Below are 57,671 nucleotides of genomic sequence, written 5' to 3'. Positions count from 1 at the left end.
AAAATACTGCTCTTTATCGGAACTGCGATCGGGAAGTTGCACTCGCTTGTACACCCGAAGTTCGACAATTTGACGGCAAGGATTTTTGCAAACAGTAGAAGCCTTAACAGTTCTTTCTACCATCACCGGCAATAGCAAATCGGAAATAGAATTATCGCGGGATTGATCGACGGGAAGCGGCAGGGGTTCTCCGGTTACGAATCCCAATTTGCGGACGCTGGCTTTGATTTGATCGAGAGTTTGGATCGAATCTCTGCTACCTGTAGGCAGGCGCGACCATTCCGGCACAAACTGAGAGATCAACCTGTTGCCATTGGGATCGACAATTAGCTGATAACTCAGCCAAGCGCCGCCTCCCATCAAAGCTGTACAGCCACCCAAGATGCTGAGGGCTGTCAAATTAGCTATCAGTCTTTTCCAGGGATATCTGGCGCGAGTTCGGGGAGTAGGTATTGGAAGCTGGGACTCTTGAAGATTTTTGGGGCGTCGGGTTTGGCGCCGCCGTCTTGTCGGAGGAGGAGCAACTTGGCGAGTTTCTGGGGGTTTGGCTCGATTTTTTGAGGGGTTAATTTTGTGTTCCATCATGCCATTTTAGAATTTAGATTTTAGAATTTAGAGTTTAAAATTGCAATAGCCGATCGTACTGCCGACCTATGATATCCCAAGTGTATTGGCTTTCCACGAGCGATCGAGCCCTGACAGAGAGCTCCTGTCTTAGCTGCTGATTTTCAAACAAACTGGCGATCGCCTCAACATACTCCTGAACTTTGTTCGCCCGCAAGGCCCTTATCAGTTGTGGGCCGCCATCGACGGCTAAACCCTCCAAACCTCGATCGCTAGCAACCACGGGAGTTCCCGCAGCCATCGCCTCCAAAGTTTTATTTTTAATCCCAAAACCAATCCGCATCGGCACCACACAAACAGCAGCTTGATGCAAATATTCTGCCACCCTTTGCACCCGGCCTACTACTTGAATTCCGGGAAGTTTCCCCAATGCGAGCACTTCCGGGACTGGCGAAGCCCCTACTAAGGTGAGGGTAGCATCGGGATAGCGCTGCTGCAAAGGCGGCAGTATTTGCAAACTCAGAAACCGCGCCGCGTCAATATTGGGCAAATTATTCATTGCGCCTGCAAAAATTAAGGTGTGTCCTCCCGGATCGATCGATCGGTAGGGAAATTCGGTCAAATCCACGCCGTTAGGAATTACATCAATGGGAGGTACAAAAAAATCTTGTTTTCCTCGCACTTGTACCCGAGGCGACAGCAATTCTAGGAGTTGCTCTCTGTCTGTGGATGTTGTCGCAACAATGCGGGAGAATTTGGAACAATAGCGTTTTTCGTAGCGGGCGAGTAGCGGTAAATTTAGTCGATCGCGCAGGGGTTTTTCCGAGGTGCCGGTTGCTAACATTTCCCTGCAAGTTCCCCAAACGGAACTGTGAATGTTTGCCACTGTCAGCAGTTTTTGCCGCCATTCTGGACGCACGTAAATCTCGTTAACGCTGTGCTCGCAGGTGACAGCATCGCATTTGCCTGCTGTTACCAATTCGTCTGCCCAATTCTGCATTGCTTGGGAGTAGCTTGAGAGTACGTTCGGAGGCGTCCCGGACAACAAAAATCGACCGAATCTGTGGAATTTTCCTATTATTTCAGAGAACCCCCCCTCAGTCCCCCCCTTGTTAAGGGGGGCTGTTTCATTATCCGTAGGGGCCGTGCCCCCGTGCCGGCCCTCTTGGTCGGATCTGCCGATCGAATCGTCTAGGTCGGGGGTAGGCACGGGGGCACTACCCCTACAAAATTCATGTTTTTGGTGAGAATGAAACAGCCATGCCTGGTTAAGGGGGGGAGGCAAAAAATCCCCATCGGGTTCTGGATCGAGTCTTAGCCCCCCCTTAATAAGGGGGGGTTGGGGGGGTAATCGCGGGTTGGGAAAAACTGCTAATTCTGTGACTTGCTGGCGCAATGTGTCGATTTGTGCATCGGTGACATCGGGCGATCGTACAGTGCCGAGAATTACATGATGTCGCCGGCTCAAGTATTGTAATAAATTAAACGTCCTTACCTGAGTTCCTCCGCGGCTTGGCGGATAGGGAAAAGTCGAGGAAAGCATCAAAATCTTCATGGGATGTGGAATAAATAAAGTTGCCGCTTGCGCGATAAAATTGATTGATTAAATCTTTTTAACAATCTTCGCATTTATGGACGAATTATCTCTTAAGGCGCTGCTCGAAGACTTGAAAAAGCCCGACCAAAGCGTGCGCGATCGGGCAACTACAGAACTCTGGCACACTTGGTTTAACCAGAAAGGTGACTATGGGATGCAAATTCTCAGGCGATCGCAAGTTTCGTTAGATGCAGGCGATGTTCACCACGCTTTGGATTTGCTGACGAATCTGATTGCGGAAGCGCCGGATTTTGCTGAAGCTTGGAACCGACGCGCCGTACTTCACTATACCCAAGGAAATTATAAAAAGTCGATCCACGACTGCGAAATCGTCCTCAAACTGAACCCGGTGCATTTTGGGGCGTTGCACGGTCTGGGTTTGTGCTACGCTGCCTTGGGAGAATACCTAAATGCTATTCAAGCTTTTCGCCGCGCTTTGGAAATTCAACCGTTTGCTTTGGTGAATCAAAAGTTAATTCTCGAATGTACGGCTCGTTTGAGTTAAAATACATAGGGCATTGGGCATTGGGCATTGGGCATTGGTGGTTCTTTTCTCTGGACTGAATTGCAAAATTCTTCGACGATTTCTAATCTAAAATAGTATAAATTTGTGCCGAAAATTAGCGTTTGCATTCCTACTTGCAATCGAGTGCATCTACTGGCTTGTGCGATCGCCAGCGTCTTAGCTCAAACTTATACAGATTTTGAATTAATTATCTGTGATGACGGTTCTACTGACAGCACTCCACTATTGATGTCGGAATTTGTCGATCGCGGGATTCGCTACATTCGCCACCCACAGAATATCGGCAAGAGTAATAATATGCGATCGGGCTTTGCGGCGGCAAGGGGCGAATATTTTATCAAGTTTGACGATGACGATCGCCTGAGCGCGCAATTTTTAGAGCGGACATCTGCTATTTTAGATAAAGACTCCAGCATTGATTTTGTCAGTACCGATCACTGGGTGATCGACATGAACAATTATATTGATGAAAACCAGACGAAACTGAATTCGCAGCGGTGGGGCCGCACCGAGTTATCGGCTGGAATTATTGAAGATTTGCTATCTGCTGTTTTTCTCAGACAAAGTTTGCAAATAGGGGCGACTCTGTTTCGGCGCCGCGCCCTGGAAGAAGTTGGATTTCTGCGGCCGAATTTGCAAAATTGCGAAGATAACGATTTGTTTGTGAGACTTGCGATTGCTGGCAAAAAGTGCTATTACTTGCCGGAGCTGTTGATGGAGTATCGAGTTCATGCAGGACAGCAAGGAGTCGATCGGGCAATTCCGTATTTAAGCGATAAATTGCGCTATTTGACGGGCTACGAGTTTGAGTCGGAGAAGTTGGAAACAGTCAGGCTCAAAAGGATTGCAGAAACTCAATTAGCGCTAGGTTTGCGACTGATTGAAGTGGGTGAAACTCAAAAAGGGCGCCTGATGGTGCGAGCTGGAAAGTCTGTTTCTGAGGCGAAAATGTGGGCGGGTTTGGGATTGTCGCTGCTGCCCGTCGAGTTGCGTCCAAGGGCGTTTGAGTTCGTGCGGGAGTTGTTGAAACGGGAGTTGTAAAGGCGTAGGATTTCCACAGAATAACCGGCCGTTTCAACCGCCAAGTCTGATTACTTTCACAATACTCCTGACTCTAATTGGTCTAGATAGATAAACTCAGGAGCTTTAACTCCCGCTTCTTCTCTAATTTTAACCAGTCTAGGCGAGTCAAAAAACGCCCTAGCATCTGCGATTGATGTCCACGCGGAGAAATGAACAATTTTGTTGGGTTCATTTTCATACTTCAAGACTTGATACGAACGCTCGCCCGCTTCTTTTCGGATGCTTTCAGCACGATCAAATACCTTTTTCCAAGCTTCATATTTTTCTACTTCATGAATAATTAAGACATACTGCATAGTAATCAGCTTCTCTGATAATTTCAAAACTTCAATGGTTCGGTTTACTCCTCCTCTCCCTCAGCATTTTCCTCTTTAAATCCCAACCACAAAAGTATTACCTGTTCTACTTCGAGCATTTTCTCGGATGTCAGACTTCCCAATTTGCGTAGAAGCTTTGCATGAGGAATTGTAATCATATTTTGTACGTCAAATACTCCTTCTCGGAGGAACTTATTTTTGACTTTCGCCTCAAATCTTGAACCGCTTAGACTTGTTGTATGTGGCACTAGGGATCGCGAATTAAATAACTTACAATTTTAATTGTTATTGTGGGATGGGCGTCCCGCCCGTCCTTTTTGGACGGGCGGGACGCCCATCCCACAATCTTGTGGAAGTTATTTAATTCTCATTCCTAGAGTCGCTAATGCCCGGTCTTGATTTAGAGCAGGAATACTCACGACCAAACATGGTCTAACTTTCGCAGTATAACCTAGATCGACTAACCAGATTTCACCACGCTCTGGACTATTCATATACGGATTCTTCCTCATCTAGCTCTAGAAAAAGTCCCTCAGCATTGAGAACTAAATCGTCATCAGATAGGGGCGGGAAGTCTAAATAAACAGTCCGTTTCAAAATTTCCAATACCAAATCTAACCGCTCTGAGTCTGTTAATCGCTCAAAGGTATTCAAAAGTTCTTCTACTAAAATAGTCATAGCTTTTTCCCTAGACTTGCTTATAGCATAGCACAGGTTTTAAGTAGACCAACCTCAAAAAACATAACAGCCAGCTCCCCGCAGCACTTTAAGGCTGCGGGGTTCTAACATCGATCGCGCTTTCCACTAAAGTAGTAAACAGTGCCCGATCTAAGTTTTTCCTAAATATCGTGTCTATATTTTCTGAAGTTCCGACTGTGTGGCTGCAAATTTCCCTCGTGGGAGTCTGGCTGGGCTTGATTTTACTGGTAGCTGAAGGGTTAAATCGCTTTACTTCTGTCGATCCTGAAGTATCGCGGAAGGTGGTGCACATGGGTAGTGGAAATGTGATTTTGCTGGCGTGGTGGCTGGAAATACCCGGTTGGGTGGGGATTTCGGCGGGGGTTTTAGCAGGCGCGATCGCCCTAATTTCTTACCAAGTTCCGATTTTGCCCAGTCTTAACAGTATCAACCGCAAGAGTTTGGGGACTTTTTTCTATGCTGTTAGTATCAGCGTTCTCGTGGCTTGGTTTTGGCCGCTGCAACATCAGGAGTACGCTGCTTTGGGCATTTTAGTCATGACTTGGGGCGACGGATTGGCTGCTGTCATCGGCCAGAAATACGGCAAACATATTTATCGAGTTGGGGGAATTCAGAAGAGTTGGGAAGGTTCTGCAACTATGTATTTGGTGAGTTTTGCTGTTAGCAGTTTGATTTTGCTGGCGGTTCAAGGCAATATTTGGCAAACTTGGGCTGTGTCTGCTGTTGTAGCTTTAGTTGCTGCTACTTTGGAGTCGGTTTCCAAGCTGGGAATTGACAATCTCACTGTACCGATCGGCAGTGGGGCGATCGCCTTTTTCCTAAATCAATTTTTGATGATTGGTAATGTGTAATCTGAACTTCCCCCCACGGGTGGCGTTGCTGGATACAGCTATGAATAATTCAAGATTCCGCAATTGCTATAAGCCAAGTATGGTGAGTTTTGTAACATCAAGCTAAAAAGTAATTCATACCGTGAATCAACAACACCAATTATCAATTGTCTAAGTCCCGTTAAAGCAGCCGACGTGCTTGTAAAATTTGTTGTTGCCATTGCTCGAAAGCGGGGATTTTTGAGCGATCGTCTGTTGGAAACATCGCCCTTATTTGCTCCATCAGCTCGATCGCCAGCGGTACGCCAAGCTGCAATTGTTCCAAGACATCCCGCTGAGCAAAAACGCTTTCCGGTGTTCCTTCTAAAATCAATTTTCCTCGATCCATTACAAACACCCAATCAGCCCAGCGGTAGATGAAATCGAGGTCGTGACTTGCTAAAAGAATAGTGGTTCCGGCGCCGTGAATTTGTTGAAGTAAACCGATCAGTTGTCGGGTGTGACGCGGATCGAGATAGGCGGTAGGTTCATCTAGCAGGAGTAGTTTGGGCTTGAGAATCATGATATCGGCGATGGAAACCCGCTTTTTCTGGCCCAAACTGAGATTGTGAATTGGTTCGCGGGCGAGTTCGCTTAGATCGAATTGCTCGATCGCCTGCTGTACCTGTTGAGCAATTTCGGATTCTCTCAAGCCTAAATTGTACAATCCATAGGAAATATCTTCTTCTACCGTCGAAGCTACTAATTGATGTTCGGGATTTTGAAAGACAAGTCCGATTTGTTGGCGCAGTTGCATCAAAGATTTGCGATCGTAGCGAAAGGGTTTACCTTGCCAGCTAATGATTCCCTGTTGCGGTTGATATAAGCCATTTGCTAACAGAAAAAAGGTAGTTTTGCCACAGCCATTTTGACCGATAAGCCCGCAGCGTTTCCCAGCGGGGACTTTGAGATTTAAACCCTGAATTGCCACTCGCGAACCGCAGGGATAGGAGTAGGAAGTGCCAGCGAATTCTAGAATTGGGCATTGGGCATTGGGCATTGGGCATTGGGCATTGGGCATTGGTTATTGGTTATTGGTTATTTGTTATTGGTTATATCAATTCCGGTTGCACTTTTTATGATATGTCGGACACGGGAGTGCCGTTTCCCTACCGGGATTAATTGTAGGGACATAGCACTGCCGTGTCCTGACTGTGGGTAACATTAATTCCGATGCTACCGGATTTGATATTATTGGTTATTTGTTAGATCGTATCCGGTGGATTACCATAATAAAATTGGTTCGTAGTAAGGACTTTAGTCCTGATTAAGAAAGGATTCTTCATCCTCACTACAAACTTATGAGGGTTAGTTTGTATCAGCGTTTATCTGGTTCTAGTAGCTGCCAAAGTTGCATTTCATAACAGAGATGTTGCTCAAAAAGTTGGCCCGCCTCCAATCCTTCAACCACCAGCTTCTTGAACCAGCGACGAAATATCCAGCGCAGGAATTTGTGGACGGGGGGAACTGCGATCGCAATCAAATCTGCAACATAGATCATCGTATTCAGTCCATATCGGCGGAAAGTATCGACATACAAATCGATTGTTGGCAAAATATGGGCGGAAATATCCTCAGTTTTTACTAAAGTGAATCCAGCTTGCTTTAATGCTGCATGAAGTTCCGTAACAACATGACAATTAGAGAACATTCCCTCTTTATAATTAGCATCAGATCGCAGCATATCAGCCAGCAAAACATAACCGCCGGGATTGAGGATTTTGGCGGCACCGTTAGCAATATCAACAGCCGACATATACTGGCTACTTTCGCTAAAGAGAATAAGATCGTAGAAATGGGTTGCTTTGAAGTCTTCAAACCTCGTGAGGTGGAAGATTGCCCGATCGCCCGTACACTTAAGAAAGCGCTGTTGTTGGAACGGATCGGGTGCGAGCCCTTCGACTGCAAAACCTCGATCGAGCAAATAAGCCGCATTTCCGCCAATCCCGCAACCCACATCGAGTATCGTATGAGTGCCTTTGGGGATTGCATCTAACAGTTTTACAGTATAAGCTTGCTGAGCGAGGCGCAATCGTGCGATCGTTAGTTCGTCAGCGGGTACAGGTAGGGTTTCCCAATAGCCGTAGTGAAGGTAGGGCGAATCTGTCAGGCCCAAATAGTAATTAAGGGCTGCATTTTGGTAGCGAGTTACCTTGGAAATTTCGATGGATTTTGGCTGCGGCATTCGGAAAATTTAGTAAGTTTTAGGATTTCGGGCAGAGTTGAAATTCTTCCCAGCGCTTGCATACTTGTTCATAGCACTCCACAGGAGAAATTGCCAACTTTTGCAACAAATTGATATCAATCTGACCGTTGGCGATCGACAAAAATATAATTGCTTCCTTGGGTTCGTAGCTATCAATGATAGAGAGCAGATTGGAAACAGTGTTTTCCTCTAGTTCTAGTTGTTGCAAATAAACGGTTGCCTCCAAGTCGGAAATAAATTGCAGATCGTACTTGATAGTATCTACGCTCCAATTCACAGAACCGTTAATGGGAGTATTGATTTTGCACGCAACCAAGCCTCGTCCTCGATTCAAAAAGCCATTCCAAGCAGTATGTCCGATCGGCAAAATATTCTGGTGAATAAACAAGTTTTGCCAGTAGCCAAAACTACCCTGCCAAACACTATCTTCGATTCGCATTTCTTTTCCATTAAAATAAGATACGCTTCCGAACCCAGAGCGAATTATATCAGCGTTCATCTGTGTTTATCTGCTGATATCTGCGGTTAAAAAAACCCAATCCCATAATAAAAAAAATAATAAACTCACCATCATCCATACCTCGCAGATGAAAAACATGATTGTAAACAAATCGGCGGGCATCCTGACTCAGAGATGCAATGATCTCATTACAGTTGCGGGACAGCGCCGGATTCGCACCGAACTTTCCCCCTTACGTCTGATGGCTGTTCTCCATCAGAGCCGATCGATATACGGGGATATTACCACTATTTGGGAGATTTGACAAAAAAGCGTCCGCCTATTCACCAAACTCAATATTTTCATACAAATCTGCAAGCGAAATTTCCACAGCAACAGATGTTAAACTCAGCCGATCGCCCATACAGCTATATTCCGAAAAAATCCACTTATTCGCATCAGTTTTAGAATATTGCTCCACCTGTAGCCGATATTGGTCGATTAATAAATACTCCTGAAAACTAGGAATACTGCGATAGGCAGCAAACTTTTCATCGCGGTCATAAGCTTTGGTACCTTTAGACAGCACCTCAGCAATTAGCAGCGGATTGGTAATTGTATCCGTCCGTCCAGATTGCAGCTCGATCGGGCGCGCTACCACCATCACATCCGGGTAAGTATAATTATTAAGCTGCGGAACCCAAAGCCGCTGATCCGAACTAAAAGTCCGATATGGTTTCCCTTTTAACGCCAGTTTCAGCGCAACAACTAAATTAGTGGTAATTTCATTGTGATCCGGTGTGCCGCCAGCCATCAGAACAATCTCCCCATTGATAAATTCATGCCGATCCAGAGAATTGATTTCTAATTCTAGATATTCCTCAGCGGTGTAGGTTTTGGTTTCAACTTGCGCGATCATACACAACGCTCTCCTTTAATCTACTCATTTCATTTTATCTTAAAAATTTGGCTAATTCAACAGAAAAGTAGATTTTAATCATGCTAAGAAACAGGCAAGATGCCTGTTCCACAAAGAGGGAATTTTTTTGTAGGGCGTGAGTTTGGCATCAAGAACAGGCAAGATGCCTGTTCCACAAAGATTGAATTTTCTTGGGGGGAGTAGGGGTTGGGCATCTTTCCCGCCCGTGCGATCGCACTTAACAAACTTACCGCAACGGGACAAAGTTATAGCCAGTGCTTCCTCCTTGTTTAACTTGCACTAAAATCGGCTTACCAGCCCGATCGCCCGTGGGCAAAAACTTCACATCCTCGCTTGATCCTGCTGTCGAAAAACTCGCATTTCTGAGTGCTTGTTGCAATCCTTCCCGCGTATTGCTTTGCCGCAAGCCAGCGATCACAGCTTGAGTCGCGTCAAAACTCGTTGCTGTTCGCCAATTCACAATGCCTCCCCAACGCTGGCGGGCATTTTCTGGGAAACGGCTACCGGGATTAGTTTCAGGATGCCAGGGAACGGGCAAAACAAGCCCGTCAACGTCTTTTTGTCCGTCTTTTAAAGTTTGAAAGGTGTAGAGCGTAGTGCTGCCGTAGAGTGGCAATTTGCCTCGATTGCTGCGAGCCAGAGAAATCGCACGGTCAATGCGATCGATGTGGGGCGCTACCATCAATCCTTGTGCACCTTTGCTGACAGCATCGGCGATCGCACTTTCGGGATTAAAAGAGGGTAACGAAAAGTCGCAAACAGTAGGAACTAATTTGCCTCCAGCAGCAGTAATATCTGCCACAAATTCATCTTTAAATGATATGTTATCCGGTGCTTGGGAGTCATAACAAATGGCAATATTAGTTTTGCCGGCTGTTTTAACTGCATATTCTGCTAATGGAGCAGCCATTAAGCTAATATTGGGTACTGTGCGAAAGATGTAGCTGCCAAATCCTGATAGATTATTGGCAAAGCTCGTCGGTGTCACCATTACCAGTTTTTCTTGCTGATAGATCGGAGCAGCTTCGAGAGATGCGTTGCTAGCATTGTGTCCAATTACTGCCAGTATACTCGAATCTTTTGTCAATGTCCTTGCAACTTCTCTGACCACTTCTGGACTATTGTCATCGTTGACAATTTCTACTTGCAGTTTTGCGCCATTGATGCCACCGCTAGTATTGATTTCATCCTGAGCTTGGGCAACACCCCGGAGGATTTCTTGGGCAACATTGGGGTTGCTACCAATGGGGACGCTGACAGCAATTTTCAAGGAAGAACCATTGCTTGCTGTGGCATTATTCAAATAGATAAGGGTTTCCGGGTCGTTGCGATTTTGTTGCAGCGATTTCTCAAAAGATTCGCCTGCCGCTTGGTAATTTCCCTCAGAAAAAGCTTGAACTCCTGCTTGTTTGTCAGGTGTTGTTTGGGATGTCACCAATATCTGATTTCCTAAACTGATGCGATTGGCGATCGCTCCCGATGCGATCGTTGCCGGTGTAGATGTAGATGTAGGTGTATTTGCAGTTTTCGCTTTCAATAAACCGGGAATAAACTTGTATGCGCCCAACCCAATTAAGCCGAGGGCAACAATAAAAACAATGGGCGGGGGGCTGTTTTTTTTGTTAGTATCTTGATACATGATTTTTTCTCTTTATTTTGATACTGTCATTATTCATTCAATTACTGTTCACGTCAATTCATATAATTCATTAATTAAGTTCATAAAAGTCATATTTGTAATAGCTGTTGCAGGAAGTGCGATCGCCCTGATTCAAATCCGACCCGCTAAACTAACGAGAATACGAGAATTATCAACAATATTTCTGGACGCGCGGGTGCTCAGAAACCGGGTTTTTTGCGAGAATACTTGGTTACAACCCGCAGATTCTGTAAAAACCCGGTTTCTTTGATTGTGATGCGTAACTCCCGTTGATATTAACCACCACCACCACCGCCACCGCCACCACCGCCACCGCCACCACCACCGCCACCACCGCCACCACCACCACTATCGCTGCTAGTGCTAATGACTGAAATTACTTCTTCGTACTCGCGATGGTAAGAGCAGTTTCGACAGTGGTGGGTAACTTGCCGCTTTCCTAAACTGCTAGTAGTTGCAGGAATCAAAACTTGATGAGTCCGTTGGAGCTTGAATGTTTTGCACTCAGGGCAGCGTCGTTGTGCAATGAATATGGCAATTGCTATAATGGGGAAAAACAGGTACCAAGTCATATAAAAAAATTGAGATTGGTTGCCAGTTTGTTGCCAACCAGGTTGAGGTATATTCAAAATCGCCTGGGGAAATGCAATCTGCACTTCTAATTCTTGTTCCGGTGGAATAGGCTGACTTGCAACAAATTCAAATGTTTTAGGATCTACTTGACGCGGAACTGCTGCTGCACCAAAATTCGTAAACGATACAACTTTCCCTGACAAAGCATCTGGTAATTGCACCCTAACTTTTCCCGTATTAATCGGCGCTTTGCGACCTGCCGCAATGGCTTTCCAATAAACTAGAGTCTTCTCACCATCTAGCTGCAATCCACCTACCACGCGATATTTGATGACAAAAGTATGTGAGTCTGGCGGTTTTAATTCATGTTGCCAACGAATCCAAAGTTCATTGTTTTCAATTCCCGTGCTACTCGGAATTATTTGATTATTTTCTTGAACGATGACATCTTTAATTTCATCTACCTTACCTAGAGGAATATAGCGATATCGTTCTGTGTTGTAGTCGGCTGTGAACACATATTTTTGGGTTTCTGTAACTAACATATCTCCGTTAGTCTGAACGTCGATTAGAACGTTAATATTCTCCCAGTAGAACGGTAGTTGTTGGGCGGATGAATGAGTTACTGTTACTAACAATAGGCTTAATGAAGCCATTAACAAAAAAAATAGTTTCTTGAGGATTCGTTTATTTATCATAGGATTTCCACAAGATAAGTGTTGACTACAATTATTCAACACTTATCTTGTGGAGTCAATTCATTAAATTCATTAATTATGTTCATAAAAGTCATATTTTCCGTCCGGTAGTCCGGCAGGGAATGAATTCCCTGCCTCAAAGCTAAAGTCCTCGCTATGAGGACTGATGAGTTCTTGAGTCCTCATAGCGAGGACTTTAGCTATTAGACAGGGGTTTCAACCCCTGGCGGACTCACGGGATGACTAACGGACTTGGCCGGCTGACAGCTTAAGTTGACACCTATGGGCACTGCCGTCTCCTAATTTCTTTTCAACTTTGAAATACCGCACTTAACAAAGTTAAAAACGTACATCCAAACACCGCTTCCAATGTATATCTTCGCGAAGGTTTATAAGGGTAAGAATTCCAAACGCGCAGTTCTCCATTAAAGCCGCGCGACGCTAAACTCAACGAAACTTGACGGTAGTTTTCCAAAGTTCGCTGAAGCAATTGCCCGATTAAAATGCTTAAACTCTGCATTCCCCGCTTCCAAGTGCGATAGCCACAGCGCGAGTTTTGTGCTATCCAAAGTTCATCGGCGATCGCCAATAAGCTAAAAATAAACCGATACATTAGTAATAGCAGTTCTGTGACTAACTCTGGACAGCGTAATTGTCTGAGAATCTGCAAGATTTCTGTAAATGGAACCGTCAAGAGGATGAAGTACATACAGCTTGTCGATGCGAAGGCGCGGGCAAATAGCAAGCTCACTTGGTATATCCCCGTGCGGCTCACATACAGATAAAAAGTGCCGATGCTAATCCCCCAACCTTGCCAAATATCCCACTGAATTTCCTGGATACGATCGCCCGCAACCGCACCCATCGCCAAAGCAGGCAAACTTGTCAGCAAAAACATCAACGGTAGCGACAACAACCGCAAATACAGTTTCCCCGGAATACCCGCATAGACGACGATCCAGACGGCCAACCACAGGCCGATCGACAATTGGACGATCGCCCCAGAAACTAGAGACAGAATTAAAAGGGCGATCGCAAAGGATAACTTGTGGATTGGCGGCAACCCCCGCAAGCGATTGGTATAAGCCAGACTATCAATCTGATGGTTCATTCCGACGATTTATGATCAGACTGCTGCCGAGATTGCGATCGGCCTTTATACAACCCAATGACGTACCCAACTACGCCAGCCCCCATCGCCGCTTGAGACGCAAACAATAGACTGGAAATTTCGCTGCTAGCCGGCTCAAACAAGTGATTGAACCAAGGTTTATAACCCGGTTGAATTTCAGTAATTGCTTTCTTAGCTTGGTCATCGGCACCGCCATATTCACCCCGCACAAAAACGAGAGGAAACGCTGCCAGAACAATCACAGCGCCAGCCAACAGCCAATTTTGTCGCGAAGTAGATTGGTGATTTTTTGTAGTTTTTTGACTCACGGCTTATGACTCCTGTCTCAATAATTTCAAAGTTTCCAACTCCGGCTTCCCGTAAGAATGCAGCCAATTCCAAACCAATAGAGTCAGCAATCCTTCACTAATAGCTAGGGGTACTTGAGTGATAGCAAAGATGCCAGCAAACTTGAGAAACGAAGCCATAAAACCGCCACTTGCTGCCGGAAAAGCTAATGCTAATTGAATCGAAGTCGTTACATAAGTCAGCAAATCTGCCAAAGCCGCCGCACAAAAAATTGCCGCCCGCTGGCTACCCGTTCGCAACAGCAATTGATAGATAAAATAGGCAGCGAAAGGCCCGACAATCGCCATCGAAAACATATTCGCTCCCAGCGTTGTCAAGCCACCATGCGCTAACAGTAACGTTTGAAACAACAAAACTAAAGCCCCCAGTACCGCCATCACCGAAGGGCCGAACAATATTGCGCCCAAACCTGTACCCGTCGGGTGAGAACAACTGCCCGTTACCGAGGGAATTTTTAAAGCAGAAAGCACAAAAGTAAACGCACCCGCTAAAGCAAGCAATAGTTTAAGTTCCGGGTGTTCTTTTGTAATGCGAGTAATCGATCGCAAACCTACTGCAAAAAAAGGCAACGCCACCATCCACCAAAATGCAGCCCATTGCACCGGCAAAAAACCTTCCGAAATGTGCATAGCTGCGGCGGGCGTTGCCGAACCCAGGACAATATAACAACTCAAGCCAGCCATCAATCCCAAGCTGACCAATTTCCGATTTCTGGTCTTCACGCTGAACCTCGCAGATGAGACTATTTGACACTCCGGGCGCCTTCAGGCGCGAGGATTCTTGGATAAATCAGTCGATTTGCTCCTTGATGCTGCCATCAAAGAGTAGAGATCGTTCTGTCCCCCAGCGTTAATTCCGGTGTGCCCCACCGTATTTAAATTGAAACTAATTCCTGCTTCCTTCAACCCTTTCGCCAAAATGTTTTTTGCGGCGTTATGGTCGCGATCTAACACCGTCCCACAACCACAAATATGGGTTCTCGTTGACAGGGTTTTCTTAACAGCATTGCCACAAGTTGAACAATTTTGTGAGGTGTACTGAGGTGCTACAGAAATTATAGTTTTACCGTACACTTTCCCAAAATATTCCAACCATTGAGCAAACTGTGACCACGCCGCGTCGCTAATTGATTTAGCAAGCTTGTGATTTTTGACCATGTTCATCACCTGAAGGTTTTCGTAAGCCACAAAATCGCTAGATTTTATCGCGCACAACGCCGTCTTTATGGCGAAGTCTTTACGCTGCCTGCTGACCTTCAGGTGTTTTCTTCCTAACTTATTAATCGCTTTTTTCCGATTGCTAGAACCTTTCTTTTTTCGAGTAACTCGTTTTTGCAATCTTTTCAAAGCTTTTTCGCTTTTACGGAGATACCGAGGATTAGGAACCGTTTCGCCATTGCTATCAGTATAGAAATGGTTTAGCCCTACATCTATTCCAATGGCTTTGCCAGTTGGAATAAGTTCCTCTTTGCGTTCAACATTTATGCAAAACTGGGCGAAATATCCGTCGGCACGACGCACAACTCTAATTCGTTTAATCTCGTCGGGCGCGTAGAAATGCAAATCTCGACTACCAATTAACTTAAATTTTCCAGCAGTAAAACCGTCCTTAAATGTCAAGCATCTTTTCTCGGCCGAAAGTGACCAACCCGATTGCTTGTATTCGACAGAACGAGTGTGTTTTTTGTATTGTGGGTAGCCCTTTTTCCCTGGTGTTTTAGCTTTGCAATTAGCAAAGAAACGCTGGATAGCAAAAATGGCACGCTCCGCCGAAGCTTGACGTGCCGTCGAGTTAAGTTTGCCTGCCCATTCAAACTCCTTAGCCATAATGGCACACTGTTTGTACAGGTCAACCAGCTTAACCCCTTGATTCTCTGTCCAGTATCTAAGAGTTTTGTTTCTGACAAATTGAGCCGTCCGAATCATCTCGTCAATGATCCGATATTGCTCTGCTTTGCCTTTCAACTTGAACTCTAGTATTATCATGGCAACAGTCTATTACTTTTACAAAAACTTTTACTTGCAAAATCTGCATATTTAACAATTGTTTACACATTGCCTAAATTAAAGCCGTCCTAGAAGGACAGGGCTTTCGACCCCATTTTTCGGTAAACTAACACATCGGCGGGCATCCTGACTCAGAAAGCGACATGACTCTCATTACAGTTGCGGGACAGCGCCGGACTTGCACCGAACTTTCCCCCTTTCCTCTAACGGCTGCTCCCCATTAGAACCGACTGGTTAGACATAGTTTAGTCGATCGCGTAAATCTCAGCAAATATTTTACAAAAATTACTTCAGATTAACTAAGTCAAAATTACCTATCATCTTCTCTTCTCTTCCTTCGCGTCTTCGCGGTTCGTTCAATAAATACTATTGCCAAACAAATCAAAGGTATAATGTTAGTGAGTTTTGAGGAAAGCCGCCATGTTAGATTACAAATTTCCGAGGCACTGGCCCTCAGCCGATGAACTACCAGACTCAGATGAAACGCCTGTGGATAACGAACTGCAAGAATTAATACCAGGGTTGTTAAAAGCAATATTGCTCATACTTTGGGCAGAACGGATGGACTGGTTTTTTGGCATAGATATGGGTATTTATCATCACCCTGACGAACCGCCCATTGTCCCAGATGCTTTCTTGAGTTTAGGTGTAGAAAGGTTTTATGATGAAGAATTGCGTCCCAGTTACGTGCTGTGGGATGAAAATGTTATGCCTACTTTTGTGCTAGAAGTTGTTTCCCCAACTTATCGCAAGGAATACAGCACAAAATTGGAGACTTATCAAGCTTTAGGCGTACTTTATTACGTCATTTATTCTTCCCGCCGCCGTCGTAAACCTCATTTGGAAGTACACAAGTTAGTCAATGGGAAGTACGAGTTACAGTCAGGACATCCAGTTTGGATGCCTGAAATTGGTTTGGGGATTGGTTGTGAAAGGGGAAGTTATTCTGGGGTGACAAGGGAGTGGTTGTATTGGTATGATGCCGATGGAAAACGTTATCTGACTCCTGAAGAACAGGTGAAAGAATCAGCGCAGCGCGCCCAACAGGAATCGCAGCGCGCCGATCGATTGGCCCAACGTTCCGATCGACTAGCTCAGCGATTGCGGGAGTTGGGGATAGATCCTGATAATCTCACCTGATGGCAATCAAGAGTACCAGACTGACCGACTCTAGACGCTCAGAAAGCGGGTTTTTCAACCGAGAGCGATCGTCCTCAACGGAGGATTTTTGGGAAAAAACCCAGTTGCTGCGTCCAGGAATGTGTGAATATTTATCAAAACAATCAGGAAAGATGGAGCTAGATTTGGGAAAAACAGAGAGTTTGACGGCAAACATTGAAATTTAGCTCGAAAACATGAAAATCAGGAGAGGTTATTAAAAACGTTCCTAACCTGGCAGTGGTCAGTCCGTGTTCTGGATTTGAAGGGTTTGCCTGTTCTGCCCGCAGAATTGTTGAATTCAACGCTGCTGTTGGTCAAGGTGTGGGTATCGCTGCGGTTAATGCCATTCTAAATAACAAAAATATGGCCGATGTATCTAACCGAGAAGTGAGACAAGTTCTCGCCCAAACAGGCCAGTTACCTAAAATTTTTGGAGTTGCAAATAATGGTGATGGAATGCTATTGGCGCAATTTGAGAATCTTGTCAGTTCAGATGCTATTGCGTAATCTCAATTTCAATAAACAATGCAATAGTAGGTTGGGCAGGTGGAACAAACTCAAGCCAAAAGTTTTTAGCAAGAAATGAGTGAAATTGGTATTAATATTATTTCCCATGGAAGGACAACAATCACGTTGGTTTGTAGTGAGGACTTTAATCCTCATAAAATTCTGAGCACTTCCGTCGTCACTACAAACCTATAACGGTGATTTTACCGGAAATTATATAATAGCTCGATCGCCTGCACCGAATTATTTTGCTGCGCCGCACTCATCTGTTAAACAACTTTTCAACTTGAGACTTCGCTTGATTTTTCCAGCTTGGTTTCTCGCACAAACAAGAAAAGCGGGAAAGCACAGGAAAACGAAACCAGGAAACCCAGAAGTATGTACAGCCCTACAAAACTTATATCCCATCGTTTTGACTCAGCGTACATCCAAGTGCTTCCTGCTACAGTTGCGATAAACAAATCTAAACTTACCGATTTCGCAGCAAGATTAGCCGAACTCTCGCTTACAAAGTCGAGCAAGCCAGCATTGCTAAAAAACTGCAAGTTATAGTACCAAGGCAGCACAAGCCCCAGAATTGCTAGGATGAGATAAATGATTCGCTTAACGCTCATAATTACCTTACCTGTTCTTTAATCAACTGTATTAGCCTACTCGTTAACAACCAATCCTTACTTCTTCTGCGGGCAGTTCGGATGAATGCCCCCCTGCAAACAAATGTAAGCAATTTGACTTTTATCTAAATTCTTAGCTTCCGCAAAATCAACTCCTAGGAATCGACCGGATTTACTACCAGTCGGATTTTGAATAAATTGATCCGAAGCTGTTTTCCCCAGAAACACAGCGCCTTTAAAATCCGCTCCCGCTAAATTCGCGCCCCTAAAATCAACCGAACTCACCTCCGCATTCCGAAAATTCGCATCTTGCAACCGAGCATCTTTTAAATTCACGTTAGCGAGTTTAGTCGAAGTCAAATTGGCATTTTGTAAGTTGGCGCCGCTCAAATCAGCACCAGACAAATCAGCACCTTGCCATTCCGATTTAGACAAATTTGTCAAGGACAACTGAGCGCCTTGAGCCTTCACTTTTGCCAAACGCGCACCTGACAAATCCGCTCCTGACAAATTCGCGCTTCCTATATCTGCTCCGGTAAAACTTGCATTTTTTAACAGTGCTTCCTGCAAATTCGCTCCAATTAAAATAGCACTGCTGAAATTAGCTGAATTTAAATTGCCGTTTGACAAATTAGCTTTGTTCATGACAGCGCGCACAAAAGTAGTGCGGTTCATTACAGCACTGTTCAAAGACGCCCCGGTCAAATTTACTCCTTCCAAATTAGCGCCGCTCAAGTCAGAAATCCAATCGTCAAAGGTAGCCGGACGCCTGTCTTCGCCGGTGCCGTAAAAGCGAGCTCCCTGCAAGCTGGCATTGGTTAAATTGGCATTTCTCAACTTAATTCCCGACAAGTCAACTTTGTTTAAAACTAAAGTAAACTGAGACGGGCCGGCAGGACTTTGAGCTAAATCCGTGCGGCTCAGATCCACGCCGTTGAGTTGGCTGCTATACACTGTGAGAATTTTGCCGATCGCCCTTTGTACTGTTCGCTGGCGGGCGGCCGCTAACTCGCGTTCCGGGGCCTTGCCGCCAAACCGCAGGGAATCGAGATCGTTGCTGAGGGCCTGATTCAACCGCTGCAACTCAGGCAAAGCTTTCGGCCCGCTACTGACTAAAGCTTGCTGGATCGCGTCCAGCATGGCGCGGTTGTCTTCTTGAGCTAGCAAATCCGCTAGCAGGGGTACGGCGCGGGAGTCTTCCACGGCCCCCAAAGCCAAAATAGCCGATCGCCTGCCCGATGCCCCGCTAGCCGATGTGGGAGACAATTTGCTAACTAAAGCCACAAATAATTCGTCGTTCCGCTGCCGGGAATCCCGCAAATTTGCTTGACTTTGAGTGTAGATGAGAGTGCCGACAAACAAAGTTAAAATCAATCCCGCGCTGCCGATGATAACTATCACTAAAGTTGTGCCTGGGTGTTGGCGCATCCAATTCCACAAACTGGCATTTGTTTTCAGCCCGCTTTGTGGAGTCACAACCAAAGCCGCAATCTGCGCGTCTTCCTCAGTCCAATCTGGACTCTTGACAGGATTGTCAGACTGTTGATTCGATCGAGCGTTGACGACCAAAGTATTGGCGAGGCGATCGTGTCCAGATTGCCGTTTGTAGCGCCATGCAAAAGCGCCGTCTGCGAGCACTGCCAAGCCGCTCAGCCCCCCTAAAATCAGCAAATCAGGAAACGCACCAGTCAAGCGCCAAATGCCGTAAGCGACGCCCAGAGGCACTCCCCAGCGCCCCAAACTTTCGCGAATTAGCACTTGTCCAAAACCCGGAGGAGTACCCGACGCTGTGACAACTTTGACGCCGAACCAGCGTTTGGGGATAGTTTGACCGGTTCTGGCGAGCAAAAACAGTTGCCACCCCGCTAAAACTGCCGGTGCCAGCAGCGCCCCTGACCAGAATAGATTAGTTAGGGGTGCGACTCTGGGGCTGCGATCGCGCACGGGTATGCCCAAAGTACGGGCGACGGTTTCGGATGCTGCTGCTATGGAGGAATTGAGTGGTACGGTTTGAGATTCCTTGTTGACCAATGCCCCGATACTGAAGGGAACGAGGGCGCTGGCCGCAATTAACGAAATTTCCACGGCCCAAGCGCCGCACCTGCGAACCAGCAGTGGCATTTGCTTGGATTGTGTTTGCCAAGACGGATCGGGTTGATTGAGCCCGCTGGGCGCGGTGGGGTTAGCCATATTTAGAAATTCCTATTATTTGTCGTTAGTATTTGAGGACTGGGGGGAAATTGCCAATTTATACGCTATGTAGATTAGCACTCCCAGAACGGCAAGAGTCATCAGCGCCGAAATTAGCTGTACGATGCTATTGAAGACTGTCAGGATAATTATCGCTCCGACGGCAAAGGCTGCTACCTGTCCCGGTTTAGGGAGTCTTTGAAACTTGTCGAGTAATTGATTGTATAAGGTTCCGACGGCTTGATACCGGTCTGAATTTTGTGTGATGAGTGGCGATCGTTCTACTTTAGCTTTTAGTTCTCCGATCGCTTGCTGCCAATTGAAGTTATTTTGAGGATTCATAAAAAAATTCGGAAGTTAGTTTAGATTAAGGTGTTTGGAACCGCCATTATCCCCTACCGTCAAAGAACTAGAACCAAATGCCATTGTGTGAGGAAACATGAAGATCAATTATCCGGGCGATCGCGGCAAACTGTGGTTTAGCTCGATCGTGACCCTAGCCTTGGCAATGATTTTAGCGGATGCCGGTGCCCTTCGGAGCCAACCGCTACAAATTGCTCCGGGATTTCCCGAACCGCTGGGAGTTTCTGGAGTTTCCGGCGGCCCGAACAATAGCGGCGACTGCGGTTTTGTGTCCCAAGCACCCAACCACGTCATCGAAGTAACGCAGGATTTGCCTTACTGGCGGATTGCAGTACAAACCGCTGGAGCTCCGAGTTTGATGATTCAGGGGCCGAGGGGGCGTTTCTGTGTGCTGCCGGCGAATGCTGCTGCGGGGAATGTAGAATTTTCTGGTTATGGGGACAAGGGGACTTATGTTATTTTTGTGGGCGATCGATCTCAAGCTCAACACCCTTACTCTCTGTCTATTTCTCAGAAGCGAAACTAAAGTTATACCAATACTGAAAAGTCATGCAAGGTCTGAGTGAATTTATCAACAAGGCGATGCAAGAGTGGAAAATACCCGGGCTGGCGATCGCAATCGTTAAAGATAGCCAAATAATTTTTTGTGAAGGCTTTGGAAAGCGAGATGTAGAACAAAATTTAATTGTTACACCGCAAACTCTCTTTGCGATCGGTTCTTGTACGAAACCTTTTACCACAATGGCGATGGGTATTTTGGCAGACCGCGGCAAATTAGACTGGGATCGACCTGTCAGAAATTATCTGCCCACTTTTAAACTTTATGACTTCTATGCAACCGAACGTATGACACCCCGCGACCTCGTGACTCATCGGTCTGGCTTACCCCGTCACGATGCTATGTGGTATAAAAGTCCCTTCACCCGTAAAGAAATATTCGATCGCTTACAATATCTCGAACCCACTCACGAATTGCGTACTGTTTTTCAGTATCAAAGTTTGATGTACATGACCGCTGGCTACTTGGTTGGTGAAATTGCAGAGAGTAGCTGGGAAGAATTTGTGCAACAGGAAATTTTTAATCCTTTAGAAATGAGAGATAGTAATTTCTCTGTAGAGACATCCCAACAAGCTGATGATTTTGCACTTCCTTATCAAGAAAAATCCGACAAAGTTGAGAGATTACCCTTTTGTAATGTCGATGTTAGCGGCCCAGCCGGTTCGATAAATTCCAACGTTGCTGATATGGCTAAGTGGCTTTTACTCCATCTCGATCGGGGTAAGTATGGCGAGAAACAAATTATCTCGCCAAGTAATCTGAGCGAGATGCACGCTCCACAAATCGCGATCGGTCAACCGCTGGAATATAATGAACTTTTTTATTATTTTTATGGTTTGGGATGGGGTATTACCTCTTACCGAGGTCATAATTTAATTCAGCATGGCGGTAATATTGATGGATTTTCTGCACTGACAACTTTGCTGCCTCAAGACAATATTGGTATAGTAGTTCTGACTAATATGGCTCTAAACTCAGTACCAGATACTGTGACTTATTATATATGCGATCGCTGGCTCGGTCTAGACGAAGCTCCTTGGAATCAACGAATGAAGGAAAAATATGCTCAAAGCAAAGAATCTACTGCAAAAGCCAAAGAGCAAATAGCCGTTGACTCTCGTAAAACAGGAACCCAGCCTTCTCATCCTCTAGAAGATTACACAGGTTATTTTGAGCATCCAGCATACGGAATCTTATCAATTGAAATTAATGACGAGCGTTTGACAGCAACTCATAATTCAATTATTTATAAATTAGAACATTACCACTATGACATTTTTGTTGAATCTGAGTTGTGCGATCGACCAGAACTTATATCTTTCTTAACTGATACCAAAGGCAATATTGCTAGCCTTAGCTTTCCCCTAGAACCGACTGTGAAAGAGATTTTATTTACCCGGATGCCTGAGAGTAAATCTCATTAATTCGGGCAGCAGCGTAGAGGCACACCCCGAACAGAGCCCAATTTCTGATTTAATTAACCACCTCAAATGCTGCACACCTCCTCAGCCACAGCGGTCAAGTTTGTAGTGAGGACTTCAGTCCTCAAAGCCTGATTTGTTCTCTAACCCACTTACGAAACAATCTGAGAGTTTGACTTGTACCCGCCGTTTGACTTTGTTCGCAATATTGGGAAATAGCTTCAATAATTGGCAAATTGGGAAATGTTGGACTAATTGCAGATTCAACATATTTCCCATCTTGAAGCACATTAATCTGAAGCTTTTTATTTTCATAGCGCCAGATTTCAGGTACTCCCAAAGCTTCGTAAGCATCGAGTTGAGTTTTGGAAGTTATATCGACTTCAATTGCTAAGTCAGGCGGCGGATCGACAGTTAAGTCGATGCGCTTTTTGCCAATCATTAGAGCGTGATTCTGAATGTAAAAGCAGTTGTCAGGTTCAATTCCTTGTAACATACTTTTTCGTTTAAAAGTCGTCGAACCAAAACATTCTCGATCAATTTCAAGTTCTTCGAGTAATATTTTTACCATATCGCCAATGATTTCCTTATTGAATTCATGTTCTGGTAGTGGCATCCTAATCTCCAAAGTTCCTTGACTGTAAGCTATTCTAGAGCCACGGTGTTCTCCCAACTCTTCTAAAATTGCTTCAAATTCCTGCCAGTTGACATCATGGAACAGCACTCTATGTCCTGGGGGTACACTGATTTGCCTTAATTGCAGCGTTACCATTTCAACCTCCGATTTATTTAAGTTTATGATAACTTGTCTGTATCGGTAATTGGGCATTGTGAAACAGTCAGCTTTGTAGTGAGGACTTCAGTGATCGAAGCCTGATTTGTTCTCTAACCCACTTACGAAACAATCTGAGAGTTTGGCTTGTACCCACTGTTTGGCTTTGTTCGCAATATTGAGAAATAGCTTCAATAATTGGCAAATTGGGAAATGTTGGACTAATTGCAGATTCAACATATTTCCCATCTTCAAGCAAATTAATCATCAGCTTGTTATTTTCGTAACGCCAGATTTCAGGTACTCCCAGATCTTCGTAAGCGTCCAGTTGAGTTTTGGAAGTTAAATCGACTTCAATTGCTAAGTCAGGCGGCGGATCGACAGTTAAGTCGATCCGCTTTTTCCCAATCATTAGAGCATAATTCTGAATGTAAAAACATTCATCAGGCTCAATTCCTTGTAACATACTTTTTCGCTTGAAAGTCGTCGAACCAAATGGTTCAAAGTCGATTTCTAGTTCCTCAAACAGAATTTTCACTAAATAGCCAATAATGATTTTAGCTTTCTCATGTTCTGGTAGTGGCATCCTAATCTCCAAAGTTCCTTGACTGTAAGCTATTCTAGAGCCACGGTGTTCTCCCAACTCTTCTAAAATTGCTTCAAATTCCTGCCAGTTGACATCATGGAACAGCACTCTATGTCCTGGGGGTACACTGATTTGCCTTAATTGCAGCGTTACCATTTCAACCTCCGATTTCTTTAAGTTTATTATAACTGATACAATCTTTTAAGTTGAGGGGTGTACAGCGCCCCCTCAACTTAATTTACTGGTAACTATCGCCCAAAGTCGAGCTGTCTAATCTGCGTTTTTTTGCTGCTTGAAAAGTTCCTTAAACTTGCGCTGCTGCTCGTTGTGATCTACGATCGGAGAGGGATAATGAAGAAGTCGGCGTTCTAAAGGTGAAAGATTTCCTGTTAGCAAAACTTTAGTATCAACGCGGCGCAATTCGGGAACCCAGTGCCGAATATATTCCCCCTCCGGGTCGAATTTCTGAGCTTGACTCGCCGGATTAAATATTCGCAAAGGTTTCGGGTCCATGCCGCTTGATGCACTCCACTGCCAGCCGCCGTTATTAGCAGAAAGGTCGGCATCTATCAATTTTTGCATGAAGTATTTTTCACCCCACTGCCAGTTAATAATTAAATCTTTGGTAAGGAAACTGGCGACTATCATGCGGCAGCGATTGTGCATCCAACCTGTCTGATTTAACTGCCGCATTGCTGCATCGATAATAGGATAGCCTGTTTTGCCTTTACACCAAGCTTGAAAGAGCTTTTCATCGTTCTCCCAAGGAAAGTCTTTGAATGCTTGACGATAGGGGCCGTCTGCTAATTCTGGGAAGTTATACATGGCGTGTTGGTAAAATTCCCGCCACGCTATTTCCTGTTGCCAAGTGCGGATGCTTGTGCACGCTTCTTCGCTGCGGCAAGTGTCCATTACTATCTGGGTAGCTTGCCAAACTGTGCGGATGCCAATTGCACCAAATTTGAGGGCGGCGCTGAGTTGGGATGTGCCGTTAATGGCGGGGAAATTGCGCTGTTCTTGATATTGGTAAATTGCCCGATCGCAAAATTCTTCTAATTTTTTTTGCGCTGCATCTTCTCCGGGTTCTATTACTAATGGGTTTTCCCAAATAAATCCCAAACTCAAGGCTGTTGGCACTGTTTCCATTGCACCTGCTTGGTTGGCGATTGCTTGTTCTTCGGCGGTTAATCCGGTCATTAATTCCAGATAAGTTATCGGCAGTGTCTCTACTGGTTGGGCTTTGGGTTTACTGTTCCATTTTTTCCAAAATGGTGTATAAACTGTGTAGGGAGTCCCTGTACCGCTGCGAATTTCGTCCGGGGCGTGCAGGACTTGATCCCAGAAATTGTGAACTTGAATTCCTGCTTGTTGGAGGGCGTTTGATACGGACTGATCGCGCTGTTTTGCGTAGGGTTCTACATCCCAGTTCCAAAATACTGCTTGAGCATTTATAGCTGTTGCTAATCTCGGTATTCCTAGAATCGGGTCATCTTGAATTATCAGCAATTGGCTGCCTGCATCCCTGTAACGCGAGGAGAGTTTTTGCAAGCAGCCGATCATGTAGGTGACTCTAGCTGGCGCTACGTCATCCCGATTTATGATATTGCGATCGAGACAAAAAATTCCGACTACTTTCGGGCTTTGCTGGCGCGCTGCTGCCAGTCCGATGTTGTCAGAAATACGCAAGTCGCGGCGGTGCCAAAATAAAATTAGATTGGATATATCGGACATTCGATTTTAGATTTTAGATTTTAGATTTTAGATTTTACAGTCCTGGACACACGCGGGTTCAAAAACCCGGTTTCTAAGTTAAGATTTATCGGTGTTACGCACGATTTTTTTCAGAAACCGGGTTTTTTCCGTCAGTCCTATTTAAGTTAAAAATGGACGGGCTAAGAAAAAGCTAGAAATTGATTTTGAATCAATGGGTTCCCCAGCTAAGATAGCTTTTTCTAATTCTTCCGGGGTGAATAAAACTGTCTCCATGTCTTCGTCATCGTCTTGTGCTGGCGGCTTTTCCAGTTTTTCCAAATCTTGGGCTAAGAAAGCATAAATGATTTCGTCGGAATAACCGGGGGCGAGAAAAAATTGCCCTAATTTATGCCATTTTCCAGCGCGATATCCGGTTTCTTCTTCGATTTCGCGTTTGATAGTTTCGGCGGGATTTTCATTGATTTCTACCGTACCAGCGGGAAATTCTAAAATTCGCCCTTTTGTGGCAAAGCGATATTGGCGTACCAAGACGAGTTTACCTTCAGGTGTGACGGGAACTGCAAGTGCTCCGCCTGGGTGGCGAATACATTCCCACTCGCCTTCGGAACCGTTGGGAAGACGGAGGGTGGCTACGTCAAAGTTGAATTTGCGCCCTTGGTAAAATAGGCGTTGTTTGAGGAGTTGGGGTAGTTCTTGACCGATCGACATAAGCGACAAGCGAATAATGTTAGGGTGCACCGATTTAAGACATCATAGGCGATCTTATAGGATTTTAGATTTTAGATTTTAGATTTTAGATGGGGAATGACTGATAACTATTACAGTTTGGAGCTTACCTACGGTTGCATTTTTTGGGAAACTGGTACGATCCGTGAATTTTGCTCAATTGTTACAGTTGCAATTTTTGCACTCCAGAACAGTCTGCGGTTTGCAGCAGTTGGACGATCGCACTTTTCGTCACCGGATGCACCCAATCCGGGGCAATTTCTGCTAAAGGTACTAATACAAAAGCTCTTTCGGTCATCCGGGGATGAGGTAGAGTCAGTGTCGGAGTTTCTAGGATTAAATTGTCGTACAGCAACAAATCTAGGTCGAGGGTTCTTGGCCCCCATTTTTCTCGGCGAATTCGATTAAATTTTATTTCAATTTCTAATAAAGCTGCTAGCAATTGTTCGGGTTCTAGTGCCACTTCTAGGATGGCACAGGCGTTGATGTAATCGGGTTGCGGCGGGCCAACGGGGGCGGTTTGATACCAGCTTGAATGAGATTTTACTGCTATTCCTGGGGTGTTGTTGAGGGTTGCGATCGCGCTAGAGAGTGTGGCTAGGGAGTCGCCTAAGTTGCTACCGAGGGCGATCGCACATTTTGTTGATTTCATAAAGAGGGAAGAGGGAAGGCACGACACGGATTTTGACACGGATACACGGATTAATTATCGAGGGTTCCTTCTGATGTTGAAGGAAGAAGGAAGAAGATTAACGCGGGGGTTGGTTTATCGACATCCTTTGCTGCTGACAAGTATTTCGAGTAAAACTGAGATATTGCACCATTATCAATAACCATTCTATGGGCGGGCAGGATGCCCACTCCACAAGAAAAGGCACTTGTTGTGGAACAGGCCGGAAAGCCTGTTAAGCGGAAATATGGTGAGACAAAATATTATTTTAATTTAAGCTTAACAGTCTGTTAAATTTTATTAACTACCATTGACAAGTGTTAGTATTTTGTTTCAAACATAATGAATTTGTACCTACGCTTATTGTCGGCCGTCATTCTAGCAATTATCAGCTTAACAGCAAGTATATCAATAGGTTTGGCTGAAACAAAAGAGCGCTACCTTACCCTAGATTCGGACGGCAGTCAATCTTTTGCGAGTTTAGTGCAGCAGGCGGAAGATTTAGCGAAAGAGTCGATCGCCCGCGAGTTTCAAGAAAATCCGGCATTAACAGAAGTTACAGTCATCATTACAGCCGATCGCAGCCGACAAAGAGTTCCAGTTTTGCGATCGAGAGTATCCCGCCACGACTGGCAAAAAGATGCGAGAATCCAACAGTGGACTAGATATTTTGCCGATGCTCAATTGCTGCTGGGATTCAGAGACGGCAATATTTCGCCCGCAAATTCTGGGTTTTCGCAAGTGATTAATGTACCTGCGCCTAGTCGATCGACATTCCGAGAAAATGATCCGGGTTTTCGAGATGATTGAAATATTGGTAATGGGGCATTGGGCATTGGGCATGGGGCATGGGGCATTGGTAACAAATAACAAATAACCAACAGCACGACACGGAAATCACGGATACAGGGATAGATATTTTTTCCTGAATCTCTCTCTATATTCCCAATTACCAATTGCCAATTACAATATTTAACTTGTTGTTAACCTAAATATCTCCCACTTTTAATTAACCTTCAGGTAAACTTCCCTTAATTGAAAAGTGATAGAGTTTCATACGGAATCATCAGATTAGAGATGTTGGTTTGAAAAGGAATTTATGTCTAAAATAACTCGCCGACAACTGCTAATTTTCTTCGGCAGCAGTGCGGCTACCACTGTGCTTGCTCCTGGGCTAACTCAAAAACTGTTCAGCATCAATTCCAGCGCTGCTGAAGCTGTTGTTCCGACATCTTTCACTCCTGTAAGACTTCCCCACCCGCTGCCGATTTATCGAGAACTGCCCAGCTTCATGGCGATGGCGCCGGGGGGACAGGGAACCGTGATGGCTGCCTCGCAGGATACTAGATTAACGAGTTACAGCGTTGTTGACGATGTGGTTGTGCCGCCGGAATACGAACGTTACGTGATTGTCCGCTGGGGCGATCGAGTTTTCCCCAATCCGGCAGACTATTTCGGCTACAACAACGACTACACCGGCTTTGTAGGCCTTCGAGGCAGCAATGACGACGGTTATCTCTGGGTTAACCACGAGTATGTAGGTTTCCCGATGTCGAAAGTGGCGCCGGAAGCGCCGTCTGATCTGGCACCATTTCCCACAACCGATCGCGCTGTCCTCGGTATAGACTTATCGGTAAAGAATCGGGATACCCTCGGCGAATTTCTGTACAATCTCGGTGGTTCGATCGTCCGCATCACCAAACAAGCCAACGGTAGATTTCAGGCGATCGCCGGCGACCCCCTCAACCGCCGTATCCACGGACTTTCAGGCCTCGGAATCAACAACCAGCGTACCGATAAATACAAAGATGTCACCTCCTGGGGAACCAGACAAGGGGATAACGAGTACCTCACCGGCACGGGCCCTGCCGCCACCCAAGTCTTCGCGCAAGTCAACAGCGACGGACTCGGCAACCGCATCATCGGTACAGCTTACAACTGTTCCGGCGCCACAACCCCTTGGGGAACAATCCTCTCCGCCGAAGAAAACTTCCAAGGTAGCGAACTATTCTTCGTCGGAGTTCAGGAAAACATCAAACCCAACGGTGGCCAAACCAGCTACGCCAAGGGCACTATCGGTGAGGAATTCGGCTTAGTCGGCGAAAAATACGGCTGGATGGTAGAAGTCGATCCCCTAGATCCGAGTTTCCGCCCCCGGAAGCACACATGGTTGGGCCGTTTCCGCCACGAAAACGTCGGGATTCGCGCTGAAGCAGGCCGCAAGTTAATAGGGTACATGGGGGACGATCGGCGCGGCGGACACACCTGGAAATTTGTCAGCAACGGTAGTGTCACAAATCCCGCAGATAAAAACAACAGCCGATTGTTTGAAGATGGCGTTTTGTACGTGGCCCAATACAACCGCAACGGTACTGGAAGATGGCTGCCGCTAACTATAAATAGCCAGACAAATCCAGTGCGTCCTTCTAAAGTTGGCGAAGCGGAATTGGCAAGTTTTGGCAAAGCTCAAAGAGATGCAAATACTCGCTTACCCAAACGCGCCGGAATTGCTGGTCAAACCGAAGACGGCGGTTCTTTTGTAGTAGATACAACCAATGAAGCAACAGCAATTCCGGGCTACCAAAATAAAACTCTGGCTAATTTCTACAGCAGCCAAGGTGCGGTTTTAGTTGATGCTTTCTTAGCTGCTAATTTGATTGGTGGCACTCCGACGGCGCGGCCGGAAGATTTGGAAGTTAATCCTACGACTAAGGAAGTTTTCATTGCTTATACTGACGCAGCACCCGGAAGCGACGGCTATCCAGATTCTCGCATTTTTACTGTTGCTAAATACGGTAGCGCCGTCAACAGCACTCAGCAGTCGGGAGGACTTTACAAAATAATTGAAGACAGTCCCGACGGTGCAGGTTTGACGTTTCGCTGGCAGCGTTTGGCTCAAGGTGGAGAAGCGGGTTCGGTAGCTGGGGCGGGATTTGCTAGTGTAGATAATTTGGCTTTTGACACTCAAGGCAATGTTTGGGGCGTGACTGATATGTCTACGAGCACGCATAACGGTTTTGATGTGGGTGCGAGTGGAAAGCCAACGACGATCGACCATAAAAAGACTGGAAATGTGTCAGATTTTACTGGAGTTTTCGGCAACAATTGGCTGTTTTATATTCCCACTTCTGGGCCGAATGCAGGAACAGTAATTCCGTTTGCTTACGGGCCGAATCGGTGCGAAATGACAGGGCCGACTTTTGTGGGAGATACGCTGTTGCTTGCGGTGCAGCATCCTGGGGAAGATTGCCCGATCGATGATGGTACTGTACTGAGTCGGCAAATTGAAATGTTGGATTTGAACGGTGCTGTTTTCAATCAGACTCGTAGTGTTGCTCGCGGCAGTTTGTGGCCTAGCAATATTGAGAACGATCGGCGTCGTTCGCCGATGCCGTCGGTGATTGGAATTCGTCGGGTGCGATCGACTCCAACGGGCCAGTTTGTTTAAATCTCACATCTTGCACCATTCTCAAGAACAGGCAAGATGCCTGTTCCACAAGAAAATTCACTCTTTGTGGAACAGGCATCTTGCCTGTTCATAAAAAATTTATTGAGAATGGTGCAACATCTCAGATAGTAGGGTGCGGAGCGTAAATAAGCGTTTCCCATGTATAGTCAGTGTTCTAGCTGACGCACCTTACCGGGAGCGTTAATGGTTTAAATGCGTAACAGCTTACTCTAATAAAAACCTTTGTAGTGCGGACGTGAGTCCTCTCTCCGGCTGCGGACTCAAGTTCGCAGTACGAACCTTACTTATTACTGTGGATCGATAGGCAATAGGTAAAATAGAACATGATGATTTTTGGAAATTAGTGGATGCGGCTCGATCGCCAGAATCACAAAGAGAGGGTTATAGACTATTTTGCGGTAGTGATTTTCTCTACTTATTATCTGTTTAGGAGTTGATTCTCTCCGACTATAAAAACAAGTTTTCCGTGCGAGATTGTACTTATTTCATTGGCGAGCACTTCTATTTCCGGGGCAGTTAAATCAGAAACATTTATAGTTTTATAAGATTTATATTGCCACCTAAAATCCCTGGATTTCCGGATATACATAATTTTGGGACTAATATCTTCATGCACAAATGGATATGCACGAAATTTACACCACGGGTATCGCTTAGTCACGGATATGTGTTGTCTATCGAGTTTTATTGTAGTCGTTTTGAAATAAGTTTGAATGTGTTGCGAAAATGTAATAAAAAGTGAGCATAGCAAAACAATTGAAAAGATGAGTAAAAACAGCGCACCCACTAACATAAAGACTATATACCCGGTTTCAAGCATGATTTTTATGAACAGAAAAATTAATAAAACTAGCCCCAACTCAACCAAAATTCCTGTCCCTATCCAGTAGCCTCTCCAAAAACCCAACTTTTTTGGGGGAATCAAAATCTCTAGCTTCTCCCCATCTTTCTTCAGTTTAATCCTGCTGCCGATCAGTTTTCGTCTCGCCGCCGAGATATCTGTTTTCGGGCGGGGATTTTCCAGCGCTTCCAGCGCCTCTTTTGCAGATGCAAGGCGGCGGTTCAAACTCGGTTGTGTCATCCACTTCAGCCAATCGATTAAATCTCGGTTGAGATTAACTAATGACTCAAATTGAATTTGCAAATTACCTTGAGATAACTCGGCGGGATGCCTGCCCGTTACTAAATAAATTAATGTTGCACCCAAACTGTAAATATCGGAAGCTGGAACATTCCGCCCGCCAAATTGTTCGGGCGGCATATATCCGTAAGTGCCGACAACAGTAATCGTACCGCCTTTTCTAGCTGCTAGTGTCTGTATGGAACCAAAATCAACTAAATAAACATCACCGACACTATTGCCCGATCTATTTGCCAGTAAAATATTACTCGGCTTGATATCTCGGTGAATAACTGGCGGCTGTTGCCCGTGGAGGTAGTCCAAAATTTCTAGTAATGCTTTAGCTAGTTGCTTGACTTCTGCTTTGTTAAAAGTTCGCCCGCTTTTTAACCATTCTTCTAAGGATTTGGCTGGGATATAGCTTTGTACCAAGGCGAATCCTTTACCAGTTGGTGTATCCACCTCAAAGTAATCCAGATAGCGGGGAATTGCCGGATGAGAAAGCAGTTGTAAAGTTTGTGCTTCTCTTTCAAAGAGTTTCAAGTCATCCCAGCGAACATCTTCTCCAAAAATCAGTAACTTAATCGCTACTAACTCTTCTGTGTGCAAGTCGCGCGCCATAAACGTGCGCCTTCCCGCAGTTTGACTTAGCTGTTGCTCGATTACATAACGTTCTTTTAAAACTTCACTTGCCATTTTTTGCAAACTTCTTGAGGAGAGTTATTGTTAATTTCATTTGCCATCTCTACTTTATTCACTAATAGGCAAATTTAACCATTCGCTGAGTTCTTCTGCTATCCAATCAATCTCGTCATCAATGAGATGGCTGGTAATAAGTTGATATTCCCGCGTTCCGGCCCAAATTTGAATATTGCGCCCCCGGCTGGAGTATGTATATTCATCTCTTATGAATCGTAATGTACCGATAGCTAGCCTCGGGCTTGGTGGCAGCATATTGTAACGCAAAAATCCCCAGAAGTTGGAAGTAAAATAAATTTGTTCCTCATCGATTAGTAGTCGAGTGGCGATACGTCTAAGAAATACTAATTTTATGGGTTGAAAAAGTAAAAATAAACAAAAACTGCCAAAGTAAGTAACTCCGAATGCTGCGAATGATGCACCTATAAAAGAACCCTTAGTAAACGCCATAACAATCCAGGATATACTTACTAAAAGCACGTGGTACGATGCAATTAACGGAATTACTAAATAGACACTAACTAAAAACAGAGGAGAAAAAGTAGAAATCACAATTTCCAAACTCTTTCTGTCTTTATTCAGTTTTACATTATTACTCGCCCTAGGGTTTCGCAGAAGCGATCGCCCCCTCTGTTTCGGTTTTTCCAGTGCTTGTAACGCCCGATGAGCCGTGGTTAAGCGGCTGTTTAAATCTGGTTCGGTCATCCACTGCAGCCAGTCCACAAAGTCCGAACTAATAGCGATTTTTGGCTCAAAATTAATACGCAAATCTTCCTGCGGCAAATCGGCTGGATGGACTCCCGTTACTAAGTAAATTAACGTCGCACCCAAACCATACAAATCGGAAGCCGGAACCGCGCGCCCGCCAAATTGTTCGGGCGGCATATATCCGTAAGTTCCCACTACAGTAACGGTGCTACCTTCTCTCGCTGCTAAGGTTTGAACTGAACCAAAATCTACTAAGTAAACTTCACCCAACCAACCACCTTTATTAAGGGCGGAGTGTTTTTGTTTGAAGGGCGATCGATCTGCTAAAAGAATATTGCTCGGCTTAATATCTCGATGAATTACTGGCGGGTTTTGGTGTTGCAAATATATCAAAATTTCCAACAAGTTATTAGCGATTTGCTTTATTTCTTTTTCGTTAAAATTGCGTCCCGATTCAACCCATTCTGCCAAAGATTTCGCTTCAATATAGCTTTGTACCAGTGCAAGGCTTTTAGTCTTTGGTGTCGGGAATTCAAAATGGTCTAAGTAACGAGGAATTGCCGGATGGGAAAGTGACTGTAAGGTTGTGGCTTCTCGTTCAAATAGTTTTAAATCGTCCCACTGGAAATCTGCACTAAAAGTAAGGATTTTGATGACGACTAACTCCTGAGTTTGTAAGTCGCGCGCCAGCAAAGTTTGTCGTCCCCCATTTTTACCCAGGCATTGCTGAATGGCATAACGTTCTTTTAACACTCGCTCTACCATATTTTTTACTATAAATAGTGGTAGCTTTTACTATACTTCAGCCTTAACGAAAATTGCTAGAAAAAAGCGGGATTTGTTACAAACATTAATTATGATTATTATATGACTATTATGAACTCAAGCAATGGCACAAGCGTTGCTAAAGTACGCGAAGCTATTGAGAAAGTGCTGACACAAGAGTCTTACAAAAAAAGACCGATCGCAAATCTTTGATGCAACTGCGCCAACAAATCGGACTCGTCTTTCAAAATCCCGACCATCAATTAGTAGCTTCGACGGTAGAAGAAGATATTTCCTACGGGTTGTACAATTTAGGCTTGAGAGAATCCGTAATTTCTCAACAGGTGCAGCAGGCGATCGAGCAATGCGATCTAAGCGAACTCGCCCGCGAACCAATTCACAATCTCAGTTTGGGCCAGAAAAAGCGGGTTTCCATCGCCGATATCATGGTTCTCAAACCCAAACTGCTGCTGTTAGATGAACCTACCGCCTATCTCGACCCGCGTTACACCCGACAACTGATCGGTTTACTCCAACAAATTCACAGCGCCGGAACCACTATTCTTTTAGCAAGTCACGACCTCGCTTTCATCTACCGGTGGGCAGATTGGATGTTTGTAATGGATCGAGGACAACTAATTTTAGAAGAAATACGGGAAACCGTTTTTGCTCAGCGGGATGTGTTGGAACAATTGCAGCTTGGCGTACCGCTGGCGATCGAGCTTATGGAGCAAATAAGGGCGATGTTTCCAACAGACGATCGCTCAAAAATGCCCGCTTTCGAGGAATTGCAACAACAAATTTTACCAAGCCGCAGGCTTTAGTGATTTGTTATTTGTTATCGGTTGAATTAAATTCTTGTGGAACAGGCATCTTGCCTGTTCATAAAAATGGTGCAAGATGTTTTCAACAGACGATCGCTCAAAAATGCCCGCTTTCGAGGAATTGCAACAACAAATTTTACCAAGCCGCAGGCTTTAGTGATTTGTTATTTGTTATCGGTTGAATTAAATTCTTGTGGAACAGGCATCTTGCCTGTTCATAAAAATGGTGCAAGATGTTTTCAACAGACGATCGCTCAAAAATCCCCGCTTTCGAGCAATGGCAACACCAAATTTTACCAAACCCTAGGCTTTAGTTATTTGTTATTTCTTATTGGTTGAATTAAATTCTTGTGGAACAGGCATCTTGCCTGTTCCTAAAAATGCTGCAAGATGTAAGTTCCTGTAATGGATTAAGTGCGATCGTACCAACTTTGCAGCGCCAAGCGGTGAACTTCCCGCCAACTAATATTTTTAAGTCGGGCAATTTCCGCGCAATCTTCGTATTCCGGCTGTACATTAACAATCGTTTCTCCAGACTTCGCAACTTTTATCTTGACTTCGCCGTATTCTGTTTTAACTGTCTGGATTTCTCGGTGTAAAATAGTTCTCTGTTGAGTCGAGATCCTAATTCCCAAAGTAGTAGTCTCGCGAAAGATCACAGCTTCGCAAGCATCCTGAAATTCTGGATGACAAATCGCAGTTAACAAAACCCCCAGCCGCGACTTTTTCATCACAATTGGGGCAGTAAAAACATCCAGAGCTCCGGCGGTAAACAAAGCATCAAAAACATAGCCGATCGCCTGCGGACTCAAATCATCAATTTGCGTTTCCAACACCGTAATAGTTTCTATGGAATTGGGCATTGGGAATGGGGCATTGGGCATTGGGAATCGGGCATGGGGCATCGGGAATTGGGAATGACTACCCGTCTTTCCTCCACTCTCCCCCACTCCCACTCTCCCACTCTCCCCCTCTCCCACTCTCCCCCTCTCCCCTTCTGACTTCTCCCCAATCCAGAGGCGCAAAATATTAGGAATTGCCAGGTTTCGAGAACCTGCACCCAAACCGATCGCCTGAATTTGCATCGACGGTGGTGGCCCGAAACTAGCGGCGAGAGTACAGGCGATCGCAGTTCCCGTAGGAGTGCACAATTCGCGATCGATCCCATTGCTATAAACCGGCACTTGGTGCGTTTCCCACAATCGCATCACCGCCGGCGTCGGCACCGCTAATCGGCCGTGGGCCGCCTTCACCGTACCGCCACCAGTCGGCATCGCCGAAAAGTAAAACTCCTGAATATCCAACCAATCCAAACCCAAACAAGTACCGACAATATCAATAATTGCATCCGTCGCCCCCACCTCGTGAAAGTGAACCTCGCTTGCGGGGATACCGTGTACTGCAGCCTCTGCCTCTGCTAATTTGCCAAATACGGCCAAACTCCAGGCTTCCACGCGCGGAGGCAATTTTGCAGAGACGATGATTTGCTCAATTTCGGGTAAATTGCGGTGATGACTGTGGCTAATTTCGGCATCTGCTTCGCCGTGACTGTGAGAATGTTCTTCCCCGTGATGATGGTGGTGGCGGGCGTCGAAAGTCGGGGATTCGGTTTCCGAGGGATCGAGTTCGGTAGCGGGATTTTCTGGTTTTAACGACAAATCCGCAGCTAAATCGACATAAAATTTAGTTGCTTGTTGAGTATTCCGGTGGACTAATTCCGTCCGCAACTGGTACTCTGTCGAAATGCCGAGCAAATTGAGTTTTTCGATTAGGTATTCTAAAGGAACGCCGGCGTGGATGAGAGCTCCGATGCACATATCGCCAGCAATGCCGGTTGGACAGTCAAAATAAGCTATTTTATTCATTGTTAACAATTAATTTTTAGCATTGATTGTTTCATCTTACGCCTTGCACCATTGTCAATAAGTCTTGGACGGGCGGGCAGGATGCCCAACCCCTACTCCCCACAAGAAAATTTACTCTTTGTGGAACAGGCATCTTGCCTGTTCTTGACAATGCTGCAAGATATCGGTTTCACTCGATATTTCGATCGCCCACTTAGCCTGCAATATCTTAACATGGCAACTTTTTACGAAGTGCATCCAGTTGCACCCCAAAGAGACCGGATCGAGAAAATTCAAAAAGCTCTGAAAGATGGGGCAGTGATGCTTTATCCGACAGATACAGTTTACGCGATCGGCTGCGATCTCAACTCCAAGTCTGCTGTAGAACGAGTCAGGCAGATCAAGCAACTCTCCAATGATAAGCCTTTAACGTTCTTGTGTTCCTCTCTGTCAAATATCACCGACTATGCTGTCGTCAGCGATGAAGCATACAGAATTATCAAGCGGTTAATACCTGGGCCTTATACATTTCTGCTGCCAGCTACCAAGTTAGTGCCACGGTTGGTAATGAACCCAAAACGGAAAACCACTGGAATTCGCGTTCCCGACCAGCGGCTTTGTTTTACACTGTTGGAAGCCTTGGGAAATCCAATTATTTCAACATCCGCTAACATTACCACGGATGATGAAGGTGCTGCACCCGTGCCAGCAGGAAAAGCAGAAAGTTTTGGCAAAGCTGAACTTTTTGACTGTTTTTCAAAGTTAGTAGATGTCATTGTCGATGACGGTTCCGATCCGGGATATCAAGTTTCTACCATTCTCGATTTGACAGAAAGCGAACCGATTGTTGTTCGTCGTGGTTTGGGTGCGGAAGCTGTCGCCGTTTGGGAAAAAGATTAAAATTTGAGGATGCTTTCGCTTCTCCAACAGTCCGCCGGGGGTTCAAAACCCCCGTCTCATAGCGAAAGTCCTCTCAAAGAGGACTGTTAAATATAGCGGTTATGGTATTGAATTTAATTAAGCTCTGTCCTATATTTTAAAGGATTGACAATTATCAGAGGAGCAATCGCTATCAGTAGATATTAGATATTATTTCTATTTGAACTCATCGCAACTTATGTTACTCCTCGGGAGCATCTCATATTTGTAAAAACACTTCTTCTGGCTCCTTCCTTCTTCCTCTTCCCTCTTCCCTCCTGCCTCTTCCCTCCTGCCTCCTGCCTCCTGCCTCCTGCCTCAAAACTCCAATTTCTAGCTTGCCTGCTTTCATTGAGATGCTCCTTATTCCTCCCTAATTTCCACAGTCGTCTTAAGACGACTTCAGCTATGAGCCAGGGAATTAATTCCCTGGCGGCCTGTCGGAATCGCCAGCTAACAAACCTGCGGAAAAAACCTAAGCTTCTACCTTAACTCCTTTCCAAAAAGCAATATATCCGGCAATATTTTTAGCAGCATCTTTCGGAGTAGGATAGTACCACGCAGCGTCTTTATTCACTTGTCCGCCGACTTCGACACTGTAGTAACTAGCAACACCTTTCCAACCGCAAGTAGTGTGAGTGCTGCTGTCCTTGAAATACTCACGGTTGATGGCATCGGCGGGGAAATAATAGTTGTTGTCTACAATTTCGCACTTGTCGCTCTCGGCCAAAACGGCACCATTCCAAATTGCTTTCGGCATCAGTTTTTCTGCTTAAATTGAGATTCTCAATTATTGTAACTGTATTTGTGCTCAAAAGGCATAGAATAGTTGAGAAGCCAACAACCAACTACTGCAAATGTCAGCGTCTCATCCGCCAATATCTTCTGTGCCACTGTCCCTGGAACAAGCTCTTAAACATTTTTTTGGCTATGACTCTTTCCGTCCGGGACAGCAGGAAATTGTCGAAGCTGCTTTACAAAAACGGGATATGATGATTGTCATGCCGACTGGCGGTGGCAAGTCTTTGTGTTTTCAATTACCGGCACTGTTGAAACCGGGATTGACAGTGGTTGTGTCGCCGTTAATTGCTCTGATGCAAGACCAGGTGGAGGCTTTGCAGGATAATGGAATTGGGGCGACTTTTCTCAACAGCACTTTGAGCTCTCAGGAAACCCGATCGCGCGAAACAGCAATTCTCGAAGGTAAGATTAAATTGCTCTACGTTGCACCCGAACGCTTGCTGGGTGAGAGATTTTTACCGTTTTTAGATATAGTAGCAAATAAGTTAGGAATTTCGGCATTTGCGATCGACGAAGCCCACTGCGTTTCGGAATGGGGGCACGACTTTCGACCAGAATACAGGCAAATGCAGCGAGTGCGCGATCGATATCCCGACATTCCCATTATGGGACTAACCGCCACCGCCACCGAGCGCGTCCGCCAAGACATAATCCAGCAGTTAACTCTGCGAAATCCCTACATCCACGTCGCCAGCTTCAACCGCCCCAATTTATACTACGAAGTTCGCCCCAAAACCAAGCACAGTTTTGCCGAAGTTTTGCAAATCATCCAAAAAAAAGGCGGTTCGGGAATTATCTATTGCCTCAGTCGCAAAAAAGTTGACGAAGTTGCCTATAAATTGCAACAAAGCGGCATCCAAGCCTTACCATACCACGCTGGCATGAACGATGTCGCTCGCGCCACAAATCAAACCCGCTTCATTCGCGACGACGTGCAAGTAATGGTAGCTACAATAGCCTTCGGTATGGGCATTAACAAACCAGACGTGCGGTTTGTAATTCACTACGACTTACCCAAGAATCTCGAAGGATACTATCAAGAATCTGGCCGCGCAGGCCGAGACAACGAACCCGCCCATTGCAGCTTATTTTTTGGCTACGGCGATGTCAAAATGATCGACTACATCATCGAGCAAAAACCTGACCCGCAAGAACAACGAATTGCCCGCCAACAGTTGCGGCGAGTAATCAACTATGCAGAATCCACCGAGTGCCGCCGCACAATCCAGTTAAGTTATTTTGGCGATTCATTCCCCGGAAACTGCGGTACTTGCGATAACTGTTGCAACCAAAAACCAGTAGAAGATTGGACGATTGAGGCAATGAAATTTCTTTCTTGCGTCGCGAGATGCCAAGAAAAATTCGGCATGAATCATATTATAGACGTGCTGCGCGGTTCAAAAAATCAAAAAGTATTGCAATACCAGCACCACCAACTTTCTACTTACGGAATAGGCAAAGATAGAAGTGCTGATGAATGGAAAAAGTTGAGTCGATCGCTGGTAAATCAAGGTTTTTTAGAGGAAAGAACAGACGGGTTTCCCATTTTAAAACTGAATGAAAAAAGTTGGGAAATTATGAAACGTCAGCGCACAGTTGAAATCGCCATTGAACCGCAGCGGGAAGTACAGGCGAAAGTTCGTTCTTTGGCAGTAGAAGTAGAAGCTTTATTTACCATACTGCGGACGCTACGCAAACAAATTGCCGACGAACAATTTGTGCCACCTTACGTAGTTTTTGCAGATAAAAGCTTGCGAGATATGGCAGAAAAACGCCCGCAAAATCTCCGAGAATTCGAGGATGTTTACGGCGTTGGTAGCAACAAGCGAGATAAGTACGGTAAGGTTTTCTTGGAGGCCATTCGCAATTTTTGCCAAGAACAAGGATTGCCGAATGGTACTGCATCTTCTGATGTTGCTAATCTTCCCAATCTTCCCAACATTGCGTCTTATTCGCAGATGCAAACCTGGGAATTATACCGACAAGGCTTGACAGTTCAAGGAATAGCGAATGCGCGGGGTATGAGTCCTAATACTATTTCGGGGCATCTGATAGAATTGATGGAAATGGGCAGGGAAGTTGATATAAATTTGTTAGTGGAACCGGAACGCCAGCAGGCGATAGTGTACGCTATTGAAGTTATGGGGGATGAAAAACTGAGAGCAATTTATGATTTTTTGGAAGAACGTTATACGTTTGAGGAGATTAAGTTTGTGCGCGCTTGGTGGCGGCAAAATTATGTGGGTTTTTAACCGCAGATGTAGGCTGATTAACGCTGATGCACGCAGATAATTGATGGGAGGAAAGCTACTCTTCGGCGCAGATTACGGCTATCATGTGTTGTGTAGTTCACCCTACTTCATGCCGCTTCACCTGAGTTCGGCTAACTCCAAGCAACTCGTAGTAATTGAGCAGCCTGCAGCTTACTCATTGCCGCTTCCCAAATGCCTTTTGCACAATAGCTGTAAAAGTTACGAACAGGCAGAAACAATGAAAGCTACTGGTAAGGTGTATACAATTGATTTGGCTGGAAATCAGTATCAAAGCCCTCGCTACTTGCAAAGTCGGGCAAGGATTAACTCCCTCATCGACCATTATATGTCATTGGAAGTTTTGAGCGATCGACTTTCCGATCTACCCCAGCAATTTTCCAACCCGCATCCCCGCCCTTGGGAACCCATAGATTGGCAACGAATCACTCGCGACCAAATTATTGGTGTCAAGCCAGAAATATTTTTACAAATTTTGGCAAGTGCGGCAGAAATTGAAGCTCCCATCCACAGCTACGGTAGAGAAAGTTGGTGCTACTTACAGCATATTTACCCGCAAATGGCGCGGTTTATGGGAGGAATTTTTGATGACAACGGCAACATTCTAGAGATAGGTGTCTGGGAAAAAGAAGAACGCCAACATTGCCCGACATTTAGAAAAATTTACCAGCAACTTACAGCAGAAAAACTGCAAGTTAAACCCAACTCTGTTAATGGTTGTCAATCCACAGGTGACGCTTGGCAAGATACCTACAAACACGTGATTAGTCGCTTGAGTACCGAGTGGGGAGCTACTTCTGTTTATTTATGGTTGATGGTACACTCAACAGGAGCGTTGCAACAGGCAATTTCCCAGCCTTTACAGGATGAGATCAATCATTTGGCTAAGTTTTGGGGTTTCAGCCGCTGGGCCTTCTTCCAGAGTTATTTCAATCAACTGAAAGGCTCTACTAAAAACTTGATTGCTTTGCTGAAACACCATCAGATTGAACGCACGCACGGTAATGATGTGTTTAATAATTCACTCAGTCTCAAACAGCTTTCTTTGGTGGTGGAATTGACTTTTACATTCACGCGAGTGATGGTGCGTCTGCGGCGCTGGAACCGCGAGCTCAGTCGCAGTTATCTCAGACATTTGTTTGGTACTGCGCCGATGGTTGATTCACCGCGCCATGTTGCTTAAATCTGAGATATTGCACGAGTTTCATGAACAGGCAAGATGCCTGTTCCACTCATAGTTCAATTTTATTGTGGGGTAAGGTGCGCCATCAGCACCCAGTTATGTTAAAGTGCGATCATCGATGTATGTACTCGTTTGCTCGGCATCTATAGCAACCCTAAATCATTCGCCTAATTATTGTAGGGGCAATCCCCCCGTGGTTGCCCCGATAGATAGGGGGTAGGCACGGGGAGTAGGGGTAGCACTACCCCTACAAATTTATCTGAATCATTTAGGATTGCTATAGTAGAATTGATGGAGATGGGGCTGGAATCGGTTTTTGAGGGGAGTTTTTAACCGCAGATGCAGGCTGATAAATACTGAGGGACGCAAATAATTGAGGGGACGCGGAAATGAGAATTAAAAAATTAGCTTTTTGGGATAATTTACGAGAGTGGCGTTTTGAACCGATATATTTTTCCAACTTGGCTTTATTAGTTGGGGTATCTGGTGTGGGCAAAACACAAATTTTGCAAGGAATTTTGCGTTTAAAAGAGATAGCCAATGGTGAGTCCTCAAATGGTTTAGGTTGGGATATTACATTCTCGACAGTAAATAATGTTGAGTACCGCTGGCAAGGTCAATTTGAAACAAAAAAAAATCTGCCCATGATTCTTGATAAGGAAGACGAAACTAATGAATTTAGGATTATTAGAGAATATTTAGGGAGACAGGGAAATGTAATTATAGACAGAATAGCTAATGAAATTATACTTAACGGGAATAAAACTCCTAAATTATCGCCATTTCAAAGTGCTGTTGAAATTTTAAATCAAGAGGAAGATATTTCACCTGTTCACCAGGCTTTTAATCAAATAGTTATAAACAATATGAGTTCCCTTGATGGTTTTTACGATATCATGAGGACAACAATTTCAAAAATTGAGATTGCCTTGGATAACCTTAAAGCAAGCAACTTGCCACTTCAAATTAAACTCGCTTTTATTTATCGCGACTACTCAGAGGTTTTTAATAACATTAAACGCACATTTATAGAAATATTTCCTCAAGTTGAAGATGTAAAAATAGAAGCGGTAGAAGATGACACTTCATCATTTACGAGTTTTCCCATTCAGATAAAAGAGAAAGGTGTCACTGATTGGATATTTCAAAATAACATTTCATCAGGAATGCTGAAAACGCTAATTCATATTAGTGAACTGTACTTGTCGCCCGAAGGCACTGTAATCCTGATCGACGAATTTGAAAACAGCTTGGGGATTAACTGTATTGATGTGGTGACAGATTTAATTGTAGAAAATAGAAATATTCAATTCATTCTTACCAGCCACCATCCCTACATAATCAATAATATTGGGATGGAGCACTGGAAAATAGTCACTCGCAAAGGTGGGGTTGTAACTGTGATAGATGCTAAAGATTTGAAGTTGGGAAAATCGAGGCATCAAGCTTTTACGCAACTGATTAATCTAGAAGAATACAGCGAGGGAATTAAAGTTTGATGAATCTGTATTTTTTAGTCGAAGGGAAGCAATCCGAGAGAAAAGTTTATCCTGCATGGCTGGCTCATCTTTTACCGGAATTGCAGCGAGTTGATAATTGCGATGATGTGAATGAAAAAAATTATTACTTGATTAGCGGTGAAGGATATCCTTCATTAATATACGATTTTATCCCGCGTTCGATCGCCGAAATTAACTCAAACGGAAAATACAGCTATTTTGTAGTATGTCTCGATGCCGAGGAAAATACTGTTGCCGAACTCACAACAGAAATTTATGATTTTTTAACTGAGCAGAAATTGAAATTATACAATGCAGAACTTGTGCTGATATTTCAGAATCGCTGCTTGGAAACTTGGCTGTTGGGTAATCGGAAGATTTATTCCAGAAATCCTCAAAACAAACCTTTGCTAGATTATACTAAATATTACGATGTTTCAGTTAACTGTCCCGAAAATATGGGCAGATATCAAGACTTTAATACTCACGCTCAGTTTCACGGAGCTTATTTGAGAGCGTTATTTGAAGCTAAAAATATTACCTATTCAAAAAAACGACCGGGAGATGTACTCAAGCCATTTTATTTGGAACAACTATTGACAAGGATTCAAATTCAGCCCGAACAACTGACTACTTTCCGTCAGTTCATCGATTTCTGTAACAAAATTAAACCAAAAGTGTCAACTTAAAAGGCAACAAATAAGAGAAAATAAAAATTAAAAGGTAGAGACAGATTTGCAAACTGTCCCTACCCAAGCAGATACAGTTAGGATACATTTCATACTAGATTTAGATAAAACACTTTAATCTCGCACAACTCGCAAAAATAACTATGAACAACCCAGCATCTTACACATCATCCCAAATGACCGATCGCGAACGCGCGAACCTCAGCAAGCTAATCGATTACAGTTCCATTCGATCGATACCCGAAATTTGGGCGATCGTCAAACAGCGATTTCCTCAAACCGTCGCCCTCCACGACCCCCACAGCCAGCCAGAAATCAAACTCACCTACACCGACCTCTACCAACAAATCCAGCAATTCGCCGCCGGCCTCCAAGCCCTCGGCATTGAACCAAATCCCGAAGAAGCAGTCCCTCCCCGCGTCGCCCTCTTCGCAGACAACAGCCCCCGCTGGCTGATAGCCGACCAAGGTATCATGATGGCCGGGGCCGCGAACGTTGTTCGAGGCGCCACCGCCGACCCTCAAGAACTCCTATACATCATCCAAGACAGCGGCAGCAGCGCCTTGGTAGTCGAAAACCTGGCATTACTGAAAAAACTGCAACACCGCCTCCCAGATTTGCCCATCCAACTCATCGTCCTCCTCTCCGACGAAGAACCGGAAACCAGCCAAACCCTCAACACAGTCAAATTTTCCCAAGTGATGACCACAGGGGCAAACCGTCCCCTCAAACCCACCAACCACAAGCCTCAAACCCTCGCCACCCTCCTCTACACCAGCGGCACCACCGGCAAACCCAAAGGCGTCATGCTGACTCACGGGAACCTGCTGCACCAACTCACCACCTTGGGCACTGTTCTCCAGCCCGAAGCCGGCGAGGGCGCCCTCAGCATTCTGCCCAGTTGGCACGCCTACGAACGCAGCGTCGAATACTTCCTGCTTTCCCAAGGATGCACGCAAATTTACACCAATATTCGCTATTTCAAACAAGACTTTAAAACTTACAAACCCCAGTACATGGTCAGCGTTCCGCGCATCTGGGAATCGATTTATGAGGCCGTACAAAAGCAATTTCGGGAACAGCCACCTAACAAACAAAAATTGGTGGATTTCCTGTTATCTGCCAGCCAGCAATACATCGAGAACCGCCGCATTTTCCAAGGATTAACTCTTAGTTTGAAACCGGCTTCTGCTTCCGAAAAACTAATCGCCCGCACCAAAAGCATTGTGTTGTCGCCCGTACACGCCCTCGCCGAAAAACTGGTTTACCAAAAAGTCAGGGAAGCTACAGGGGGACGCTTAAAATGGGCGATTAGCGGTGGCGGTTCTTTGGCCGCGCATATAGACAATTTCTTTGAAATAGCGAATATCGGTTTGTTAGTGGGATACGGTTTAACCGAAACTTCGCCGGTTTTAACTGTGCGCCGCCCTTGGCACAATCTTAAAGGTTCCGCAGGACAGCCTCTAGCCCATACGGAAATTAAAATAGTAGACCCAGAAACCAGACAGCAACTGCCCACAGGCCAGCGCGGTTTAGTATTGGCGCGGGGGCCGCAAATTATGCAGGGCTATTATCTTAATCCCCAAGCGACTGCCAAGGCGATCGACTCCGAGGGCTGGTTCGACACCGGCGACTTGGGCTGGCTGACACCGGGAAACGACTTAATCTTGACCGGGCGGGCCAAAGATACGATCGTCCTCACCAACGGCGAAAACATCGAACCCCAGCCCATAGAAGACGCCTGCCTCCGCAGCCCCTACATCGACCAAATTATGCTAGTAGGTCAAGACCAGAAATCAGTCGGCGCCTTAATTGTCCCCAATGCAGAAGCCGTGCAGAAATGGGCAGAAACTCAGAATCCCCCATTACACGAAATTGACTGGAATAGCAAGACTATTCAAGATTTATTCCGAAAAGAATTGAACCGAGAGGTGCAAAATCGCCCCGGATACCGCGCGGACGATCGCATCGGCCCGTTCCGGTTGATTCAGGAGCCATTTTCGATGGAAAATGGAATGTTGACCCAGACCCTGAAAATTAAGCGCCCGGTTGTGACGCAACACTACCGCGATATGATTGACGGGATGTTTTGAAATATTCGCAGGACTTGGGGAATGGAAAAGAAAAAATTATCCCAACACCCGAGTCCCGAGTCCGAGTCCTCAGTCCTGGGCCATTAGTTCATATTTACCAACTAATGGCCCAGGACTAATGCCTAATTCCTAATTGACAAGCAACAACTTTATGGAACCACAATTACTCTTGAAGCGATCGATTAACGTTAAAGTCGTCGTTACTCCCCGCTGGAAAGAAGAAGCTCAACAGCAACTCCAAGCCCAAATCAACCAAATAGACTCTCAGCTACAACAGTTAGAAATGCAAGGGCAGCGGATGATTTCAGAAATCCAAAAGCAAAATCTGCAGCCCCCAGGCCCGCAAGTAATGCAGCAAATAGAAAACATTCAAGTGCAGGTGAATCAAAGAAAAAGCGAACTGCTAGAACAGAAAAACCAAAACCTGCAACAGCTTCAGCAAGTGCAGGTGCTAGACCTGGAACAAGAAGTGAGTCAAGGTCAAATTGACGGCACATTCACTGTCGGGCTCGGAGAAAACTTGATTCAAAAAATGCAAGTAGAAATACTCCTCCGCGACGGCATAGTCGAAGAAATTCGAGGTGATATTTAGAAATTGGTAAGTGGTAATTGGCGATCGGTAATTGGCAATTGATTTTGAGTCAACAGTCACACATCAAGAATGCGAGAGACTGGCATAATAATAAGTATTGCCGGTGGCCGATCGCCAATTATCAATTGCCAAATACCGATTACCTATTACCAACACAAAAGGACTTTTTACAGATGATTCGCGAAGTTTTCATGCCAGCCCTGAGTTCTACCATGACAGAGGGCAAAATTGTTTCCTGGGTCAAATCCGCCGGAGACAAAGTAGAAAAAGGCGAAACGGTGGTAGTGGTTGAATCCGACAAAGCCGACATGGATGTCGAGTCTTTCTACGAAGGCTATTTAGCAATAATTATCGTACCGGCGGGCGAAGTTGCTCCGGTAGGAGCGGCAATCGCCCTGGTAGCAGAAACAGAAGCCGAAATCGCCGCAGCTCAGCAGCAAGGATCCGCCGCCCCAACCGCAGCCGCCGCCCCCGCTCCCAGCCCCGCTCCTGTGAGCGCAGCTACATCCTCAGCAGGTTTGCAGCAAAATGTCAGCCGCCAAAACGGCCGCAGCGTCGTTTCTCCCCGCGCTCGCAAGTTAGCCAAAGAGTTTAAAGTAGATTTGAATTCTATCAAAGGCAGCGGGCCCAACGGTCGCATTGTCGCAGAGGATGTGGAAGCAGCAGCCGGCAAAGCTCAACCAGCTCCGGTTCAGCAAGCGGTAACAGTTCCCGCAGCACCCGCACCGGCATCTGCAGCACCCGCCCCCGCAGCAGCCAAACCCGCACCCGCACCAGTCCCGGCGATCGCACTTTCGGGCCAAAGAGTACCGATGAATGCGCTGCAAAATGCGGTGGTGCGGAATATGGAAGCAAGTTTGAGCGTGCCGTCTTTCCGCGTGGGTTACACAATTACTACTGATAATCTGGACAAACTCTACAAACAAATTAAGTCCAAGGGCGTCACGATGACGGCTATGCTGGCGAAGGCTGTAGCAGTAACTTTACAAAAACATCCTCTGCTGAATGCTTGTTATTTGGAGTCGGGTATTCAACACCGCGCTGATATTAATGTGGCGGTAGCGGTGGCGATGGATGGCGGCGGTTTGATTACGCCGGTGTTGCAAAATGCCGATCGCCTCGATATTTATTCGCTCTCCCGCACTTGGAAGGATTTAGTCGATCGCGCCCGCACCAAGCAGTTGAAGCCGGATGAATACAGCACGGGAACTTTCACTCTTTCCAATTTGGGAATGTTTGGAGTAGACAAGTTTGACGCGATTTTGCCGCCGAATCAAGGCTCGATTTTGGCGATCGGCTCTTCGCGGCCGCAAGTAGTGGCAAACGAGGATGGTTTGATGGGAGTGAAGCGGCAAATGCAGGTGAATATTACTTGCGATCACCGGATTATTTACGGTGCTGACGCGGCGTCTTTCTTGCAAGATTTAGCGAAATTGATTGAGACAAATCCTCAGTCTTTGACGCTTTAATTAGTTAATTGTTGACAGTTGACTGTTGACAGTTCGCAGTTGACTGTTGACAGTTGACTGTTGGCAGTTGACTAAGGATATATTAGTTCCTTGCCTCTGACCGGGAGGCGTTGTTGTGATGGATAATCTTTCTGCTCATAAAGTTAAGGGTATTCAAGAACTCATTGAAGCAGCCGGAGCTAGGGTTATTTATTTATCTCCTTATTCTCCTGATTTTAATCCAATTGAAAATTCTTGGTCTAAACTTAAATAAATTTTACGTTCTCTTGTTATTAGCAGCCGCGACTCTTTAGAAATAGTCCTTAAAGATGCTTTATATCTTATTTCCCTTAAAGACATTCAAAATTGGTTTGTTAATTGCTGTTACTGTACCTCATGCGGTTGAAAAGCGCTGTAATGAGGACGGAAAAAATCTACGGGTGGATTAGGTCTGCGATCTGGTCTAGCTATTTTTGGTAGGCTGTACTCAGCGCCCTTACAGTCTTAGCACTGAGTCGCTTTAAAACCAAACTAAGACAACAAACAAGTAAGAAGTAAATGACCAAGGTTATAGCTACAGGCCCCCTAAACAAAATAAAGTCAAAATGAATAAGGAACGTATTATGAGTCAGAAATAATTCAAAAGAAATATCTCCTAAAAAGCAGAGAGATAGAGAGTAAACTTTAAATTTTGTCAATAAAGAAATCAAAAAAAGCAAGGTGAGACTTATTGAAATGTGTAAAATACTACGAATTAAACACCAATAGATATTTGCTGGTCCTTCAATAGCGAGGTCAAAAACCATACTCAAATAATTTAGATATAAAATTGAAACGACAAAAGTGCAAGCTATTAATTCTGCAGGCAAATTAAATTTTACCTTCCTAAAAGCACTAAGATAGATAATACAAGAACCAGACAGTATAACAGTTAAAACTAAAATTGACCAAATTGCCGAGTAAGCACGAAAGTGGAATATCTCTGATGCCTTAAATAGGAATGTGGACAATAAAATACTACCTACTATACAACCTATATAACTTAATATTTTGTCATTCAATATTTTATTAATTTTGTCTTTGATCAAGGATGAATTTAGTCCCATCCAGCAACCAAAAGGAAAGCTGAAAGCATTTACTTTTGCCAAAAACATAGTTTCTGGGATAGAAATTAGCGCCAGCGATATCAAGAATAAAAATATTAATTTATGCTGATTTGAAAGACCAAATTTGAAAGTTAAATAAAGGAGACAGTACCAGAATAAAATAAAAATTATAAACCAAGTTTTACCATCTAAGCTATACATAAAAAATAATATTCGTGGAAGCTCAAGCAAAATATTTTGCTCGACTCCTTCTAATAATATTTTCAAAAAAAGCAGCAACCCTAGAGCAAATACTATGGGAATTAATATCCTGGATACTCTTTTTAAGAAGAACCCTTTAATTCCTTTATTTTGCATAGATATAGATAATCCATACCCAGAAAAAATTAAAAAGATAGCAACTCCAACCATGCCAGCTTCTGACCAAATTCCATACAGAGAGGGTGCAGGTTCAGTGTAATAGCATAAGTGATTAAAGAGGATCAGAATAATTGCAAAACCCTTCAACTGATTCGTCTGCAAAGAAGATAGTGTATCGTCATTAAAAGACGGACGTAAAGTAATGAAAAATAAGACAATTAAAGCAACTACCAAAAAAACATCGAAAAAAGGATTATCAATCTGAAGTTTAGTCTGATAATGATTCACGAATAAAGGTGCTGTATTCATATCAACTCAACGTTCTACCTGCCAGACGGCATTAATGATTACTGAATGCTCAAAGCTCATCCATGCTTAGTGTGGAACCAGATATTAAAAAAGTTCATGTAAAATTCGGGCAATGAGATATAGAACACCCGGTGGCAAACTTCTGTTGGTCAGAGCTAACAGATATTTCTCTATACCTTGCCAGTAATTCAAGTCCTATCAAATTCCATACCTATGGTAGATGACAAGCTGCTTGGCTGTCAACAAGATGATTTACACTCGCAAGCGGCAAAAGATGGCGTTAAGGTCTTGTCTTAAAAAACACTTCGGCTTATGAAAAAAGTAATAAGTTCTGGGCTAAATCCGTCCCATGTGCGATCTGACCGGTCAGCTCGCAGCAAGCTGTTGAAAATGTTTGGCTTAGTGTACCTCATGCGGCTGCAAGCCACTGTAATGCTTCTCTTAACTCATTAACACAAAAACCAAAAGGTTAACAGTCAACAGTCAAAAGTCAACCGTCAACCGTCAACAGCCAACCGTCAACCAATAACTAATTACTCGATCGCACAGTCAAAACTTGGGGCGGCGTCGCATCCGGCGGATACAAGAAATCCACCTGCACCAAACGGCGTTCCCCCGGCTTCATATTCACATTCACCAAAGGTTCCCCCTGCTGTCCCCTGCGCTGCACGATGTGAATGTAGCGCGTCAAAGTCTTGCCCGTATCATCCTTAAACATCACCCGCACCGTACCTCGGAAAAATATCCGATTTTCAGGAGGATCGTAAAACATCAATCCCCCCGCTTCTGTATTTGCCTTGACGGGTGTTTGCATTTTAATGCTAACAGATTGGGATTCACGAGATTTGTTGTAAAGCGGAAAAGTTAAGTTGTATTGAATCCCGTAATTACCGTGAGCAGAATAAGCAGTATCGGGATAGCGAGCTAACATTTTAGCGCTTTGAATTTGACCGGTGCCAAAAGTCCCCGTATCCGTTGTGCTCAAAGCATAGGAAAATGACTCGCCGCGCTTGGGAATAGTTAAATAATCGGTTCTCGAATTGTCCGTAATTTTAGCTTGCCACTGGGAACCTTCAGCGACTCCTGCCACGCGGCCATAAATTTTTTGCACCGGATTTTCGCCTTTCGGAGTTGGTGCTAAATCTCTGGGCCCTGCTAAACCTTTGGTATTTAAAATATTTTCCCACTCTTCTAAAGTCGGATATTGTTCGACTCCTCCTTGACTTTGAGGAGCAAACATTGCTAATGACGCTACATAAACCGAATTGCTGCTCGACATTCGCATTAAGGTCGATCGACCGTTGGAAGAAGGCGTGACATTCCCCACAGGTATCGGCAAATTCATCAGCATTCGGCTCTGATTGCCCGGAATCTCGATCGCAGCGGGCAAAATGGCTTGTCTGAACCCCCGCAATACATCGCTCGTGATGCGGCTTCCAGGCCCCGCAAACACAGTGCCGAATCTATTTTCTAAATACGACGGCAAATCGACAAACAAGGCATCCGGCCGAGTTAAATAAGTTGCTCCTTGCAAGACATTTAAAGTAACAGGTTCGGAGTTAGGATTGTGGACAATTATTCCTTGAAATAAGGTGCGAGTTTCTTCGCGATTTTTAGCCCTGGCGATGTGGTGGGCAAAGATGTCAAATCGGCCTTTGAAGGCAAAGTTTAAATGAGCCGAAGGTACTTGTTTTGATTCCTGGGGAAATGTGGAGAGCAAAATGCCTTCGGTTTGCACGACTTCCGGACTGTTGCTGTTGAAAACCGGGATGTTGTCGAGTTTTCCCGGTAAAACGCGCACTTGTTGGGGCACAGTTATCGTTTTTAGCAAGCTGCTGCTTGGCTGTGGTGGTAAATCCAGTTGGTTTTCGGGTAGGGGGGCTTCTGGCTGGATCAGCAGTTGTTGTTGGGCGGGAGGTGCGGCGATTGTTTGAGCTAGGGGGAAAATTGGCAAAAACATTGCTGTGAGCGCGTTTAACTGAACTTGCATTGATATTTGACCGATCCTCTGGGAGGACTCCGCTAACGGGCGATCGACACAAAACTTTACCACAAGTTGGTTGATGTGTTTGAGGAATTTTGGATTTTAGCACAGACGTGGCGCTCAGCTTTCGATCGCACCTTCCTGATACCAATTTAATGTGAAGTTGCACAGATATCGATCCCCCTAAATCCCCCTTAAAAAGGGGAGTAGGGGTTGACTTCAAGAAGCTTCCGGTCCCCCCCTTAGTAGGGGCGGTGCCCCCGTGCCCGCCCTCTTGGCTAGGGGGGATCGAATTCTATGCAGCCTCATAAAAAATTGGTATGAGTCCGCGCACCATTTCCAAAATTGTTGGGCGTGAAGTCGGTTTCGATCGTCGGACGCTCAAACAATTTACCAATTACCAATTACCAACTTGCGTTATTTCTGTTTTATGACTACCAACGTAATGTCGTCAAAAACTTTATGTTTGTCAATATGTTGCAGCAGATGATCAATTACTGCTTGTCGAATTTCTTCAGCCGTTTTGTGGCGATTTTCTTTGGCCACATGGCACAATCTTTCTATGCCGTAATACACTTTATTTATCTTTACAGCTTCGGTAATTCCATCTGTGTAAAGAACTACTACATCCCCTGGATTAAGATGCACTTCAACTTGGCAAACAAAATCAGCAATATCTTCCTCTAATCCCAGAGGAAAGCCGAGTTCCGTGGTATCTATCCGTTCGATGTTACCATCAGTACGGACTACAATTATTTCTTCATGTTGACCGCTGAGGGTAAAGTTACTATCTTGATAATCTAACAAAGCCAAGGTCATGTTTTTAGACGAGTCGATGCGCTCGATATTGGCATAAAGGGTGCGGTTTAACACATCAAGAAACTTCACCGGATCGGTTTCGTTCATTTGTTGGAGAGTGCGGACGGCGGTTTGCGCCATAATCATTAATACGCCACTTTCTAAACCATGTCCCGTAACATCGCCGATGGTAATTTTTACCTTATCATTTTGGGTTAGCACGTCGTAGTAGTCGCCACCCACTTCATCGGCAGGTTCCATATATCCAGCTATTTCTAATCCTTTAATTTTATCAAGTTCTGATTGTTTGGGCAAGATCATTTGTTGCAGTCGTTTCGTGACTTCTAACTCAGCACTGAGGCGGAGGTTTTCGGCTTTAAGTTTGTTATTGAGACTGCTAATTTCCTGGTTTGCTTGGGCGAGTTGGGCGGTGCGTTGTTGCACCTTTTCTTCTAAAGTTTGATAGAGACGGGCATTTTCGATGGAGATCGCAGCTTGGGCGGAAATGATGTTGAGGACTTCTAAGCGATCGCGCGTAAAAGCGCCCGCTGTTAAATTATTTTCTAGGTATAAGATGCCTACCAACTTACCTTGATTAATCAGGGGGCTACACAAAATAGATTTAGGTCGCTGCTGAATAATATACGGGTCAGAGGCAAACCTAGTTTCAGTGGTTGCATCATCGATCGCAAGAGTTTCTTGCGTGCGTTCTACATAATTAACCAGCGAGATAGGAATCTCTTGACTTTCAATCGCTGACTTGGAGATTATTTGACATCGTTCACCCGTACATTGAGCTTCAATTTTCCACTCACCTGCTGGGTCAGGTATGAGGAAATAAAATTTTTCTGCTCCCGCGTTTTCCAGCAAGACTAGCATCAAATTCGAGAGCAATTCATCCAGATGAACTTTTCCTGAGAGCACTTGGGAGGCTTTGATAATTGTTGATAAATCCAGAGCTTGTGCAGCACCTAAATTGGTAGAAGTGACAGTATTTCTGGTCTGAACAATCATTTCGTCTCCTCCACTCGTCAGGCTGTTTTTCCTACCGACGACTGGTGCGAGTAATTCAGCATGGCGCTCTTCTAAATCTTTAACTTTTGCCTGCGCTCCCCAGCGAATATAAGCATAGTAAGCGTCAATCAGGTAGGTACGCGCTACTTTCTGACGACCTAATGCTAAATAAAATTCTGCTGCTAGTTCATTGGCGAGGGCTTCGTGCTGGACGTATCCATTTTCCTTGGCTCCATCTATCGCCCGGTCGTAATATTCCATTGCTGTGAAAAATTGCCCCAATACGCGGGCTTTTTCTGCCTCTACTAAGTCATACTTATGCTGGTAATTCATTGGGCAATGGAACGCCCAATTTTTTATAGTTTTCTGAGTTTCTTCGACTTGGCTCAGGTATTCTTGTTTCTTTTCTTCCTCTCCTGAAACTGCTTCAAAATGGGCTAAAAGAATCAGACAATAGTAAAAGCTCTGTTCAATAAAGCTAATATTTGATTGAATGTAAATTGAATATTTCAACCCTTCTCTAGCAAATTCTAGAGCTTCTTCATACTGCTTAAATAAATAGCAAACTACAGTTTTCGCATAATAAACCCTGAATAAGCACATAAAATTTTTTACTTCTCTTAAATAAGTGATAGCTTCTTCCTCATTTAATATGCTGCCAATCAAAAGCAGTTTATTATCTGTCATCCCCCTTAAATTTTCTACCAATTGACCGAGAATTTTGAGTAAATATAACTGGTGTTCTTGGGACAAGTTATCGGCAAAATCAATATAGTGTTTTTGTTGTTCTTGCACGTAGTCTAGATGCTCGCCATTAAAAAACAGATGAGCGCAGTAGTAATCAGCAGCATGACAAGCATATTCTATATCTCCAAATTCTAAGCCGCTATTAATTGCTTGACGCAGAGGTTCTATAGTTTCTCTAGTATGCTTTTTAAGGTGGTTAATACAGATCGAAACATTAAGCAATATTTTAGAACGAAACTCTTGGGCATCTAACCGCTCTAATACCTGCAAAGAAAGTTGACCGAGTTGATAGGCCAAATCTATATCTGGTATTAGCCAACACACCATTGCTCCGTAAATCGAGTACGCAAAAGTACACTGTGGCGAATTCCCATGATGACGAGAAAGTTCGATCATAGTATACAGAATTGGCATCGCTAGCGGGCTTTCTGCAAAACAAGCAGGTGGGAATAGGAAAACTAAAAGCTCCATAGCCGCCCGCTTGTAGGGATCGGTCATTTCTGGCAAGTTCGCTAACTCCTCGATATTTAACTCTTGGGGGGGTGATTGGGATAGGGTCACTCCCAGCATTTCTAGAACTTGCAGCCCATTATCTAACGCAGATTGAATCTGGTTTTTAGCGAGGTTAAGCCTAATTTTCAGCACATATAAGTTGACTTGTTCGAGGATTGTTTTGGCTTTTTGGAGAGACCGATCGCATAAAATTCCCGCTCGTTCTAAATTGGCATTGAGATATTCAGCTTCGGCCGCTTCCAGATAAAAATTAAATGTCAGATCGTATCTACTTTCCCAGCTATCTTGACTCAGCAGTTATATACCTACATTCAAATAATTAACAGCGGCTTCATATGCAGTCGCGGCCTTTGCTTTCTGTCCGGCGATCAGGTTTAATTCAGCCAACTCATCTTTTTCTGACTGATTAGTTAGCAAATCTGTGCCAAAATTCAGTTGGTTAACCAGAGCAAAAATATTATCTTTTCGCTCTTGCTCTGTTGTATTATTCAGCAACAGTTGACCAATTTTCAGGTGAGTGGCTTTTTTTTCCGATTCTGGAATCAAAGAATAAGCTGCTTGCTGCACTCGATCGTGCAAAAATTTGTAGTCAACTTTGATATCGCGTATAGATGCCAACTCTTCCTGGGCAAAGAGTAGAGGAATTTTGTAATTTTCAGACAGCGGCAGAATCAAACCCGCTTGCATTGCCTCCCACAAATGAGCAGCCGTCGCTAAGTTTGATTCTTCATTGACAATTGATAAAACTTCTAAATTAAATTGGTTGCCGATACAAGCCGCTAGTTTTAATAATTTCTGGGTTGTTTCTGGGAGTTGGCGAATATTTCGGGCAACCAGTTCAACAATATTGAAATCTGCGATACCAATTGCTTGGATTTGTTGAATATCCCACTCCCAGCGGTCTGTATCTACTTGATAAACCAGCAGATTTTCTGAGTACAGGGTTTTGAGTAGCTGCGTTAAGAAAAACGGATTGCCTTGGGTTTTATTAAAAAGTAATTCCGAAAAAACTTTAATTTTGTCTGAGTTTACGCTGGCATCGAGAGTGTCGGCGATTAATTGGTTGACGCTATCCAAAGCCAGCGCTTGAATGGTGATATTATTCACCACCGTTTCATTTCCTTGAATTTTTTCTATGGTCTGAATTAAAGGATGAACGGGACTGACTTCGTTATCTCGATAAGCTCCAATCGTTAACAAATATTTGTTATCTGGATCGGTTACCAAGAGTTGGATTAACTTTAGAGATGCCGAATCTGCCCACTGTAAATCGTCAAGGAAGATGACTAGCGGGTGTTCGGGTTGACAAAAAACTTGAATAAATTGTTGAAATACCCGATTAAATCTGTTTTGCGATTCCGAAGATCCCAGTTGAGGAACTTCAGGCTGTTTACCGATAATTAGTTCTACTTCGGGGATAACATCAATAATAACTTGACCGTTATTATCTAGCGCTTTTAATAAGTTTTCTTTCCAAATAGCAATCTGTTTGGAATTTTCTGTTAATAGCTGACGAACTAATTCTTGAAATGCTTGGATTAACGCTGCATACGGAATATTGCGCTTAAACTGGTCAAATTTACCCGCAATACAATATCCCCTAGCTGCTACAATTGGTTTATGAACTTCATTGACGATTGAAGTTTTACCAATCCCGGAATAACCGGAAACTAACATCATTTCGGTAGCACCGAGGCTGACTCGTCCAAAGGCATCTAGAAGAATTTGGACTTCGATTTCTCTACCATAAAGCTTCTGGGGAATGAGTAATTGGTTGCGGCGATCGCGTTGACCGATGGGAAAACTTTCAATCTTGCCAGTTGTCTGCAATTGCTGCAAACAAGTTTCCAGGTCAAATTTTAATCCCGCCGCACTTTGATATCGGTCTTCCGCATTTTTTGCTAACAGTTTCATCACAATATCTGAAACCGCTTGAGGAATTTCTGCTACCTCTTTAGGTGGGACGGGTTGTTTGGCAATATGACAGTAAACCAACTCCATCGGATCGGTGGTAGTAAATGGCAACTGGTTGGTCAGTATTTCATAGAAAGTCACTCCTAAAGAATAGAAATCGGTGCGGTAGTCAATTGCTCGATTCATCCTCCCCGTTTGTTCGGGTGACATATAAGCGAGAGTCCCTTCTAGCAAGTTGGGATTGCTAATGCTTTGGTTTTTCAATTCCAAGCGCGATGAAATACTAAAGTCAGTCAGTTTTACTTTTCCGGTCGCTGGATTGATAATGATATTTGAGGGCTTAATGTCTTTGTGAATGATCGGTACTTGATGGAGATAGATCAAAGTTTCGGATAGAGCGATCGCTACCCTCAGCAACTCGGTTATTGACAGGTTATTGGCTGCCATAAAATGATAAAGGGATAGACCCCCACAATCTTCTAATATTAGCGCTAAACTCTTCTGATAATTTTCTAAATTGTAAGTTTTGACAATTCCTTCACACTCTAAATTTTGAGTAATTATAAATTCTTGCCTTAACTTGGTGATTTGTTCAAGCGTAGGATATTCATTTTTTATTATTTTAACGATAACAAGCTGTCGATCCCGATTTCTTATCCCTCGATAAACAACGGTTCTGACTCCTTCGTAAATATTTTCTATAATTTCGTATCCTGAAAGAACGATCATTTTTTTCACCTTACCCTTTTCATTAACTATTCTAAATCGATGTTATCTAGTTCATCTCGACTGGCGGTCATAATTGACTGAGGAACTGGGGGACAGCCTGCTTCGGTATTGCTTTGAGTGGGTTCGCTCATCTGGCTCTCCTGAGTTAAAATGTAATAATGGTAACAGTGTAGATAAGTATTTGATTTATGAATGGGAAATGAGGACTTTGACATCCGCCCCGGCGTGAACGCACGGAGATTCCATCTATTCAAGCCAATCAAAAATTGACAATTGCTTAAATTCTGGTGGGTTGACGCTTCTTTGGGTGCTGCTATCCTGGGATAGTCTTATGCT

At 44.5% G+C, this 57,671-nt stretch carries 52 protein-coding genes, 2 pseudogenes and 2 riboswitches (1 of these 56 running past the window's edge); of the genes and pseudogenes, 21 read left to right on the top strand and 33 right to left on the bottom strand.

The window, feature by feature from the left end:
• On the bottom strand, positions 1-585 hold the beginning of the coding sequence (locus QUB12_RS14620) for a hypothetical protein (RefSeq protein WP_333147075.1). The gene continues 1,338 nt to the left of window position 1, outside the view; 585 of the gene's 1,923 nt are visible here — the first part of the coding sequence; its start codon is at positions 583-585; its stop codon lies beyond the left edge, outside the window.
• Between the two features lie 34 nt (positions 586-619).
• The gene (locus tag QUB12_RS14615; RefSeq protein WP_333147077.1) at positions 620-2,119 is read right to left on the bottom strand and encodes a glycosyltransferase family 4 protein; all 1,500 of its coding nucleotides are present in this window, start codon (positions 2,117-2,119) and stop codon (positions 620-622) included.
• A 76-nt stretch (positions 2,120-2,195) separates the two neighbouring features.
• On the opposite strand from QUB12_RS14615, the gene QUB12_RS14610 reads away from it, so the two are divergent.
• Together QUB12_RS14610 and QUB12_RS14605 are read left to right on the top strand one after the other, a co-directional pair.
• Positions 2,196-2,666 (top strand): tetratricopeptide repeat protein, encoded by a 471-nt coding sequence (locus QUB12_RS14610; protein WP_333147079.1) that lies wholly within the window; start codon positions 2,196-2,198, stop codon positions 2,664-2,666.
• A gap of 105 nt (positions 2,667-2,771) precedes the next feature.
• Positions 2,772-3,728, top strand: a complete 957-nt coding sequence (locus QUB12_RS14605; RefSeq protein WP_333147081.1) for a glycosyltransferase — start codon at positions 2,772-2,774, stop codon at positions 3,726-3,728.
• 56 nt (positions 3,729-3,784) lie between these two features.
• Here the strand turns inward: QUB12_RS14605 and QUB12_RS14600 are convergent, their stop codons facing one another.
• The 4 genes from QUB12_RS14600 to QUB12_RS14585 form a co-directional block, all read right to left on the bottom strand.
• Positions 3,785-4,066 (bottom strand): antibiotic biosynthesis monooxygenase, encoded by a 282-nt coding sequence (locus QUB12_RS14600; RefSeq protein ID WP_333301110.1) that lies wholly within the window; start codon positions 4,064-4,066, stop codon positions 3,785-3,787.
• A gap of 44 nt (positions 4,067-4,110) precedes the next feature.
• The gene (locus QUB12_RS14595; protein ID WP_333147085.1) at positions 4,111-4,335 is read right to left on the bottom strand and encodes a hypothetical protein; all 225 of its coding nucleotides are present in this window, start codon (positions 4,333-4,335) and stop codon (positions 4,111-4,113) included.
• A gap of 108 nt (positions 4,336-4,443) precedes the next feature.
• Positions 4,444-4,581 (bottom strand): type II toxin-antitoxin system PemK/MazF family toxin, encoded by a 138-nt coding sequence (locus QUB12_RS14590; RefSeq protein ID WP_333307271.1) that lies wholly within the window; start codon positions 4,579-4,581, stop codon positions 4,444-4,446.
• Positions 4,574-4,765, bottom strand: coding sequence for a hypothetical protein (locus QUB12_RS14585; RefSeq protein ID WP_333144515.1), 192 nt, complete (start codon positions 4,763-4,765; stop codon positions 4,574-4,576). The genes QUB12_RS14590 and QUB12_RS14585 overlap by 8 nt, the downstream gene beginning before the upstream one ends.
• 170 nt (positions 4,766-4,935) lie before the next feature.
• Here QUB12_RS14585 and QUB12_RS14580 point away from each other — a divergent pair, with 170 nt between their 5' ends.
• The gene (locus QUB12_RS14580) at positions 4,936-5,637 is read left to right on the top strand and encodes a diacylglycerol/polyprenol kinase family protein (RefSeq protein ID WP_333307269.1); all 702 of its coding nucleotides are present in this window, start codon (positions 4,936-4,938) and stop codon (positions 5,635-5,637) included.
• 160 nt (positions 5,638-5,797) lie between these two features.
• Here the strand turns inward: QUB12_RS14580 and QUB12_RS14575 are convergent, their stop codons facing one another.
• The 10 genes from QUB12_RS14575 to QUB12_RS14530 all read right to left on the bottom strand — a co-directional run bounded on the left by QUB12_RS14575 (position 5,798) and on the right by QUB12_RS14530 (position 15,636).
• Positions 5,798-6,676 (bottom strand): ABC transporter ATP-binding protein, encoded by an 879-nt coding sequence (locus tag QUB12_RS14575; protein ID WP_333307267.1) that lies wholly within the window; start codon positions 6,674-6,676, stop codon positions 5,798-5,800.
• Between the two features lie 297 nt (positions 6,677-6,973).
• A complete protein-coding gene (locus tag QUB12_RS14570) occupies positions 6,974-7,840 on the bottom strand; it encodes a methyltransferase domain-containing protein (RefSeq protein WP_333307265.1) in 867 nt (288 codons plus the stop codon).
• Positions 7,841-7,859: 19 nt separating this feature from the next.
• On the bottom strand, positions 7,860-8,360 hold the full coding sequence (locus QUB12_RS14565; protein WP_333307263.1) for a hypothetical protein: 501 nt from the start codon (positions 8,358-8,360) through the stop codon (positions 7,860-7,862).
• Positions 8,361-8,457: 97 nt separating this feature from the next.
• A riboswitch (cobalamin riboswitch) is annotated at positions 8,458-8,602 on the bottom strand.
• A gap of 38 nt (positions 8,603-8,640) precedes the next feature.
• Positions 8,641-9,219 (bottom strand): Uma2 family endonuclease, encoded by a 579-nt coding sequence (locus tag QUB12_RS14560; RefSeq protein ID WP_333307261.1) that lies wholly within the window; start codon positions 9,217-9,219, stop codon positions 8,641-8,643.
• A gap of 247 nt (positions 9,220-9,466) precedes the next feature.
• On the bottom strand, positions 9,467-10,879 hold the full coding sequence (locus tag QUB12_RS14555) for an ABC transporter substrate-binding protein (protein ID WP_333144521.1): 1,413 nt from the start codon (positions 10,877-10,879) through the stop codon (positions 9,467-9,469).
• 296 nt (positions 10,880-11,175) lie between these two features.
• Positions 11,176-12,171 (bottom strand): DUF2207 domain-containing protein, encoded by a 996-nt coding sequence (locus tag QUB12_RS14550; RefSeq protein ID WP_333307259.1) that lies wholly within the window; start codon positions 12,169-12,171, stop codon positions 11,176-11,178.
• A 310-nt stretch (positions 12,172-12,481) separates the two neighbouring features.
• Complete coding sequence (gene cbiQ / locus QUB12_RS14545; protein ID WP_333307257.1) at positions 12,482-13,282, bottom strand: cobalt ECF transporter T component CbiQ; 801 nt, start codon at positions 13,280-13,282, stop codon at positions 12,482-12,484.
• On the bottom strand, positions 13,279-13,611 hold the full coding sequence (locus tag QUB12_RS14540; RefSeq protein WP_333144526.1) for an energy-coupling factor ABC transporter substrate-binding protein: 333 nt from the start codon (positions 13,609-13,611) through the stop codon (positions 13,279-13,281). The genes cbiQ and QUB12_RS14540 overlap by 4 nt, the downstream gene beginning before the upstream one ends.
• 3 nt (positions 13,612-13,614) lie before the next feature.
• Positions 13,615-14,334: an energy-coupling factor ABC transporter permease gene (locus QUB12_RS14535; protein ID WP_333047166.1), complete on the bottom strand. Its 720-nt coding sequence runs from the start codon at positions 14,332-14,334 to the stop codon at positions 13,615-13,617.
• An 81-nt stretch (positions 14,335-14,415) separates the two neighbouring features.
• Entirely contained in the window at positions 14,416-15,636 is a 1,221-nt protein-coding gene (locus QUB12_RS14530; RefSeq protein ID WP_333144527.1) for a transposase, read from the bottom strand.
• A gap of 120 nt (positions 15,637-15,756) precedes the next feature.
• Positions 15,757-15,903, bottom strand: a riboswitch (cobalamin riboswitch).
• A 174-nt stretch (positions 15,904-16,077) separates the two neighbouring features.
• On the opposite strand from QUB12_RS14530, the gene QUB12_RS14525 reads away from it, so the two are divergent.
• Genes QUB12_RS14525 through QUB12_RS14515 form a run of 3 tightly spaced genes read left to right on the top strand, consistent with a single transcriptional unit; the run spans position 16,078 to position 17,325 of the window.
• Positions 16,078-16,797, top strand: a complete 720-nt coding sequence (locus QUB12_RS14525; RefSeq protein WP_333144528.1) for a Uma2 family endonuclease — start codon at positions 16,078-16,080, stop codon at positions 16,795-16,797.
• On the top strand, positions 16,797-17,003 hold the full coding sequence (locus QUB12_RS14520) for a hypothetical protein (RefSeq protein ID WP_333307255.1): 207 nt from the start codon (positions 16,797-16,799) through the stop codon (positions 17,001-17,003). Before QUB12_RS14525 ends, QUB12_RS14520 begins: the two co-directional genes overlap by 1 nt.
• Before the next feature lie 52 nt (positions 17,004-17,055).
• A complete protein-coding gene (locus tag QUB12_RS14515) occupies positions 17,056-17,325 on the top strand; it encodes a hypothetical protein (RefSeq protein WP_333144529.1) in 270 nt (89 codons plus the stop codon).
• A 281-nt stretch (positions 17,326-17,606) separates the two neighbouring features.
• Here the strand turns inward: QUB12_RS14515 and QUB12_RS14510 are convergent, their stop codons facing one another.
• From QUB12_RS14510 to QUB12_RS14500, 3 genes are read right to left on the bottom strand one after another with little or no spacing between them, the layout of a single operon-like run.
• Positions 17,607-17,939, bottom strand: a complete 333-nt coding sequence (locus tag QUB12_RS14510) for a DUF2834 domain-containing protein (RefSeq protein WP_333144530.1) — start codon at positions 17,937-17,939, stop codon at positions 17,607-17,609.
• A 57-nt stretch (positions 17,940-17,996) separates the two neighbouring features.
• The gene (locus QUB12_RS14505) at positions 17,997-20,129 is read right to left on the bottom strand and encodes a pentapeptide repeat-containing protein (RefSeq protein ID WP_333307253.1); all 2,133 of its coding nucleotides are present in this window, start codon (positions 20,127-20,129) and stop codon (positions 17,997-17,999) included.
• A 15-nt stretch (positions 20,130-20,144) separates the two neighbouring features.
• Positions 20,145-20,471, bottom strand: coding sequence for a hypothetical protein (locus tag QUB12_RS14500; RefSeq protein ID WP_333307252.1), 327 nt, complete (start codon positions 20,469-20,471; stop codon positions 20,145-20,147).
• A gap of 97 nt (positions 20,472-20,568) precedes the next feature.
• Between QUB12_RS14500 and QUB12_RS14495 the strand changes: the two genes are divergently transcribed.
• Together QUB12_RS14495 and QUB12_RS14490 are read left to right on the top strand one after the other, a co-directional pair.
• Positions 20,569-21,018, top strand: a complete 450-nt coding sequence (locus QUB12_RS14495; protein ID WP_333144533.1) for a hypothetical protein — start codon at positions 20,569-20,571, stop codon at positions 21,016-21,018.
• Between the two features lie 23 nt (positions 21,019-21,041).
• Positions 21,042-22,475, top strand: coding sequence for a serine hydrolase (locus QUB12_RS14490; protein WP_333144534.1), 1,434 nt, complete (start codon positions 21,042-21,044; stop codon positions 22,473-22,475).
• Between the two features lie 121 nt (positions 22,476-22,596).
• On the opposite strand, the gene QUB12_RS14485 is transcribed toward QUB12_RS14490, so the two are convergent.
• From QUB12_RS14485 to folK, 5 genes are all read right to left on the bottom strand, one after another.
• The gene (locus QUB12_RS14485) at positions 22,597-23,244 is read right to left on the bottom strand and encodes a Uma2 family endonuclease (RefSeq protein WP_333144535.1); all 648 of its coding nucleotides are present in this window, start codon (positions 23,242-23,244) and stop codon (positions 22,597-22,599) included.
• Positions 23,245-23,311: 67 nt separating this feature from the next.
• Positions 23,312-23,986 carry a Uma2 family endonuclease gene (locus QUB12_RS14480; protein WP_333144536.1) on the bottom strand — a complete coding sequence of 225 codons (675 nt, stop codon included), beginning with the start codon at positions 23,984-23,986 and terminating at the stop codon, positions 23,312-23,314.
• 114 nt (positions 23,987-24,100) lie between these two features.
• The gene (locus tag QUB12_RS14475; protein WP_333307279.1) at positions 24,101-25,552 is read right to left on the bottom strand and encodes an FAD-binding domain-containing protein; all 1,452 of its coding nucleotides are present in this window, start codon (positions 25,550-25,552) and stop codon (positions 24,101-24,103) included.
• Between the two features lie 150 nt (positions 25,553-25,702).
• Positions 25,703-26,251: an NUDIX hydrolase gene (locus QUB12_RS14470; RefSeq protein ID WP_333144554.1), complete on the bottom strand. Its 549-nt coding sequence runs from the start codon at positions 26,249-26,251 to the stop codon at positions 25,703-25,705.
• Positions 26,252-26,432: 181 nt separating this feature from the next.
• Positions 26,433-26,921, bottom strand: a complete 489-nt coding sequence (gene folK, locus QUB12_RS14465; RefSeq protein ID WP_333307248.1) for a 2-amino-4-hydroxy-6-hydroxymethyldihydropteridine diphosphokinase — start codon at positions 26,919-26,921, stop codon at positions 26,433-26,435.
• Positions 26,922-27,281: 360 nt separating this feature from the next.
• On the opposite strand from folK, the gene QUB12_RS14460 reads away from it, so the two are divergent.
• Complete coding sequence (locus QUB12_RS14460) at positions 27,282-27,749, top strand: hypothetical protein (RefSeq protein ID WP_333307246.1); 468 nt, start codon at positions 27,282-27,284, stop codon at positions 27,747-27,749.
• Positions 27,750-28,038: 289 nt separating this feature from the next.
• Positions 28,039-30,387 (top strand): PhoX family phosphatase, encoded by a 2,349-nt coding sequence (locus tag QUB12_RS14455; RefSeq protein ID WP_333307244.1) that lies wholly within the window; start codon positions 28,039-28,041, stop codon positions 30,385-30,387.
• 439 nt (positions 30,388-30,826) lie between these two features.
• On the opposite strand, the gene QUB12_RS14450 is transcribed toward QUB12_RS14455, so the two are convergent.
• Positions 30,827-32,224, bottom strand: a complete 1,398-nt coding sequence (locus QUB12_RS14450; RefSeq protein WP_333307241.1) for a serine/threonine-protein kinase — start codon at positions 32,222-32,224, stop codon at positions 30,827-30,829.
• Positions 32,225-32,278: 54 nt separating this feature from the next.
• Positions 32,279-33,700 (bottom strand): serine/threonine-protein kinase, encoded by a 1,422-nt coding sequence (locus QUB12_RS14445; RefSeq protein ID WP_333307239.1) that lies wholly within the window; start codon positions 33,698-33,700, stop codon positions 32,279-32,281.
• A 197-nt stretch (positions 33,701-33,897) separates the two neighbouring features.
• Here QUB12_RS14445 and QUB12_RS14440 point away from each other — a divergent pair.
• Positions 33,898-34,524 (top strand): annotated as a pseudogene (locus QUB12_RS14440) (energy-coupling factor ABC transporter ATP-binding protein); the annotation flags it as partial.
• Positions 34,525-34,560: 36 nt separating this feature from the next.
• Positions 34,561-34,863 carry a hypothetical protein gene (locus QUB12_RS14435; RefSeq protein ID WP_333307237.1) on the top strand — a complete coding sequence of 101 codons (303 nt, stop codon included), beginning with the start codon at positions 34,561-34,563 and terminating at the stop codon, positions 34,861-34,863.
• A 71-nt stretch (positions 34,864-34,934) separates the two neighbouring features.
• Here QUB12_RS14435 and larC read toward each other — a convergent pair whose 3' ends face one another.
• On the bottom strand, positions 34,935-36,389 hold the full coding sequence (gene larC, locus QUB12_RS14430; protein WP_333144542.1) for a nickel pincer cofactor biosynthesis protein LarC: 1,455 nt from the start codon (positions 36,387-36,389) through the stop codon (positions 34,935-34,937).
• A 213-nt stretch (positions 36,390-36,602) separates the two neighbouring features.
• Between larC and QUB12_RS14425 the strand changes: the two genes are divergently transcribed.
• The gene (locus QUB12_RS14425) at positions 36,603-37,268 is read left to right on the top strand and encodes an L-threonylcarbamoyladenylate synthase (RefSeq protein ID WP_333307277.1); all 666 of its coding nucleotides are present in this window, start codon (positions 36,603-36,605) and stop codon (positions 37,266-37,268) included.
• Between the two features lie 238 nt (positions 37,269-37,506).
• Here QUB12_RS14425 and QUB12_RS14420 read toward each other — a convergent pair whose 3' ends face one another.
• Together QUB12_RS14420 and QUB12_RS14415 are read right to left on the bottom strand one after the other, a co-directional pair.
• Positions 37,507-37,638, bottom strand: a complete 132-nt coding sequence (locus tag QUB12_RS14420; protein WP_333144544.1) for a hypothetical protein — start codon at positions 37,636-37,638, stop codon at positions 37,507-37,509.
• Positions 37,639-37,761: 123 nt separating this feature from the next.
• Complete coding sequence (locus QUB12_RS14415) at positions 37,762-38,046, bottom strand: DUF427 domain-containing protein (RefSeq protein WP_190738299.1); 285 nt, start codon at positions 38,044-38,046, stop codon at positions 37,762-37,764.
• A gap of 97 nt (positions 38,047-38,143) precedes the next feature.
• On the opposite strand from QUB12_RS14415, the gene recQ reads away from it, so the two are divergent.
• The 8 genes and pseudogenes from recQ to QUB12_RS14375 all read left to right on the top strand — a co-directional run.
• Positions 38,144-40,339, top strand: a complete 2,196-nt coding sequence (gene recQ / locus QUB12_RS14410; RefSeq protein ID WP_333144545.1) for a DNA helicase RecQ — start codon at positions 38,144-38,146, stop codon at positions 40,337-40,339.
• Between the two features lie 43 nt (positions 40,340-40,382).
• Entirely contained in the window at positions 40,383-41,540 is a 1,158-nt protein-coding gene (locus QUB12_RS14405; protein ID WP_333144546.1) for a hypothetical protein, read from the top strand.
• Between the two features lie 389 nt (positions 41,541-41,929).
• Positions 41,930-43,039 (top strand): AAA family ATPase, encoded by a 1,110-nt coding sequence (locus QUB12_RS14400; RefSeq protein WP_333144547.1) that lies wholly within the window; start codon positions 41,930-41,932, stop codon positions 43,037-43,039.
• Complete coding sequence (locus QUB12_RS14395) at positions 43,039-43,728, top strand: hypothetical protein (protein ID WP_333144548.1); 690 nt, start codon at positions 43,039-43,041, stop codon at positions 43,726-43,728. Before QUB12_RS14400 ends, QUB12_RS14395 begins: the two co-directional genes overlap by 1 nt.
• Positions 43,729-43,871: 143 nt before the next feature.
• Entirely contained in the window at positions 43,872-45,821 is a 1,950-nt protein-coding gene (locus QUB12_RS14390) for a long-chain fatty acid--CoA ligase (RefSeq protein ID WP_333144549.1), read from the top strand.
• Between the two features lie 151 nt (positions 45,822-45,972).
• Positions 45,973-46,413 (top strand): YlqD family protein, encoded by a 441-nt coding sequence (locus QUB12_RS14385; RefSeq protein WP_015179467.1) that lies wholly within the window; start codon positions 45,973-45,975, stop codon positions 46,411-46,413.
• Between the two features lie 173 nt (positions 46,414-46,586).
• Positions 46,587-47,882, top strand: coding sequence for a dihydrolipoamide acetyltransferase family protein (locus tag QUB12_RS14380; RefSeq protein ID WP_333307275.1), 1,296 nt, complete (start codon positions 46,587-46,589; stop codon positions 47,880-47,882).
• 100 nt (positions 47,883-47,982) lie between these two features.
• Positions 47,983-48,132: pseudogene (locus tag QUB12_RS14375) on the top strand (transposase); the annotation flags it as partial.
• 196 nt (positions 48,133-48,328) lie between these two features.
• Here QUB12_RS14375 and QUB12_RS14370 read toward each other — a convergent pair.
• From QUB12_RS14370 to QUB12_RS14355, 4 genes are all read right to left on the bottom strand, one after another.
• Positions 48,329-49,636, bottom strand: a complete 1,308-nt coding sequence (locus QUB12_RS14370) for an acyltransferase family protein (RefSeq protein ID WP_333144550.1) — start codon at positions 49,634-49,636, stop codon at positions 48,329-48,331.
• A gap of 529 nt (positions 49,637-50,165) precedes the next feature.
• Complete coding sequence (locus tag QUB12_RS14365; protein ID WP_333144551.1) at positions 50,166-51,626, bottom strand: DUF3370 domain-containing protein; 1,461 nt, start codon at positions 51,624-51,626, stop codon at positions 50,166-50,168.
• A gap of 411 nt (positions 51,627-52,037) precedes the next feature.
• Positions 52,038-54,824 (bottom strand): SpoIIE family protein phosphatase, encoded by a 2,787-nt coding sequence (locus tag QUB12_RS14360; RefSeq protein WP_333307235.1) that lies wholly within the window; start codon positions 54,822-54,824, stop codon positions 52,038-52,040.
• A gap of 165 nt (positions 54,825-54,989) precedes the next feature.
• Entirely contained in the window at positions 54,990-57,335 is a 2,346-nt protein-coding gene (locus tag QUB12_RS14355) for a serine/threonine-protein kinase PknK (RefSeq protein WP_333307233.1), read from the bottom strand.
• Between the last annotated feature and the right edge of the window lie 336 nt (positions 57,336-57,671).

The sequence above is a fragment of the Microcoleus sp. B7-D4 genome, from assembly GCF_036705125.1.
GTDB lineage: Bacteria > Cyanobacteriota > Cyanobacteriia > Cyanobacteriales > Microcoleaceae > Microcoleus.
This window is presented reverse-complemented; position numbering and strand designations above follow the sequence as displayed.

What these genes read in the sequence shown, in the direction of transcription:
- folK (WP_333307248.1), bottom strand. Translation starts at nt 26,921, where the DNA reads ATGAAATCAACAAAATGTGCGATCGCCCTCGGTAGCAACTTAGGCGAC.
- QUB12_RS14600 (WP_333301110.1), bottom strand. Translation starts at nt 4,066, where the DNA reads ATGCAGTATGTCTTAATTATTCATGAAGTAGAAAAATATGAAGCTTGG.
- QUB12_RS14560 (WP_333307261.1), bottom strand. Translation starts at nt 9,219, where the DNA reads ATGATCGCGCAAGTTGAAACCAAAACCTACACCGCTGAGGAATATCTA.
- QUB12_RS14400 (WP_333144547.1), top strand. Translation starts at nt 41,930, where the DNA reads ATGAGAATTAAAAAATTAGCTTTTTGGGATAATTTACGAGAGTGGCGT.
- QUB12_RS14370 (WP_333144550.1), bottom strand. Translation starts at nt 49,636, where the DNA reads ATGAATACAGCACCTTTATTCGTGAATCATTATCAGACTAAACTTCAG.
- QUB12_RS14455 (WP_333307244.1), top strand. Translation starts at nt 28,039, where the DNA reads ATGTCTAAAATAACTCGCCGACAACTGCTAATTTTCTTCGGCAGCAGT.
- QUB12_RS14470 (WP_333144554.1), bottom strand. Translation starts at nt 26,251, where the DNA reads ATGTCGATCGGTCAAGAACTACCCCAACTCCTCAAACAACGCCTATTT.
- QUB12_RS14590 (WP_333307271.1), bottom strand. Translation starts at nt 4,581, where the DNA reads ATGAATAGTCCAGAGCGTGGTGAAATCTGGTTAGTCGATCTAGGTTAT.
- QUB12_RS14420 (WP_333144544.1), bottom strand. Translation starts at nt 37,638, where the DNA reads ATGAAAGCAGGCAAGCTAGAAATTGGAGTTTTGAGGCAGGAGGCAGGA.
- QUB12_RS14495 (WP_333144533.1), top strand. Translation starts at nt 20,569, where the DNA reads ATGAAGATCAATTATCCGGGCGATCGCGGCAAACTGTGGTTTAGCTCG.
- QUB12_RS14500 (WP_333307252.1), bottom strand. Translation starts at nt 20,471, where the DNA reads ATGAATCCTCAAAATAACTTCAATTGGCAGCAAGCGATCGGAGAACTA.
- QUB12_RS14390 (WP_333144549.1), top strand. Translation starts at nt 43,872, where the DNA reads ATGAACAACCCAGCATCTTACACATCATCCCAAATGACCGATCGCGAA.
- QUB12_RS14380 (WP_333307275.1), top strand. Translation starts at nt 46,587, where the DNA reads ATGATTCGCGAAGTTTTCATGCCAGCCCTGAGTTCTACCATGACAGAG.
- QUB12_RS14385 (WP_015179467.1), top strand. Translation starts at nt 45,973, where the DNA reads ATGGAACCACAATTACTCTTGAAGCGATCGATTAACGTTAAAGTCGTC.
- QUB12_RS14365 (WP_333144551.1), bottom strand. Translation starts at nt 51,626, where the DNA reads ATGCAAGTTCAGTTAAACGCGCTCACAGCAATGTTTTTGCCAATTTTC.
- QUB12_RS14520 (WP_333307255.1), top strand. Translation starts at nt 16,797, where the DNA reads ATGGCAATCAAGAGTACCAGACTGACCGACTCTAGACGCTCAGAAAGC.
- QUB12_RS14450 (WP_333307241.1), bottom strand. Translation starts at nt 32,224, where the DNA reads ATGGCAAGTGAAGTTTTAAAAGAACGTTATGTAATCGAGCAACAGCTA.
- QUB12_RS14610 (WP_333147079.1), top strand. Translation starts at nt 2,196, where the DNA reads ATGGACGAATTATCTCTTAAGGCGCTGCTCGAAGACTTGAAAAAGCCC.
- QUB12_RS14615 (WP_333147077.1), bottom strand. Translation starts at nt 2,119, where the DNA reads ATGAAGATTTTGATGCTTTCCTCGACTTTTCCCTATCCGCCAAGCCGC.
- QUB12_RS14565 (WP_333307263.1), bottom strand. Translation starts at nt 8,360, where the DNA reads ATGAACGCTGATATAATTCGCTCTGGGTTCGGAAGCGTATCTTATTTT.
- QUB12_RS14425 (WP_333307277.1), top strand. Translation starts at nt 36,603, where the DNA reads ATGGCAACTTTTTACGAAGTGCATCCAGTTGCACCCCAAAGAGACCGG.
- QUB12_RS14405 (WP_333144546.1), top strand. Translation starts at nt 40,383, where the DNA reads ATGGGAGGAAAGCTACTCTTCGGCGCAGATTACGGCTATCATGTGTTG.
- QUB12_RS14480 (WP_333144536.1), bottom strand. Translation starts at nt 23,986, where the DNA reads ATGGTAACGCTGCAATTAAGGCAAATCAGTGTACCCCCAGGACATAGA.
- QUB12_RS14585 (WP_333144515.1), bottom strand. Translation starts at nt 4,765, where the DNA reads ATGACTATTTTAGTAGAAGAACTTTTGAATACCTTTGAGCGATTAACA.
- QUB12_RS14505 (WP_333307253.1), bottom strand. Translation starts at nt 20,129, where the DNA reads ATGGCTAACCCCACCGCGCCCAGCGGGCTCAATCAACCCGATCCGTCT.
- larC (WP_333144542.1), bottom strand. Translation starts at nt 36,389, where the DNA reads ATGAATAAAATAGCTTATTTTGACTGTCCAACCGGCATTGCTGGCGAT.
- QUB12_RS14575 (WP_333307267.1), bottom strand. Translation starts at nt 6,676, where the DNA reads ATGCCCAATGCCCAATGCCCAATGCCCAATGCCCAATGCCCAATTCTA.
- QUB12_RS14555 (WP_333144521.1), bottom strand. Translation starts at nt 10,879, where the DNA reads ATGTATCAAGATACTAACAAAAAAAACAGCCCCCCGCCCATTGTTTTT.
- QUB12_RS14535 (WP_333047166.1), bottom strand. Translation starts at nt 14,334, where the DNA reads ATGGCTGGCTTGAGTTGTTATATTGTCCTGGGTTCGGCAACGCCCGCC.
- cbiQ (WP_333307257.1), bottom strand. Translation starts at nt 13,282, where the DNA reads ATGAACCATCAGATTGATAGTCTGGCTTATACCAATCGCTTGCGGGGG.
- QUB12_RS14550 (WP_333307259.1), bottom strand. Translation starts at nt 12,171, where the DNA reads ATGATAAATAAACGAATCCTCAAGAAACTATTTTTTTTGTTAATGGCT.
- QUB12_RS14570 (WP_333307265.1), bottom strand. Translation starts at nt 7,840, where the DNA reads ATGCCGCAGCCAAAATCCATCGAAATTTCCAAGGTAACTCGCTACCAA.
- recQ (WP_333144545.1), top strand. Translation starts at nt 38,144, where the DNA reads ATGTCAGCGTCTCATCCGCCAATATCTTCTGTGCCACTGTCCCTGGAA.
- QUB12_RS14415 (WP_190738299.1), bottom strand. Translation starts at nt 38,046, where the DNA reads ATGCCGAAAGCAATTTGGAATGGTGCCGTTTTGGCCGAGAGCGACAAG.
- QUB12_RS14525 (WP_333144528.1), top strand. Translation starts at nt 16,078, where the DNA reads ATGTTAGATTACAAATTTCCGAGGCACTGGCCCTCAGCCGATGAACTA.
- QUB12_RS14460 (WP_333307246.1), top strand. Translation starts at nt 27,282, where the DNA reads ATGAATTTGTACCTACGCTTATTGTCGGCCGTCATTCTAGCAATTATC.
- QUB12_RS14395 (WP_333144548.1), top strand. Translation starts at nt 43,039, where the DNA reads ATGAATCTGTATTTTTTAGTCGAAGGGAAGCAATCCGAGAGAAAAGTT.
- QUB12_RS14510 (WP_333144530.1), bottom strand. Translation starts at nt 17,939, where the DNA reads ATGAGCGTTAAGCGAATCATTTATCTCATCCTAGCAATTCTGGGGCTT.
- QUB12_RS14445 (WP_333307239.1), bottom strand. Translation starts at nt 33,700, where the DNA reads ATGGTAGAGCGAGTGTTAAAAGAACGTTATGCCATTCAGCAATGCCTG.
- QUB12_RS14485 (WP_333144535.1), bottom strand. Translation starts at nt 23,244, where the DNA reads ATGGTAACGCTGCAATTAAGGCAAATCAGTGTACCCCCAGGACATAGA.
- QUB12_RS14490 (WP_333144534.1), top strand. Translation starts at nt 21,042, where the DNA reads ATGCAAGGTCTGAGTGAATTTATCAACAAGGCGATGCAAGAGTGGAAA.
- QUB12_RS14355 (WP_333307233.1), bottom strand. Translation starts at nt 57,335, where the DNA reads ATGATCGTTCTTTCAGGATACGAAATTATAGAAAATATTTACGAAGGA.
- QUB12_RS14530 (WP_333144527.1), bottom strand. Translation starts at nt 15,636, where the DNA reads ATGATAATACTAGAGTTCAAGTTGAAAGGCAAAGCAGAGCAATATCGG.